This is a genomic window from Robinsoniella peoriensis, from assembly GCF_000797495.1.
Lineage (GTDB): Bacteria > Bacillota > Clostridia > Lachnospirales > Lachnospiraceae > Robinsoniella > Robinsoniella peoriensis.
Window position 1 is genome coordinate 57,672 of the sequence record NZ_JTGN01000018.1, and the last position, 57,671, is coordinate 115,342.

The 57,671-nt window shown below is 42.2% G+C and carries 48 protein-coding genes, 1 tRNA gene and 1 riboswitch (2 of these 50 cut by a window edge); of the genes, 45 read left to right on the forward strand and 4 right to left on the reverse strand.

Features of this window, described 5'->3' with window-relative positions:
* On the reverse strand, window positions 1–305 hold the 5' portion of the coding sequence (locus QR40_RS25940; RefSeq protein ID WP_044289507.1) for an RNA polymerase sigma factor. It extends 199 nt beyond the left edge of the window; only the first 305 of its 504 coding nucleotides appear in the window; it begins with the start codon at window positions 303–305; the stop codon falls past the left edge of the window.
* Window positions 306–1,315: 1,010 nt separating this feature from the next.
* Between QR40_RS25940 and QR40_RS31965 the strand changes: the two genes are divergently transcribed.
* From QR40_RS31965 to QR40_RS26085, 29 genes are all read left to right on the forward strand, one after another.
* Window positions 1,316–1,486 (forward strand): DUF6568 family protein, encoded by a 171-nt coding sequence (locus tag QR40_RS31965; RefSeq protein WP_156042966.1) that lies wholly within the window; start codon window positions 1,316–1,318, stop codon window positions 1,484–1,486.
* A gap of 374 nt (window positions 1,487–1,860) precedes the next feature.
* Window positions 1,861–2,601: a DUF445 domain-containing protein gene (locus QR40_RS25950; RefSeq protein ID WP_044297475.1), complete on the forward strand. Its 741-nt coding sequence runs from the start codon at window positions 1,861–1,863 to the stop codon at window positions 2,599–2,601.
* A gap of 223 nt (window positions 2,602–2,824) precedes the next feature.
* Window positions 2,825–3,913 (forward strand): DUF2974 domain-containing protein, encoded by a 1,089-nt coding sequence (locus tag QR40_RS25955; protein WP_052431064.1) that lies wholly within the window; start codon window positions 2,825–2,827, stop codon window positions 3,911–3,913.
* Window positions 3,914–4,082: 169 nt separating this feature from the next.
* A complete protein-coding gene (locus tag QR40_RS25960; protein WP_027295024.1) occupies window positions 4,083–4,907 on the forward strand; it encodes an undecaprenyl-diphosphate phosphatase in 825 nt (274 codons plus the stop codon).
* A gap of 53 nt (window positions 4,908–4,960) precedes the next feature.
* A complete protein-coding gene (locus QR40_RS25965) occupies window positions 4,961–6,286 on the forward strand; it encodes a CCA tRNA nucleotidyltransferase (RefSeq protein WP_044297476.1) in 1,326 nt (441 codons plus the stop codon).
* Between the two features lie 84 nt (window positions 6,287–6,370).
* Window positions 6,371–7,351 carry a CotS family spore coat protein gene (locus QR40_RS25970; RefSeq protein ID WP_027295022.1) on the forward strand — a complete coding sequence of 327 codons (981 nt, stop codon included), beginning with the start codon at window positions 6,371–6,373 and terminating at the stop codon, window positions 7,349–7,351.
* Between the two features lie 107 nt (window positions 7,352–7,458).
* Entirely contained in the window at window positions 7,459–9,192 is a 1,734-nt protein-coding gene (locus tag QR40_RS25975; protein WP_044297477.1) for a phospho-sugar mutase, read from the forward strand.
* A gap of 1 nt (window position 9,193) precedes the next feature.
* A complete protein-coding gene (locus tag QR40_RS25980) occupies window positions 9,194–9,664 on the forward strand; it encodes a MazG family protein (RefSeq protein WP_044297478.1) in 471 nt (156 codons plus the stop codon).
* A 176-nt stretch (window positions 9,665–9,840) separates the two neighbouring features.
* Window positions 9,841–10,116 carry an HU family DNA-binding protein gene (locus QR40_RS25985; protein ID WP_027295019.1) on the forward strand — a complete coding sequence of 92 codons (276 nt, stop codon included), beginning with the start codon at window positions 9,841–9,843 and terminating at the stop codon, window positions 10,114–10,116.
* Between the two features lie 107 nt (window positions 10,117–10,223).
* Entirely contained in the window at window positions 10,224–10,463 is a 240-nt protein-coding gene (locus QR40_RS25990) for an RNA-binding S4 domain-containing protein (RefSeq protein WP_027295018.1), read from the forward strand.
* A gap of 150 nt (window positions 10,464–10,613) precedes the next feature.
* Window positions 10,614–10,898 (forward strand): sporulation protein YabP, encoded by a 285-nt coding sequence (gene yabP, locus QR40_RS25995; protein WP_027295017.1) that lies wholly within the window; start codon window positions 10,614–10,616, stop codon window positions 10,896–10,898.
* A gap of 6 nt (window positions 10,899–10,904) precedes the next feature.
* Window positions 10,905–11,402: a spore cortex biosynthesis protein YabQ gene (yabQ, locus tag QR40_RS30345; protein WP_052431065.1), complete on the forward strand. Its 498-nt coding sequence runs from the start codon at window positions 10,905–10,907 to the stop codon at window positions 11,400–11,402.
* Window positions 11,380–11,679, forward strand: a complete 300-nt coding sequence (locus tag QR40_RS26005; protein WP_027295016.1) for a septum formation initiator family protein — start codon at window positions 11,380–11,382, stop codon at window positions 11,677–11,679. Before yabQ ends, QR40_RS26005 begins: the two co-directional genes overlap by 23 nt.
* 120 nt (window positions 11,680–11,799) lie before the next feature.
* Window positions 11,800–11,873: transfer RNA gene (locus QR40_RS26010), tRNA-Met, on the forward strand.
* 222 nt (window positions 11,874–12,095) lie between these two features.
* The gene (locus QR40_RS26015; protein WP_027295015.1) at window positions 12,096–13,583 is read left to right on the forward strand and encodes a SpoIIE family protein phosphatase; all 1,488 of its coding nucleotides are present in this window, start codon (window positions 12,096–12,098) and stop codon (window positions 13,581–13,583) included.
* A 167-nt stretch (window positions 13,584–13,750) separates the two neighbouring features.
* A complete protein-coding gene (gene tilS, locus QR40_RS26020; protein WP_044297479.1) occupies window positions 13,751–15,145 on the forward strand; it encodes a tRNA lysidine(34) synthetase TilS in 1,395 nt (464 codons plus the stop codon).
* A complete protein-coding gene (hpt, locus tag QR40_RS26025) occupies window positions 15,145–15,666 on the forward strand; it encodes a hypoxanthine phosphoribosyltransferase (RefSeq protein ID WP_027295013.1) in 522 nt (173 codons plus the stop codon). The genes tilS and hpt overlap by 1 nt, the downstream gene beginning before the upstream one ends.
* Window positions 15,667–15,754: 88 nt before the next feature.
* Window positions 15,755–17,557 carry an ATP-dependent zinc metalloprotease FtsH gene (gene ftsH / locus QR40_RS26030; protein WP_027295012.1) on the forward strand — a complete coding sequence of 601 codons (1,803 nt, stop codon included), beginning with the start codon at window positions 15,755–15,757 and terminating at the stop codon, window positions 17,555–17,557.
* Window positions 17,558–17,901: 344 nt separating this feature from the next.
* Window positions 17,902–19,983: a glycoside hydrolase family 13 protein gene (locus tag QR40_RS26035; protein ID WP_044297508.1), complete on the forward strand. Its 2,082-nt coding sequence runs from the start codon at window positions 17,902–17,904 to the stop codon at window positions 19,981–19,983.
* 237 nt (window positions 19,984–20,220) lie between these two features.
* The gene (locus tag QR40_RS26040) at window positions 20,221–21,645 is read left to right on the forward strand and encodes an extracellular solute-binding protein (RefSeq protein ID WP_044297480.1); all 1,425 of its coding nucleotides are present in this window, start codon (window positions 20,221–20,223) and stop codon (window positions 21,643–21,645) included.
* Window positions 21,646–21,717: 72 nt separating this feature from the next.
* Entirely contained in the window at window positions 21,718–22,620 is a 903-nt protein-coding gene (locus QR40_RS26045; RefSeq protein ID WP_027295009.1) for a carbohydrate ABC transporter permease, read from the forward strand.
* Between the two features lie 3 nt (window positions 22,621–22,623).
* A complete protein-coding gene (locus QR40_RS26050; RefSeq protein WP_027295008.1) occupies window positions 22,624–23,472 on the forward strand; it encodes a carbohydrate ABC transporter permease in 849 nt (282 codons plus the stop codon).
* A 120-nt stretch (window positions 23,473–23,592) separates the two neighbouring features.
* The gene (locus tag QR40_RS26055; protein WP_152614291.1) at window positions 23,593–25,455 is read left to right on the forward strand and encodes a sensor histidine kinase; all 1,863 of its coding nucleotides are present in this window, start codon (window positions 23,593–23,595) and stop codon (window positions 25,453–25,455) included.
* The gene (locus tag QR40_RS26060; RefSeq protein ID WP_027295006.1) at window positions 25,455–27,014 is read left to right on the forward strand and encodes a response regulator; all 1,560 of its coding nucleotides are present in this window, start codon (window positions 25,455–25,457) and stop codon (window positions 27,012–27,014) included. The genes QR40_RS26055 and QR40_RS26060 overlap by 1 nt, the downstream gene beginning before the upstream one ends.
* Window positions 27,015–27,382: 368 nt before the next feature.
* Window positions 27,383–28,504 (forward strand): RNA-guided endonuclease InsQ/TnpB family protein, encoded by a 1,122-nt coding sequence (locus QR40_RS26065; protein WP_044297481.1) that lies wholly within the window; start codon window positions 27,383–27,385, stop codon window positions 28,502–28,504.
* A gap of 165 nt (window positions 28,505–28,669) precedes the next feature.
* Complete coding sequence (locus QR40_RS26070) at window positions 28,670–28,990, forward strand: hypothetical protein (protein WP_160295876.1); 321 nt, start codon at window positions 28,670–28,672, stop codon at window positions 28,988–28,990.
* Between the two features lie 255 nt (window positions 28,991–29,245).
* Window positions 29,246–31,354 carry a glycoside hydrolase family 3 C-terminal domain-containing protein gene (locus QR40_RS26075; protein WP_044297509.1) on the forward strand — a complete coding sequence of 703 codons (2,109 nt, stop codon included), beginning with the start codon at window positions 29,246–29,248 and terminating at the stop codon, window positions 31,352–31,354.
* Window positions 31,355–31,481: 127 nt separating this feature from the next.
* Window positions 31,482–32,558: a DUF4340 domain-containing protein gene (locus QR40_RS26080; RefSeq protein ID WP_044297483.1), complete on the forward strand. Its 1,077-nt coding sequence runs from the start codon at window positions 31,482–31,484 to the stop codon at window positions 32,556–32,558.
* Window positions 32,559–32,598: 40 nt separating this feature from the next.
* Window positions 32,599–33,642, forward strand: a complete 1,044-nt coding sequence (locus QR40_RS26085; RefSeq protein ID WP_044297510.1) for an NAD(P)-dependent alcohol dehydrogenase — start codon at window positions 32,599–32,601, stop codon at window positions 33,640–33,642.
* 177 nt (window positions 33,643–33,819) lie between these two features.
* On the opposite strand, the gene QR40_RS26090 is transcribed toward QR40_RS26085, so the two are convergent.
* Window positions 33,820–35,370 carry a nitrite/sulfite reductase gene (locus tag QR40_RS26090; protein ID WP_044297484.1) on the reverse strand — a complete coding sequence of 517 codons (1,551 nt, stop codon included), beginning with the start codon at window positions 35,368–35,370 and terminating at the stop codon, window positions 33,820–33,822.
* A 197-nt stretch (window positions 35,371–35,567) separates the two neighbouring features.
* Between QR40_RS26090 and tdh the strand changes: the two genes are divergently transcribed.
* Together tdh and QR40_RS26100 are read left to right on the forward strand one after the other, a co-directional pair.
* Window positions 35,568–36,632: an L-threonine 3-dehydrogenase gene (tdh, locus tag QR40_RS26095; protein ID WP_044289502.1), complete on the forward strand. Its 1,065-nt coding sequence runs from the start codon at window positions 35,568–35,570 to the stop codon at window positions 36,630–36,632.
* A gap of 1 nt (window position 36,633) precedes the next feature.
* On the forward strand, window positions 36,634–37,815 hold the full coding sequence (locus QR40_RS26100; protein ID WP_044297485.1) for a glycine C-acetyltransferase: 1,182 nt from the start codon (window positions 36,634–36,636) through the stop codon (window positions 37,813–37,815).
* A gap of 110 nt (window positions 37,816–37,925) precedes the next feature.
* Here the strand turns inward: QR40_RS26100 and QR40_RS26105 are convergent, their stop codons facing one another.
* Complete coding sequence (locus QR40_RS26105) at window positions 37,926–40,019, reverse strand: alpha-amylase family protein (protein ID WP_044297486.1); 2,094 nt, start codon at window positions 40,017–40,019, stop codon at window positions 37,926–37,928.
* A 506-nt stretch (window positions 40,020–40,525) separates the two neighbouring features.
* On the opposite strand from QR40_RS26105, the gene QR40_RS26110 reads away from it, so the two are divergent.
* Window positions 40,526–41,953 (forward strand): ABC transporter substrate-binding protein, encoded by a 1,428-nt coding sequence (locus QR40_RS26110; protein WP_044289501.1) that lies wholly within the window; start codon window positions 40,526–40,528, stop codon window positions 41,951–41,953.
* 29 nt (window positions 41,954–41,982) lie between these two features.
* Here QR40_RS26110 and QR40_RS33885 read toward each other — a convergent pair whose 3' ends face one another.
* Entirely contained in the window at window positions 41,983–42,102 is a 120-nt protein-coding gene (locus QR40_RS33885; RefSeq protein WP_394910275.1) for a DUF6783 domain-containing protein, read from the reverse strand.
* A gap of 80 nt (window positions 42,103–42,182) precedes the next feature.
* Here QR40_RS33885 and QR40_RS26115 point away from each other — a divergent pair, with 80 nt between their 5' ends.
* The 13 genes from QR40_RS26115 to thiH all read left to right on the forward strand — a co-directional run.
* Window positions 42,183–43,166, forward strand: a complete 984-nt coding sequence (locus tag QR40_RS26115) for a carbohydrate ABC transporter permease (RefSeq protein WP_242858584.1) — start codon at window positions 42,183–42,185, stop codon at window positions 43,164–43,166.
* Window positions 43,166–44,008, forward strand: coding sequence for a carbohydrate ABC transporter permease (locus QR40_RS26120; RefSeq protein WP_044297487.1), 843 nt, complete (start codon window positions 43,166–43,168; stop codon window positions 44,006–44,008). The genes QR40_RS26115 and QR40_RS26120 overlap by 1 nt, the downstream gene beginning before the upstream one ends.
* Before the next feature lie 19 nt (window positions 44,009–44,027).
* Window positions 44,028–46,730, forward strand: coding sequence for a glycosyl hydrolase (locus QR40_RS26125; protein WP_242858585.1), 2,703 nt, complete (start codon window positions 44,028–44,030; stop codon window positions 46,728–46,730).
* A gap of 115 nt (window positions 46,731–46,845) precedes the next feature.
* The gene (locus QR40_RS26130; protein WP_052377877.1) at window positions 46,846–47,589 is read left to right on the forward strand and encodes a FadR/GntR family transcriptional regulator; all 744 of its coding nucleotides are present in this window, start codon (window positions 46,846–46,848) and stop codon (window positions 47,587–47,589) included.
* On the forward strand, window positions 47,586–48,767 hold the full coding sequence (locus tag QR40_RS26135) for a trans-sulfuration enzyme family protein (protein ID WP_027294992.1): 1,182 nt from the start codon (window positions 47,586–47,588) through the stop codon (window positions 48,765–48,767). The genes QR40_RS26130 and QR40_RS26135 overlap by 4 nt, the downstream gene beginning before the upstream one ends.
* Window positions 48,768–48,807: 40 nt before the next feature.
* Entirely contained in the window at window positions 48,808–49,929 is a 1,122-nt protein-coding gene (locus tag QR40_RS26140) for a uroporphyrinogen decarboxylase family protein (protein ID WP_044297488.1), read from the forward strand.
* Window positions 49,930–50,261: 332 nt separating this feature from the next.
* Window positions 50,262–51,362, forward strand: a complete 1,101-nt coding sequence (locus tag QR40_RS26145; protein ID WP_330373900.1) for an endonuclease/exonuclease/phosphatase family protein — start codon at window positions 50,262–50,264, stop codon at window positions 51,360–51,362.
* 100 nt (window positions 51,363–51,462) lie between these two features.
* A complete protein-coding gene (locus QR40_RS26150) occupies window positions 51,463–52,680 on the forward strand; it encodes a GNAT family N-acetyltransferase (protein ID WP_027294989.1) in 1,218 nt (405 codons plus the stop codon).
* 148 nt (window positions 52,681–52,828) lie between these two features.
* Window positions 52,829–52,932: riboswitch (TPP riboswitch) on the forward strand.
* Between the two features lie 139 nt (window positions 52,933–53,071).
* Window positions 53,072–54,385 (forward strand): phosphomethylpyrimidine synthase ThiC, encoded by a 1,314-nt coding sequence (gene thiC / locus QR40_RS26155; protein ID WP_027294988.1) that lies wholly within the window; start codon window positions 53,072–53,074, stop codon window positions 54,383–54,385.
* A gap of 101 nt (window positions 54,386–54,486) precedes the next feature.
* A complete protein-coding gene (thiS, locus tag QR40_RS26160) occupies window positions 54,487–54,681 on the forward strand; it encodes a sulfur carrier protein ThiS (RefSeq protein WP_197041680.1) in 195 nt (64 codons plus the stop codon).
* Between the two features lie 3 nt (window positions 54,682–54,684).
* Window positions 54,685–55,506 (forward strand): sulfur carrier protein ThiS adenylyltransferase ThiF, encoded by an 822-nt coding sequence (gene thiF / locus QR40_RS26165; protein ID WP_044297489.1) that lies wholly within the window; start codon window positions 54,685–54,687, stop codon window positions 55,504–55,506.
* 59 nt (window positions 55,507–55,565) lie between these two features.
* Window positions 55,566–56,360, forward strand: coding sequence for a thiazole synthase (locus tag QR40_RS26170; RefSeq protein WP_330373902.1), 795 nt, complete (start codon window positions 55,566–55,568; stop codon window positions 56,358–56,360).
* A gap of 210 nt (window positions 56,361–56,570) precedes the next feature.
* Window positions 56,571–57,671, forward strand: the 5' portion of a protein-coding gene (gene thiH, locus QR40_RS26175; RefSeq protein ID WP_044297515.1) for a 2-iminoacetate synthase ThiH. 30 nt of this gene lie beyond the right edge of the window; 1,101 of the gene's 1,131 nt are visible here — the first part of the coding sequence; it begins with the start codon at window positions 56,571–56,573; the stop codon falls past the right edge of the window.

Here is a 57,671-nt window from a genome sequence, read left to right on the forward strand (position 1 = left end):
TCACTGCCGGCGAAATCCTCGGGCAATTCCGCTGTTTTCTGTATGTACTGTTTCAAACGTTTCCTGCACTTATTTGCAAGAATGCGGAATATCCACGCTTTGAATGCTCCTGCATCCCTCAGGGAGCCTATTTCCAAATATGCATCCATTATCGTATCACTGACTACATCCTCTGCGTCATGACCATTCTTTAATGTATACAGAGCAAATCGGTATAAATCCTGATATACTAATTCATATAACTGTGCAAAGGCATCTGCTTGGCCAAGCTTCGCTTTTGATGCCAGTTCGGCAAAATCTGCCATAACCTCACCCCTTTTCCACAGAGCCGCGGCTGCGGGTTCTGTTGTTCTACATGTAGTTCATAGATATAGTGTAATATAAATAGTGGATTGTTGCATTAAAAATAAATTTTGATCTCAAATTTTCATAAACTATTAGTTGGGTATGAATTATAAATTAAAAATCATAATTTTGGATCATAAAATATAAATAGTTAGGTTGGTTGTGAATAGTTACAAATTTTTAACTAAGTATAGTCCTATATTTTGTTGCATATTAAGTGAATATAATACTCATTAGACGAAATGCAATACCAATTAGACATTCTTTATTGTAAGTTTTGATAGTAAATGTTAACATTATATTGTTTCTCTATATACAGGTGAAACAATATCAGTTAGCAAAACTTATAGATCTCTTTTTGAAGGATTCATACAAAAATAGTTCATTATAAATAAACTTATGATGTACAACCGGTTTAATGTGATGTAGGTATTGATTATTATCTTTATAGATATATAATGAAAACAAGTTAATATTTCTTTTTATATAAGGAGGAGTTTTATGGATAGTCATTCTAATGACAATATTAATAAAAATATAAAATTTTATATTTTACATCTTCCTCTAAATGGGATTATTATATCTGTTGTATTAGCATTTTTTTTGATATTTAATAATGTGAAGTTTACTTTAATCGTATTTTTCTATATTTTGGTACCATTTTTGATTCACTTAATACTTTTTTTTGTTTTTAAACCTTTTACAAAAATTAATTTTAAGGAGATATCTAAAACATTATATATAATATCTGGTATATCGTTTTTAGTATTAGTTTGTATCATATGCTTTTATTACTTTAAGCCAAATCAATCCAAATTCATAAGTATAGAACCATCAGAATTAGAGTCAATAGAAAAACAATCATTAGGATCAGATCAAACATATTATTTTATCTTTGAGTCGCATTCATGTATTCTCTGCAATAACATGGAACCTGTATACAAGAAAGCTTTTAGTAAGATGAAAGGTAGTGACTGAAATTGAATGGGAATCATTTAAAAATATGTATGGTTTTTCACAAACTCCTGCTATTATACATTTTAAAGAAAAAAAGAATATATCCTATATCGAATGGGATGAAAGGAATGGAATGCCAGAAGATTTATTAAAAACTTGGCTTGAAGAAAATGGGATTATGTAAAATCTATATTGATTAAAAAGAAGTAAGAGATTGTCGAACTTTAGTGGTACGGCAGTCTCTTTACTTTTTTAAGAAAAACTTATCGTTATTGAGTATGTAATCTTTTAAGTGAATATAAACGACAAACTGCAAACTACGTCAGTATCTCAGTAAATGTCTGTGTGTACCAAAAGAAAGTGTTAGTACTAAGATTTATGTGTTTACCGCTTGATCATTGTCATCTATTGTTTTGCCTGTACCCGATATCTAATTGCAAAGGCTCTTAATTGTAATAAGATCACCCTTGACTTTATTTCAGATATAATTTAGGATGAAAGAAAAGTGTTGAAATAATTTTTTTGGTACATAATTTATATAGAAGAGAGGGTTATAAAATGTTTGAAATACGAATGATAGCAGGGCCCGTGATTGGGGCGGTGATTGGGTATTGTACTAATTATATTGCAGTTAAGATGATGTTTCGTCCGCTGCATCCGGTTAAAATAGGAAAGTTTACCCTTCCCTTTACGCCAGGCATTATTCCAAAAGGAAAGGAACGTCTGGCGAAAGCCATAGGGGCGGCAGTGGGAAAACAGCTGCTGACCAAGGAGACAATGGAAGGGGTACTGCTCTCTGACAGCATCAAAGATAAAGTGGGAGATGCCCTGGAGGGGATCATTGAGGTACAAAGCGAAAATGAGATGCAGCTGGGGCAGATTTCCGATGAGATTGGCAGCAGTGTGGCAGGAGAGGTAATCAAAGGAATACTGGAATCGGTACAGGGCAGTTTTCTGGCTATGATGGTTAATGAAAAAATGCTGGAGAATTTCAGGGAGCCGATTGCCAAAAAGGTAAATGAGGTCACGATTGGCAGAATGGTAACCATGGTAAAGGAATCAGATGTCCCGGTCAGAGCCTATGCGGTAGAAGCATATGAAAACCTGGTGGAAGAAAAACTGGGAGATATGATGGAAAATATTAATATTTCCGGCATTGTCCAGGAGAAAATCAATGAGATGGACGTACTGGAAGTAGAAGAACTGCTGATGTCCATTATGAAAAAAGAACTGAATGCAATTGTAAATCTTGGAGCGCTGATTGGATTTATTTTAGGGCTGATCAACTTGTTGTTTTAAAAACAACAATAGAATCATTACAACGGGATAATTACCAGAAGCTCAACTTGTTTAAAATTCTCACCTGCTGCTGCGAGAGCATTTTGAAGTATGTTCTATGCTCCGGTGATGGGATCGCGCAGGAACGAAAGCTTCACAGATATGTATATAGGAACGAAAGCTTCTAAGATATGCGTACAGGACTGAAAGTTTCACAGATATTTTGGAGAAGGGAGCAGGCAAAATGAATATTAAGGATAATACAATTAGTTATTTGAAAGAGTATGGTCATCTGACTTTTCAGGAAAAAGAATTCAACCTGGTTGACAGTTTAATATTATGCCAGCTATCCTATTTTAAACTGGATACAATTGTGGGAGACTTAGAAGAGGGGAAGCGGCCTGTCTTCATCAAAAGCCTGCGCAGACATCCCCAATATGAACACCTGTATGGGGACACCAGATTTGAAGAGCAGTACCGGGCTTTTTATGTAGCGCTTTATAACAGTCCCAGGTTCCGGGATATTTCTATGAATTATTTTATGGATATTCTGGATGAAGATATGGAAATGCAGTTCTCAGCGGTTACCTTTTTTATGGGAGACTGGATCTATATTGCCTACCGGGGGACGGATGAGTCCATCGTTGGATGGAAGGAAGATTTTAATATGGCATTTATGAGTCCCATCCCCACACAGGTGGCGGCGCTTCGTTATCTGGAAAAGGCGGGGGATCTGTGGAAAGGAAAAATTGTACTGGGAGGCCATTCCAAGGGCGGAAACGTGGCAATGTATGCCGGGATGGAGTGCCGGGAGGAAATACAGAACCGGATTTTTAAAATAGACTGCTTTGACGGTCCTGGTTTTCGGGATGATGTGTATAAAGAAGAGGGATATCTGGCTGTTGCGGACCGGATACAGAAAATTGTCCCGGAGAAATCCTTTGTAGGAATGATGTTCCAGAATCAAATTGACTACAAAGTAGTTAAGAGCACCGGAACCGGAGTTCTGCAGCATGACCCCTTTACCTGGGTGATCAAAAATGGTGATTTTGAATATGTGGAAGAGATTTATAAGACCTCTCTTTACAAAGACGAAGCTTTTAATAAATGGATCTGTGATATTCCATCCGATCAGAGAGAGGTATTTGTGAATTCATTGTTTGAGATCATAAAAGGTGCGGAGGCGGCTACTTTAATTGAGCTTACAGAAGAATGGTATAAAAGTACCCTGGCGATGCTGAGTACCTTTAAGCATCTGGACAAAGATACGAAACGTTCCATACGTAAGATTATCTTACTTTTATTTAAAAATGGAAGAATCAGTAAAAAATAAGAATTTTATAAGGACGCAGGCTCATAAATTATGTTATACTATCAACGTTCGTCGTCCGGTTGGCATATTTATAACATTGAAGCTTTGAAACAGGCTCTTTCACCTGTTTGAACTTTTCCTGGCGGACAGATAGAACTCAATATAAGCTCTGAAAGCAAAGGAGAGGATTATGGATATAGTAGAAATTTTAAAAGCGGTGTTGTTTGGAATTGTGGAAGGAATCACGGAGTGGCTTCCAATCAGCAGTACCGGACATATGATTATTCTGGATGAACTTGTGAAACTGAATGTTTCCAAAGAGTTTTTGTCAATGTTCCTTGTGGTAATTCAGTTAGGCGCCATTCTGGCAGTAGTCGTACTATTCTGGAATAAAATCTGGCCCTTTTCAACAAAAGAACAATATTTTATTAAAAAAGATACCTTTGTAATGTGGTTTAAAATTTTAGTGGCATGTGTGCCCGCAGCGGTTGTGGGACTTCTGTTTGAAGAGCAGTTCGATGAATGGTTTTATAACTATCAGACAGTAGCCATTGCATTGATTGTATTTGGTATCTTGTTTATTGTAATTGAAAACAGGAACAAACACATAAGCCCTAAGATTAATTCTCTCGCAGAGATTACTTATACAACTGCCATCTGGATAGGTATATTCCAGCTGATCGCAGCAATTTTTCCCGGCACATCCCGTTCCGGAGCAACGATTCTGGGAGGTATTCTGGTTGGATTGTCCAGAACCGTAGCGGCAGAATTTACATTTTTCCTGGCTATACCGGTAATGGCTGGAGCCAGCCTTTTGAAAATCGTAAAATTCGGATTTAATTTTACAGGAGGGGAACTCGCTATTCTATTAGTAGGTATGGTGGTTGCGTTTGTTTCTTCCATTATCGTTATTAAGTTCCTGCTCAGCTATATCAAGAAAAATGACTTTAAAGTATTTGGCTGGTACCGGATCGTACTTGGTATCATCGTATTATTATTTTTTATGCTGAGATAATATGTGTTTCGGCACCCGGGGCGTAAAGCCCTGGAGCAGTTTGGAGGTACACTATGAAGATTACACTGCCTGAACAGGTGAAAACAATTATAGAAAAATTAGAAGAAAATGGATATGAAGGTTTCGCTGTAGGGGGGTGCGTCAGAGACGCTCTCCTTTTTCGTATTCCGGACGACTGGGATATCACTACTTCTGCGAAACCGGAGCAGGTAAAAGCGCTCTTTAAGAGAACGGTGGATACGGGAATCCAGCACGGAACGGTGACGGTCTTATTAGACCGAGAAGGGTTTGAAGTAACCACGTACCGGATTGACGGCGAGTATGAGGACAGCAGGCATCCCAGGGAAGTCTGCTTTACTTCCAATCTGACGGAAGACTTAAAGCGCCGTGATTTTACCATTAATGCCATGGCTTATAGTGAAAAACGGGGACTGGTAGACGAATTTGACGGTGTGGCAGATCTAAAGCAGGGCATAATCCGCTGTGTGGGAAATCCGGAGGAAAGGTTTAGCGAAGATGCACTTCGGATTCTGCGTGCAGTGCGTTTTGCGGCGCAGCTGGGATTTCGGATTGAAGAGGAGACGTTTTCTGCGATACGCAGGCTGGCACCTCATCTTAGCCATATCAGCGCAGAGCGGATTCAGACGGAGTTGTTAAAGCTCATCGTGTCCCCTCACCCGGAGACTCTGCGCCTTGCCTGTGAGGCTGGGATTACCGCAGTGATCCTTCCGGAATTTGACCGCATGATGGAAACCCCTCAGAATAATCCCCATCATATCTTAAACGTGGGGGAACATACCCTGAAGGCTTTGCAGGAGGTGCGGGCAGATAAGGTTCTGCGTCTTAGCGTATTGTGCCATGATTTTGGCAAAGCGGAAACGAGAACTACGGATGAGTCCGGAACCGATCATTTTTACGTACATGCAGAAGTGAGCAGCCAGATGGCGAAAGATCTGCTGAAACGGCTGAAATTGGATAATGAAACGCTATACCAGGTGGAAAAACTGGTAAAATATCACGACTATCACCCCGGGACCAATGCGAGGAGCGTCAGAAAAGCGATTTATAAAATCGGGGAGGATCTATTTCCAAAGCTGTTAGAGGTACAAAGAGCGGATGTCCTGGCACAGAGCACTTATCAGCAGGAAGAAAAACTGAATGACCTTAAGTGCATTGAGGAACTTTATCATAGGATACTGGAAGAAAAACAGTGCCTGTCCTTAAAGGATCTGGCGGTTACCGGAAGAGATCTGATCCAGGCGGGAATGAAACCGGGGAAAGAGCTTGGGACATGCCTTCAGCAACTTCTGGAGATTGTTCTGGAAGACCCTGAGAAAAATAATAAAGAAGAACTGCTAAAAATCGCCCTGAAATATTAGTGTGCGTTTTTTTAAGATTCACTCCTTCATATTTTAGAATACCCCCGCATAAGATAGAGGGAGTAAGGGATTGGGGGGATTGGAGTGAACGATAGAGGTTTAAAAGTATTAGAACAGTATGACTTAAAGGTGGCCGCTACCAGGAGAGGCCGTGGCTCCTATATCTGCGAGACAGATAAGGGAAAGAAACTCTTAACGGAGTTTTCCGGTTCGGCAAAGAGACTTGCCTTCCAGAATAAGGTCCTGGCTTTGCTGAAGGAGAATGGGGTTTCAAATGTAGACTACATATTGGAAAATATGGAGGGAAACCTGGTTTCATATGACAGAGATGAGAATGGATATGTCGTTAAGGACTGGTTTGAAGGGAAAGAGTGTGATACAAAAAATGAAGAAGATATCGCAATTGCCATTAAGAACCTGGCAATGATTCATAAGGTAATGCGTATGGAGGGAACAGAGGAGGACATGGTCTATCAGGGCGGTGACCTGGTAGAGGAGCTGGAACGCCACAATCAGGAGCTAAAAAAGGTACGTGCCTTTATGCGGAGCAGGAGAGGTAAAAATGCGTTCGAATCTAAGTTTCTGGAAAGCTTTCCTGTATTTTTTGAACAGGCTGAGGATTCTGTACGCCGTATTAAGGAATCTACTTATGAGAAACTACGTCAGGAATCGCTGAACAAGGGACAGTTAATACATGGATGCTACAATCAGCATCAGATATTGATCGGCCGCGACGGTGTTTCGACCACCAATTTTGACAAGTGCCGCTATGATATCCCGGTAACGGATCTGTATCAATTCCTTCGCAAAATCCTGGAAAAACAGGATTGGAATATTGCCCTTGGAATGAAAATGCTGGGGGAATATGGAAGCGTAAGGCGGATTTCCGACATGGAAATGGAGCATCTGATGCTCCGGCTGTATTATCCTGAAAAGTTCTGGAAACTGGCAAACCAGTACTATAATATGAACAAGGCATGGATCCCGCAGAAAAATGTCGAAAAGCTGGAAATCCTGATGAAACAACAGGATCAGAGAAATTGTTTCTTAAAAATACTGGAATAATGATTCCTTTTTTCCTGTTTCTATTATATAATGTACCCAGAGACAATTTTCAACCGTTAACGTGGAAAAGCGTCTGTATATTATAAACTTAGGCAGGAGGTAGTACAATGGATTACAAGAGTATTTACGAAGGATGGCTGAACAATCCATACTTTGATGAAGCCACGAAAGATGAATTAAAAGGGATTGCAAATGATGAAAATGAAATAAAAGAGCGTTTTTATGCGGATCTCGAGTTCGGAACAGCCGGACTTCGTGGTATTATAGGTGCCGGAACAAATAGAATGAATGTATATACTGTACGTAAGGCTACACAGGGTCTGGCTAACTACATAGCAAGCGTTGGCGGCAAAGAAAAAGGTGTTGCGATTGCATACGATTCCAGGAGAATGTCTCCTGAGTTTGCAGATGAAGCGGCACTTTGCCTTGCTGCAAACGGAATTAAGGCTTATGTTTTTGAATCCTTAAGGCCAACGCCGGAACTTTCCTATGCAGTTCGTAAGCTTTCCTGTATCGCAGGTATTAATATTACAGCCAGCCACAATCCGCCGGAGTATAACGGTTATAAGGTATACTGGGAAGACGGCGCTCAGATTACGCCGCCGCACGATACCGGAATAATGGATGAAGTTAAGAAGGTTACTGATTACAGCACAGTGAAAACCATGGATAAAGAAGCTGCAAAAGCTGCAGGACTTTATACGGTAATCGGACAAGATATTGACGATGCATATATTGAAGAACTGAAAAGCCAGGTAATTCATTGGGATGCTATTAAAGCGGAACAGAAGAATCTGAAAATTGTATACAGCCCCCTTCATGGAACCGGAAATATCCCGGCAAGAAGAGTATTAAAAGAGCTTGGGTTTGAAAATGTATATGTCGTAAAAGAACAGGAATTGCCGGACGGTGAATTCCCAACAGTAAGCTATCCGAATCCTGAAGCGAAAGAAGCATTTGAGCTGGGACTTAAGCTTGCCAAAGAAGTGGATGCAGATCTGGTACTGGCAACAGATCCGGATGCAGACCGTCTGGGTGTTTATGTAAAAGATGACAAAACAGGAGAATACATTACGTTGACCGGAAATATGTCCGGATGTCTCCTGGCAGATTATGAAATTGGTCAGAGAGCTGTATCAAAAGGTCTTCCGGAAGACGGTGCACTGATCAGTACTATCGTTACCACCAATATGGCAGCAGCAATTGCCAGGGCTTATGGTGTGAAATTTATCGAAGTCCTCACCGGATTTAAATTTATCGGCCAGCAGATCCTTGGATTTGAAACCAGTGGCAAAGGAACCTATCTGTTTGGGTTTGAAGAGAGCTATGGCTGTCTGATCGGAACCCATGCCAGAGATAAAGATGCGATTGTTGCAACGATGGCACTGTGTGAAGCAGCGGCATATTACAAGAGCCAGGGTAAGACTCTCTGGGATGCCATGATCGATATGTATGAGAAATACGGCTACTACAAAGATGATATTAAGTCCATTACCTTAAAAGGAATTGAAGGACTTGCCAAGATCCAGGAGATCTTAGAGACACTGCGTAATGATCCGCCTGTACAGATTGGCGATTACAAAGTACTTTCTGCAAGAGATTACAAAAAGGATACGATTAAGAACATGGAAACAGGAGCAGTTTCTCCAACTGGTCTGCCTAATTCCAATGTTCTCTATTACGATTTAAATGATGATGCATGGCTGTGCGTCAGACCTTCCGGAACAGAACCAAAAGTAAAATTCTACTATGGTGTGAAAGGTACTTCCCTGAAAGATGCAGATGACAAGTCCGCAGCTCTTGGAGAAAAAGTACTGGCTATGATCCAGGAGATGCTCTAAAATGGACAGGCAGTATAGCTTTAAGGACTATTGCCGGATTATTGCCCGTCTGAGGGCAAAGGACGGCTGCCCCTGGGACAGGGAACAAACCCATGACAGCCTGAAGTCCTGTCTGATTAATGAGTCTGCAGAAGTGCTGGCAGCAATTGATATCTATAACGAAACAGGTGACAGTGAGAACCTCTGTGAAGAATTGGGGGACTTGCTGCTGCAGGTGGTATTACATACCCAGATTGCATCTGAAGAGGGTTTATTTTCCATAGAAGATGTAATCCAGTGTGCAGGGGAGAAAATGATCCGCCGGCACCCTCATGTATTTGCAAGTGAAAATGCCGGAACATCGGCTGAAGTCCTTGTAAAATGGGAAGATATCAAGAAAATGGAAAAACAAGGAAAATCAAAAGAAACGGAAGAAATACAAAAAAGAGCCTTGACAAAAGCGAAAGCGGAAATGGCGCAATATTTGTTGTGAATAAATTCTTAATTCTTGATGAAAACACCAATAAATAGCGGAAATTCCTTGACAAAATCTGTACGAGAGTTTATAAATAGACATAAGGACTTATCTTGCAAGGCGAGTTATAGAGTTCGAAAATATAAATATATTCTGTATAGAACAATAAGAGAAATCAGAGGAGGAATTATTCCATGAACAAAACAGAATTAGTTGCAGCTATTGCTGAAAAGACAGAATTATCCAAAAAAGATGCGGAAAAGGCATTAAAAGCATTTACGGATGTTGTTGCTGAAGAATTAAAGAAAGGTGAAAAGATCCAGTTAGTTGGCTTTGGTACATTTGAAGTGTCTGAAAGAGCAGCTAGAGAAGGAAGAAATCCTCAAACAGGCGAGACAATGACAATTAATGCATCTAAAGCACCTAAGTTCAAAGCAGGAAAAGCATTAAAGGATTTGATCAACGAATAATTCAGTAAAGATAAGATTAGGGGGACTTCGGTTCCCCTTTTTGCTTGTCGGCATGAATGGCAATTTGTGAGTATCATAGGATATTTACGATATGCATGGAGGTAATAATGAGACTAGATAAATTTTTAAAAGTATCCAGGCTGATCAAGCGCAGAACCGTAGCAAATGAAGCCTGTGATGCAGGCAGGGTACTCATCAATGAAAAAGTCGCAAAAGCTTCCACAAATGTAAAGGAAGGCGATGTCATTGAAATCCAGTTTGGCACGAAGGCTGTCAAAGTGGAGGTACTGGATGTCCAGGAAACAGTAAAAAAGGATGAAGCGAAGGAACTGTACCGTTATTTGTAGACCGGTGTAAGCCTGATAAGGGGTTCCTGACCGAATTTGCCTAACGATTTCAGGCATAAAAAATTAAATAGAAAAGCATCTGAAAAAGATGTATAAAACCCCGTTTTGGCTAATATATTAAAAAGAGATATTGCCAGGCGGGGTGATTCTATGGATGAAAAACAGATCGTAAGAGCACATAAGGTAACCATGAGTGGAAGAAAGACAGGAACCATCAGTGGAGTATCGGATGTGCTTTCTTTTGATGAAAACGAAGTGGTTTTAGAAACGGATCTGGGGACTTTACAGATAAAAGGAAAAGAGCTGCATGTGAACCGGTTGACACTGGAAAAAGGGGAAGTAGACATCGAAGGGAAGATAGACAGTCTGATTTATTCCGAAAACGGACATTCCAAGAAACAGGGTGACTCTCTGCTTGGAAGGCTGTTCAAGTAGGCGCTTATGAGTGAAGTAATTCAAAACGAGACATGGTTCTTTCTGACTTCGGTTGCCACAGGGGTTTTACTGGTATTTGCATATGATTTGCTGAGGATCTTAAGAAGGGTCTTCAAACACGGTACGATACTTACCGGAGTGGAAGATTTTCTCTATTGGTGTGTGACTGCTTTCGTCATTTTTTGTATGATATATGAAAAAAATAATGGAGCGATTCGCGGATTTGCCATCGCGGGAATTTTGCTGGGTGTCATTTTATATCACGAAAGCGTGAGCGGTTACATTGTCAAGGGGGTTTCCACCGCATTAAATTTCATATTCCACTGGGTTTCGACATTATTCAGCTTCATATTCCGACCAATTTCGAAACTTAAAAAATTCTTAAGAAAGAATTTGGTAAAAACATTGAAATCTGGAAAAAAAGCGGGTAAAATAAGACTACGTAGAAAAAAATGGGGAAAAATTAGTAAGGAAGGGTCATATGCGCAAAAAAAGAAGAGATAGAGGCAGCAACCGCCGGGGTATGGTTTGCATCTCAGCGGTGGTGCTTGTTCTTTTGGTGACACTGTTTGTTCAAAGTAATACTATAAAGCAGAAAAATGCCATATATACAGCACAGGAAGCACAGCTCCAGACGCAGCTTGAGGCAGAGGAGCAGCGTGCGAAAGATATTGAAGACATGAAGGCTTATATGCAGACGAAAGAATATGCAGAAAAGGTAGCCAGGGACAAGCTGGGATTAGTGTACAAAGATGAGATACTTTTCAAGGAAGATGAATAGAAGGGGAAGCCTTGAATTGAGTCTTATGGAACGTATTTAACGAATTTACTCGAAAATTAAAAAAATTTCCAAAAATCAGTTGACAAATGGGAAAGAAATCGATATAATGGGTATCGTTGTGGCGGAATAGCTCAGTTGGCTAGAGCACACGGTTCATACCCGTGGTGTCGAGAGTTCAAATCTCCCTTCCGCTACTGAAATCAGGCATTATGGTTTATCCATAGTGCCTTTTTTGTATATACGTTTTAGTCGCGGGCAACGAGCCAGATGTACGAGCCTGCGGGTTCATTTGGCTCGTTGCCTGCGCGCATTTTGTCAAAAGATTCCTTGTTTTTGATCCTTGTTTTTGACAAATATTTTTCTTGCCCCGGTCTATAATACCACCTTAAGAGCAGAATTTCAGGGAGGTTAAGAACATGGGGGATTTCATCATAGCTGTTCTCGTAGTAAGTGTCTTATGGATACTATGGGATTTGTTAAAGCTGCTCGTGAGAGAAAAAGAAAAAGGCGAACCGGCGACAGAGTTTGTAAACGGACCGGGTAAGGAAATGATTGGAAAGATAGCAGATTCTTTTCAGGATCTTGCAAATACATTCCACAGTATGCCTTGTCAGAAGGAACGTCTGTCACAGGGTGATGTGAAAGAAATTTTTCATGAAGTACAGGACCGGATATGCAGCCAGTGCGCCATGTGCAGCAACTGCTGGGAGAAGGAACATTACAATACCTACCGCAGGGTCTATGACATCCTTTCAGCGATAGAAGAAGAAGGGGAAGAGATCAGTGCGGACAAGCAGGTGGAATTCATTGAGTACTGCATCCATGGAAGAACTTTTCTGGAAGAAATGGTACAAGTATTTTCAAGGGCTAAGCTAAACCTGCTGTGGAGCAACCGCCTATTGGAAAACAGATCCGCTGTTGCGGAGCAGCTCCATGAAACTGCTGATATTGTACGCAAGATTTCAGATAATGTCTATGATGTAAAAAATGTGGATGAGGATTTCAGAGAAAAGGTTAAGATGCGCCTGAGGCTGCGGTTTGTGGTGGTAAAGGACTTATGGGTGCTTCCGCAGGATCAGGACAGGCAGCAGATATTTATGACAATGAGGTCTATGAAAGGGAGATGCGTCTCTACCAAAGAAATTGGTATTGTTCTCAGTGAGATTTGTAAAAGCCCTATGGTACCGGCTAAAGATTCCCGGATGATGATAAACCGGGAGTACAGTACGGTACTTTTTGTATCGGATACCAAATTCAGTGTCTTAAATGGTGTGGCCAGGGTAACCAGAGATGGGGAAATGATTTCCGGTGACAATTTTGGTTTCTTAAGCAGGGATAATGGTCAGATGATCATGAGCCTCTCTGATGGGATGGGTTCCGGCATCGGTGCATGTAAAGAAAGTGAAAAAGTCATTGAACTGCTGGAACAATTTCTGGACGCAGGTTTCAATAAGGAAACAGCGGTCAGGATGATCAACTCAGCGCTGGTGCTGCAGGGGGGAATGCAGATGTTTTCTACCATCGACCTATGCGCCATTGATCTTTACAATGGAAGCTGCGAACTGATGAAGATCGGAGCCTCCACTACTTTCTTTAAGCGGAATAACTGGGTTGAGGCGGTCACAAGTACAAGCCTGCCCGTAGGGATGCTGCAGACGGTTGATTTTGACTGCACCAGTAAAAAGTTAACTTCAGGAGATTTTATTATTATGATATCCGACGGGGTGCTGGATGCGCTGCCGCCTAAAAATGCGGAAGAGGTGATGAAGGAGCTGATTATGGAGATTCAGACAACGAATGCCAGGGAATTTGCCAAAGCACTTCTGGAAAGAGTACTTATTTATCAGAACTGCAGGGCAATGGATGACATGACAGTACTGGTGGGGGGAGTCTGGAAAAAGTAATTGATGCTTGCATTTTCCATAAGTATTCTTTATATTAGTAGTTATATAGTCGGAAGTATCAGAAATCCGGCATAAAAATACGGGAGAGCCAGGTTTGAAAGAAAAGCGCTTTCAAACTACCAGTACAGCATTGCGTAAGCTGGCTTGTAATATTCAGGGGGAGATGCATGCAGAAAGTGTTCCAATATATACAGAAATATAAAATGATTGAAGAAAATGACAGTGTTATAGTGGGCGTATCCGGAGGAGCTGATTCGGTATGCCTGCTTTTTGTACTGCTGGAGGTAAGAAAGAAAATTCCTTTTTCTATACAAGTTGTCCACATTGAACATGGAATTCGTGGACAAGACAGTCTGGATGATGCAGACTTTGTGGATAACCTTTGTAAAGAGAAAGGGATTCCTTTTTATTTATATTCCGTGGATGTGGTAAAAGCAGCACGGAATAAGAAAATATCTGTGGAAGAGGCAGGCAGGGAGGCTAGATACGAGGCATTTGCGGATGCCATGGAACGCCTTAATGGCAATAAGATAGCGGTTGCCCATAATGCAAATGACCAGGCAGAGACAATATTGTGGAATCTGGTACGTGGATGCGGTCTCAGGGGGCTGTGCGGAACCAGACCGGTGCGGGATTGCATTATACGGCCGCTTCTAGATACATCCAGAGCCGAAATTGAGTCGTATCTCACAGAAAGAAAGATAGCGTACCGGACAGATATTACGAATCTGTCCGATGATTATACCAGAAATAAGCTGCGTCTCCATGTCCTTCCTTATCTGGAAAAGGAATTAAATGGGGCAGCAACTGCCCATATTGCAGAAACGGGGCAGCATTTGCAGAAGATAGAAGCGTATATGGAAGAGGCTTCCAGGCGGGAGGCAAAAGACTGTATCTGCATTTCAAACGGGAAAGCCTTAATTGATACGGCGATTTTTTCCCAAAAGCCGGAGGTGATAAGAGAATACCTCTGCCGGTTCTGTTTAAAAGAGATCGGATGCGGACTCCGGGATATAGGAAGTGTCCATATCGATAATCTGATGAAACTGCCGGATCTGCAGTCAGGGAGAATGATTCAGCTGCCGGGCGGGTATCGGGCGAAACGTCTTCCCGGCCAGATCTGCATTGCCAATGAAGAAGAAAAGCCTGTGGAAAAGGCGTACATGGGTTTACAGGAGCAGGAATTGCAGGTTCAGGTGCCCGGAACTTACGTTATCGGTGGAAAGCGGGTAATTTTTACCACGGAAATATATGAAAACCAAAATATTAAAGAAAAAGCATATACGAAATGGCTGGATTATGATAAAATATACAATGCAGTTTCTTTACGCAGCCGCCGAAGCGGGGATTATTTTATCACAAACCGGGAGGGCGGTAAAAAGAAATTAAAGTCTTATTTTATTGATGAGAAAATTCCTCAGGATGAGAGAGACCGGATCTTACTCCTGGCGGATGGCCCCCATATCATGTGGATTGTGGGATATCGCATCAGTGAGGCATATAAAGTTACAGAAGATACAAAAATTTTATTAAAGATACAAGTGGAGCAGGAGGCAGACTAATGGAAGATAAGATCCGTGTGTTAATACCGGAAGAAGAGGTAAACAAAAGAGTAAGAGAACTGGGTGAAAAGATCAGTGAAGAATATGCCGGTAAGAAAGTGCATTTGATCTGTGTATTAAAGGGCAGTGTATTTTTTACCTGTGAACTGGCTAAGAGAATTACTGTACCGGTGACAATGGATTTCCTGTCGGTGGGAAGTTATGGGGCAGGTACAGAGTCCAGCGGGGAAGTTAAGATTAAAAAAGATCTGGATGAATCCGTTGAGGATAAAGATATTATTATTATCGAAGACATTATTGATTCGGGAAGAACATTAAGCCGGTTGGCACAGATCCTGAAAGAAAGAAAACCGAGCAGTATGACAATCTGTACGCTGCTTGATAAGCCGGAACGACGTGTTACAGATGTAAAAGTGGATTATGTGGGATTCAATATTCCAGATGAATTTGTTGTAGGTTTTGGTCTTGACTATGCGCAGAAATACCGTAATCTTCCATATATCGGAGTAGTAGAGCTGTAATTGTCGCAGAAGCCTACGTGGTGTTATATTAGTACATTATTACGCAATGAAGTACTACCAGAGAATTACAGAGAGGAGATTTAAGGCATTGAATAAGAGTTCAAGAAATTGGGGCATCTACATTGTAATTGCCGTGCTCGTGGTTGCAGCATTTATGATGCTGCGGGGCGGATTATCCATGCAGGAGACGTACAGCCTTCAGGAATATTCCACAGCGCTGGACAGCGGTAATGTGGTGAAAGTAGAGATTCATCAGAACAGCCAGGTGCCAACAGGACAGTTATATGTATATTTAAAAGATGGAACGACCAAGAAGCTGAATGTGTCGGACGTAAAAGAGTCCCAGGCTCAGCTTGCAGAAAAAAATGTTCCAACCGTTTTATTTGATATTCCGAAAGAAAGTATGTTTATGACAACCATTTTCCCGGTACTGTTGATGGGGGTTATGATGATATTCTTATTTAGCATGATGAATCGTCAGGCATCCGGCGGGAATAATAAAATGATGAATTTTGGAAAGAGCCGAGCAACCCTTACCACTCCGGATAGCAAGCGTGTAACCTTTAAAGACGTTGCAGGCCTGCAGGAGGAAAAAGAAGACCTTCAGGAAATCGTTGATTTCTTAAAGGAGCCAAAGAAATATCTTCAGGTAGGCGCCAGAATACCAAAAGGTGTACTGCTGGTTGGACCTCCGGGAACAGGTAAAACCCTCCTGGCGAAAGCAGTGGCAGGAGAAGCAGGAGTACCGTTCTTTAGTATTTCCGGTTCTGATTTTGTGGAAATGTTTGTAGGTGTCGGTGCATCCCGTGTCCGTGATCTGTTTGGAGAGGCCAAGAAGAATGCGCCTTGTATTGTGTTCATCGATGAGATTGATGCGGTAGCCAGAAGAAGGGGAACCGGAATGGGCGGCGGCCACGATGAACGTGAGCAGACTTTGAACCAGCTGCTGGTTGAAATGGATGGTTTTGGTGTAAATGAAGGCATCATTGTCATGTCAGCTACGAACCGTGTTGATATTCTGGATCCGGCAATTTTAAGGCCGGGACGTTTTGACCGTAAAGTGGGTGTTGGTAAACCGGATATCAGAGGCCGGGAAGAGATCTTAAAGGTTCATGCAAATGGCAAACCCCTTGGGGATGATGTAAATCTGGAAACCATAGCACAGACCACGGCAGGATTTACCGGAGCAGATTTAGAGAACCTGTTGAATGAAGCAGCAATTTATGCAGCAAAGGATAACAGAGGATATATTAAACAGGAAGATATTAACCGTGCATTTATCAAGGTCGGTATCGGAGCGGAAAAGAAAAGCCGTATTATTTCAGAAAAAGAGAAGAAGATTACCGCTTACCATGAAGCAGGTCATGCAATTTTATTCCACTTACTTCCGGATGTGGGTCCGGTGCATACCATATCCATCATACCTACCGGAACCGGTGCTGCTGGCTATACGATGCCGCTGCCTGAAAAGGATGAGATGTTCAATACCAAAGGGCAGATGCTTCAGAACATCATTGTAGATCTGGGCGGACGTGTGGCAGAGGAACTGGTCCTGAACGATATTACAACGGGAGCTTCCCAGGATATCAAACAGGCTACCAAGCTTGCTAAGGCGATGGTAACCCAGTTTGGAATGTCTGACCGGGTAGGACTGATCCATTACGGCAGTGACGATGATGAAGTTTTTATCGGCAGAGATCTGGCGCATACCAGAGCATTCAGTGAACATATTGCAACTACCATCGATGAAGAGGTGAAGAGGATTATTGACGATGCCCATACAAAGGCACGTTCTATGATTGAGGAGCATATTGAAGTGCTTCACAAGTGTGCAAAACTGTTGATTGAAAAGGAAAAAATTGGCCGGGAAGAGTTCGAAGCACTGTTTTAGTGAAAAGTGCACAAAAATTGATAAGCAAATTTGTGAAGTTTGTGCACACTTATTCGGACAATGATGATATACTAATCATCGTAAAACCCCCCCCCAATACATTATATAGTTTTTGCTACACCCCATAAGAAGAAATACCTTCTCCAAAAAAGACAGCAGATTACTGGCTGTCTTTTTTACTGTTTTGGGATAAGAGCGCGTTTGAAAACAGGCTCTGACAGCAAATAAGGCTTGTAGTAACTGTAGGAATGATATAGAATGGAATCAGGATATGATTAAGGAGTGTGATCATGGATAGTAATCAATTGGAACGGATACAGAGATCATGGCAGTATGTAATGCGGATGCGGCCTGTTTTCGATATGGAAGCATTGTTTAGTGATGAAACTGAGAATTACGTGATGCCGATGGAACCGGAACCCCATGAGACGGTAACAATACGCTTCAGAACAGCGAAAAATAATGTAGATGCCGTGTATTTTATCAGTGGCGCAGACAGGCTTATAATGCAGTTTGAAGAGAGCCTGGGGGATTTTGACTATTATAAGATTGAAATTACTGTAGGAGAGAATCCTTTACACTATTATTTTGAAATACAGACCGGAAAGTTTCGGTGCTTTTATAATAAAAGAGGTGTATCCAGGAATTTGCAGGAGTACTATGCGTTTGCTCTGGTGCCTGGATTTAAGACCCCTGACTGGGCAAAAGGCGCAGTTATGTATCAGATCATGGTGGACCGTTTTTATAACGGGGATAAAAGCAATGATGTGGAAGACAGAGAATATTTTTACATTGGAGACCATGCTTCCGGTGTGAAAGACTGGAACAAACGTCCTGCATATATGGGAATCCGGGAGTTTTACGGCGGAGACCTTCAGGGTGTAATGGATAAGCTGGATTATTTACAGGACTTAGGCGTGGAAGTTATTTATTTTAACCCGATATTCGTTTCGCCATCTAACCATAAATATGATATACAGGATTACGATTATATTGATCCCCATTATGGGAAAATTGTAAGTGACGGGGGACAGGTGCTGGAACCCTGGGATAAAGATAATACACATGCGACAAAATACATTAAGAGAGTAACCGACAAAGAGAACCTGGAGGCAAGCAATGCATTTTTTGCGAAGCTGGTAGAGGAAGTACACAACCGTGGGATGAAGATTATCCTGGATGGCGTGTTTAACCATTGCGGATCTTTTAATAAATGGCTTGACCGGGAACGGATCTATGAGAACCAGCCGGGATATGAAAAAGGGGCTTATATTGATAAAGACAGTCCTTACCGCAGCTTTTTTAAGTTTAACAATGAACATGAGTGGCCTTATAATGCTTATTATGACGGTTGGTGGGGGCATGATACCCTTCCTAAGCTTGCTTACGAGGAATCTGAGAAACTGTATGAATATATCATGAGGATTGCCGGGAAATGGGTTTCCCCGCCCTTTAATGTGGATGGATGGCGCCTGGATGTGGCGGCTGACCTTGGATTCAGCAATGAATACAACCACAAGTTCTGGAAGGAGTTCCGAAAGGTTGTAAAGAAGGCAAATCCAGACGCTCTGATCCTGGCGGAACATTACGGAGATGCAGGAATGTGGCTGAAAGGCGATGAATGGGATACGGTCATGAATTATGATGCATTTATGGAGCCTATGACCTGGTTCTTTACCGGCATGGAAAAGCATAGTGATGAATACCGTGAAGATATGCTGGGAAATCATGAGAACTTTGTGGGGGCGATGACCCACCATATGTCTAATTTCCTGGCGCCTTCCCTTCAGGTAGCCATGAATGAGCTGTCTAACCATGACCATTCCCGTTTCCTGACCCGTACCAACCACTGTGTGGGCCGTGTGGCGAATCTGGGATATGAGGCTGCGGAGAATTTCATTAATAAGGCTGTGCTTCGTGAAGCAGTGGTCATGCAGATGACCTGGCCGGGAGCACCGACGATTTATTATGGAGATGAAGCGGGTGTCTGTGGATTTACGGATCCGGACAACAGAAGAACTTATCCATGGGGACAGGAAGATCTGGAGTTGATCCAATACCATAAGGACATGATTAAGATTCATAAAGAAAATCCGGTGTTAACCCATGGATCTTTGAAGTTTTTAGACAGCAGGCGACATTGCCTGAGCTATGGAAGGTTTTCGGCAGATGAGCAGATGATTGTTATTTTTAATAACAGCGATGGGCAGCAGGAGTTTTCCATACCTGTATGGCAGGCGAATATCGGAAATGCTGACCGTCTGCTTCGTTTAGTTCTCACGGATGAGAATGGATATACGATGGAACCGCTGGTATATGACATATGCAGGGGAAGTGTGAATGTCACCATGTCCAGGACTTCAGCAATGATCCTGAAATGTGTGAAAACAGAATGGCCGGATCAGGAACCCGGTGAGTGCTTTTAAAAGTTAATTGATTAAAAAAGAGAAAAGACAGTCTGATAGCTGTTTTTTCTCTTTTTTTATTTCTTTATCTGTTCTTTGATATTCTGTCTGATATGCTCCCATCTAATATTTTCCAAAAGGTAAGAAAATTATATATTTCAGACATTTTATTAAATTTCGCTTATCCTTATCATGTGATAATATGTATTTACCATATAACAAAGCAAGGAAATTGTAAAAGAAAAAGGAGGATACACAATGAAAAAGAGATGGAGAGCAGTTGTATCATTGTCACTGGCGGCAGCTATGACGGCAAGCTTATGTGCCGGATGCGGCGGTTCCGGAACTTCAGGCACAGGGGCAACGGATGCAGGAACACAGGCAGCTGCGGATGGGGCAGACACAGATGCAGCAACTGCTGATGGGGGCGGGGACGCAGGTGAAACCAAAGCGGCAGACGCAGGGGCGAATAATGACAGCAAAGAGATCATTTTCTGGAATATCGGTACGGAAGACCCGGATAAATCAATCATGCAGTATGCCGTAGATAAATTTAATTCCGAGACCCAGTCCGGCTATACCGTTACTTCTGTTCCCACACAGAATGATACTTACAAGGAAAAACTGGTTATTGCAATGAGCTCAGGTGAATGTCCGGATATGTATACCAGCTGGTCGGGAGGACCAATGTTTGAATATATCGATTCCGGATATGGCCAGCCTATCGATGACTTATTCAAAGGCAGTAAGGTAGAAGAAAAAGCAATGGATGCGGCAGTTGCACAGTCAACCTACAAAGACCATATTTATGCAGTACCTGTTTTGAATGTATCTATTTCCGGTATATTTTACAATAAAGAAATGTTTGAAAAATATAATCTGGAAGTTCCAAAGACAGTTTCGGAACTAGAAAAGGTTTGTGATACTTTTGTTGAAAATGGCATTACACCATTTGCCCTTGCAAATGCATCCAAATGGACCGGTTCAATGTACTTTATGAGTCTTGCAACCCGTTATGGCGGACTGGAACCATTTAGTAAAGCTGCGGACGGCACAGGATCATTCGAAGATGAATGCTTTAAATATGCAGGGGACAAGATTCAGGATTGGGTAAAGAAAGGTTATTTCCCGGAAGGTGTTAACAGTTTAAGCGAGGATGACGGACAGGCAAGACAGCTGATGTATCAGGAGTCGGCAGGAATGCTGTTATGCGGATCCTGGTATACCGGAAACTTCCAGAACGACAGTAAGGAATTCTATGAAAAAATTGGCTGGTTTTCTTTCCCGGCAGTCGATGGTTCAGATGCAGATGCGTCTATCCAGATCGGAACCATCGGAGATCAGTTTATTTCCTTTAACTGTACCGATGATAAGTTAAAAGCAGCTTTTGAATGTGCAGAACATTACTATGATGATGAAGCTACACAGCTGATGGTTGATAAAGGCAAAATCCCGCCTGTAAAGGGTGTAGAATCTTTGATTACAGATCCGGTAGCGAAAGATATCCTGACTGCAGCAAATGACGCATCATCCACACAGCTGTGGTATGACCAGTACCTTCCGCCTGCAGTAGCAGAAGTGCATAAAGATACCTGCCAGGAGATTTTTGGTCTTACCATGACTCCGGATGAAGCTAATAAGAAACTTCAGGAAGCAATGCAGAGCTATCTGGCTGATAAGTAAGTTAAACAGCAGAAATCAGGGGGACTCAGGACACGCTTTAGAGTCCTCCTTTCAATAAAAGGAGGTTATTCGATGGATGGTAAAGAGGTTTCCCTGCTGAAACAAAGACAAAGAGCCACCAGGAAGGCAGCAGCCATTTTCCTGGCACCTGTAATTATTTTATTGATCGTATTTATTTTTTATCCTATTCTCGATACGTTTAACACCAGCCTTTATAAATGGAATGGGATCTCTTCCAGTAAGTCTTTCATTGGGCTGGGCAACTGGTCTACACTGGTTAAGGATGGAAGTTTCTGGATAGCGTTTCGAAATAATATAGAGATTATGATCCTTTCGATTGTGATTCAGATTCCAATTGGTCTGGCATTGGCAACATTCCTGGATTTTGGCGGGAAGAAAATGAATTTATTTAAAGTACTCTGGTTTATACCATTGTTAATGTCTTCGGTAGCGATTGGTTTCCTGTTTTCTTATGCGTTAGCTACAAATGGCGGCATCATCAGTACCATCGCCAAAGTATTCGGGGGCGGCAACATTGACCTTTTGGGTAATCCCCGGACGGCGTTATTAACGGTTATCGGTGTTATCTGTTGGCAGTTTACGCCTTTCTACATGGTTTATTTTATGGCAGCATTCACCAATGTTCCATATGATGTATTTGAAGCTGCCCGCATAGACGGGGCAACAAGAGGACAATATTTCTGGAAAATAGCACTTCCATTATTAGTACCATCCATGAAGAGTGCAGCAATTCTGTCTATGGTAGGTTCCTTAAAATATTTTGATTTGATTTATGTTATGACCGGCGGTGGTCCCGGTACTTCTACGGAATTAATGGCAACATATATGTATAAACAATCCTTCAAGACGTTCAACATGGGGTATGGATCTGCGGTAGCAGGCGGTATGTTTATCCTGATTACCCTGGTATCCCTTATTACTATGAAAATATTAAATGGAAAAAAGGAGGCGTAATTCATGGATCAATATAAAAAATCAAAAATGAAAAGTGTGATTTGCTGGGTTATTGCCTTTGTTTTTGCTATCTTTTATCTGATAATATCATTTATGCCATTTGTGTTTATGGTGCTGAATTCCTTTAAAGAAAAATTTGAAATGCTGGTAAAAGGAATTTTCAGTCTGCCGGATGCTTTTAATCTGGATAATTACCAGGCGGTATTTGCGGGGAATTTCTGGAAGTTTTTTGGAAACAGTGTGATTGTACTGGCTGTTTCCCTGACAATACTATTATTTATCTCTGCCTGTGCATCTTATCCATTGGCCAGATTTAAGTTTAAGCTGGCAAATCCGCTTTATGCAATGATTGTGGCATGTATGTCTATACCGATACATATTACTTTAATCCCGGTATTTAAGATGTCCCAGAGTACCGGACTGTATGACAGCATCTGGGCATTGATCGGTCCTTATGTGGCGTTTGCAGTTCCTATCTCAGTATTCATTCTCACCAGCTTTATGCAGGGAATTCCAAGAGAGATTGAAGAGTCAGCGGAGATAGACGGATGTAATAAGTACAAGATGTTCTTTAAGATGATTTTACCGCTTGCAAAACCCGGACTCTCTACACTTGCAATTTACAACGGTGTTAATATGTGGAATGAGTTCAGTTTTGCCTATACCCTGACCCAGTCCACACAGAACAGAACCCTGCCCCTGGCAGTCTGGGAATTCCAGGGACAGTATTCTATGAATACACCGATGATTATGGCTGTACTGACCCTGACAGTTTTACCGATGATTATCATGTTTATCTTCTTCCAGGATAAGCTGGTAAAAGGTATGACGGCGGGAGCCGTAAAAGGCTGAAATGGACTTTTAGACAATTGTGAAATATAATAAGGGAATGCAATAGCAGGAAGTTCATACTGCAAACAGAATCATGGAAAACCATAAGACGATTTCACCTTCAATCAGGTGGAATCGTTTGTGTACTTTAGAAGGATGGCAGGTGGTGCGATGTTTAAAAACTTGAGAATTTACTTTGAACGCATGAATTTTGATAAAAAGATGAAATTTTTCCTGTCCATGGCGGTAGTTGTCAGTACCATGTGTATTTTGAGCATCTCCACGATTTCTTCTGTTAAGTCTGTTCGTGAGAAGACGATGGCACTAGCTATGGAACAGATTAATACTTTGGCAGAGAATTATCAAAGTGGCTTGAATAATTACAAGGCAATTGCCTGGTCAATTGTCATGGATAAAAATGTACAGGCATATCTAAAGTATAATAATGCAGCCGGAAAGGACACTGACAAAAACAGTGAGCAAAGCAGCGAGGAAAAGGCGCAGTCTGCCATAACCCAGGTAGAGAATACCAACAAGGCCACCAATACCCTGTCTAACGTAAAGAATCTGCAGTCAAATCTGAATTTCCTGGGGGTGGTATCCAATACCGGCAGTTATCTGTATAAAGGGGATAACGGCCTGGCGGTAACAGGATTTGAGGAAACTTATCAAAAGGATTATGACAGCAGCAGCTTTGCCGGTTATGGGGAAATGCGTTATACCTATAACAATGCTTATTTTAAGGGCAGCCGATATACCCTTAATATTTATCAGCCTATCTATGATACCAGCTACGTAGGAAAAAAGCTGGGTCTTCTGTGTATGAATATCAACGAGACAACTTTGATTCAGATAGGCAGTAAAGCAAACCGGAAAATTGATTCTATCACCTGCCTGGTGGGGCTGGAAGGAAATGTAGTGACATCCTCGGAACCGGATTCCGTCATGGATGAAGTGGATTATAAAAATCTCTTGACTGGTACAGAAGGAAATTTTAAAAAATCCGGTAAATTATACCTCTATAAAAGACTTGGAATCTGGGATTTTTATATGGTGATGGTCATTCCGGAGTTTGAATTATACAGGGACAGCATTATGACTATGGCGATGTTATCCGTCGTGATTCTGTTTTTGGTGGCAATTGTACTTGTGCAGAGCAGCCGGATCGTCCATAAGGCATATCAGCCGCTGGATAAAGTGATCAGCAAGATGGACAGCGTATCTGAAGGAAAATTTGATACCCGTATAAAGGAAGAAAAAATGGGCCAGGATTTTCAGAAATTATCCCATGGATTTAACGAGATGATGGACCGGATTGTTGAGTTAATGGAGCAGGTGAAGGTGGAACAGCATCAGATGGAACAGATCCGCTTTAATGCACTGCAGTCCCAGATACAGCCGCATTTTCTGTATAATACGCTGGACTGTATCCACTGGCAGACGCTTGCCAACGGAGATCTGGAGAGCTCCACCATGGTGAAAGCCCTGGCAAGTTATTACCGGATCTGCCTGAGTAAAGGAAAGGATATTATCCAATTATCCCAGGAACTGGAGCATATTAAAAGTTACCTCACCATTCAAAATATCCGTTATGATCACATCATACAAAGTGAAATTGATATTTCGGAAGAGTATTTCAATGTCAAGATCCCCAAAATGACTCTGCAGCCATTGATTGAAAATTCTATTTACCACGGGCTGAAGATTAAGGAAGGGAAGAAAGGAAAGGTGACAATCCGCGCTAATCAAGATGGGGAGGATCTGATCATTATTATGGCGGACAGCGGAACTGGTATGACCCGGGATCAGATTGATGAAATGAATGCGTCTATCTCCCAGTATGATGAGACCTTTGGATATGGAGTGAGAAATGTTAATAAACGGATCGAGATTCTGTATGGGGACGGGTACGGGCTGCGCTACAGCTGCAATGAGCAGGGCGGTGTGACGGTGCGGATACGCCTGCCTCTGGAGCAGGAAATACAATACAAGGGGGTACTTTAATGTATAAAGTGTTAATTGTGGATGATGAAAAAATGATACGTATGGGAATTAAAAATATAATTCCATGGAATGCCATCGGTTTTCAGGAAGTATTTGCCGCCGCTTCGGGAAATGAGGCATTGAAGATTATAGAAGAGCATATGCCGGATGTAATGATTACGGATATTCAGATGACAGAGATGACCGGTTTGCAGTTGATTGAACAGGTAAAAGCCATTAAAAGTGATATGCGCATTGTAGTTCTGACCGGTTATGACAGCTTTGACTATGCCAGGGAATGCCTGAGGATGCAGGTAGTGGATTTTTTGTTAAAGCCCATCGATGAGGACCTTCTGACTCAGCTGATGAAGGATCAGGCGGAATATCTGGATCAGAAAAATCTGGAGGAGAAGCTCGCCAGCCGAATGCAGAGAACCCAGGGTGCATCTGCCCAGATGCAGCTGGAGGAATATATGCGGGATCTGGTACATAATCGTCTGGCAGATCTGTCAGGGTTTCAAAATCTGCTGCTGGAAAACCGTTATGCTGTGGAGCAGAAATTACAGATCGTGATATTGGTACCGACACTGTATGCGGATAATAAGGATATATCTGAAAATTTCCGTGCCATGTCCATCAAGAATATCTGCATTGGCATGGTGGATGCCAGAGAAGAAGGAATTACCTTCATGGATGACGATGGAAAAATTATTCTGGCATATTTTTCAGGAGAGCAGGCAGATGAGACAGTGGAGCGGGTAGAACAGCTGAATCATATTTTGAAAGATGAGTTCAACAGTATGCCAAAAGCTGTAATTGGCAGCAGTGTAGAGGGATTTAAAAATCTCTATGTCTCTTACAACGATGCCAAATATCTGCTGGAACATGAAAAAGAAAATATCCACGAAATTATCCAGTCCTATAATGCCCAGAGCAGAGTTTCCATGTTCCAGCAGATCTATATGGAGCTGAAAAATGTCATGACTGCAAATGTCGGTAACTCTGATTATGTATTAAAAGCATTCCAGACATTCTGCAAGGCAACAGAGTCATACAATTTATCCAGTGCGTATGTCCGCAGATGCTGTTTTGAGATAGCCGCAGTGCTGTACTTTTCTTATATCAGTGATTCCGGGGAAGCCACAGACAGTAAAATTAATGCCCTCCTGCAGTCCCTTTTGCATGCCCAGCGGGAAGAAGCCTGTGAAATTACACGTAATTATATCGTGCAGCTATTTAGTAAAGAAGAGTTAAACATTCATGAGATCGTATCAAAGGCTAAGAAATACATAGATCAGTATCTGGGAGAAGAACTGTCGGTAGCAAATATAGCAGCGGATCTCTATATTACCCCAAATTATTTTTCGCGGCTTTTTAAAAAGGTCTGCGGGGAAGGGTGCAACGAATACATCGTGCGCAAGAGGATAGAAAAGGCAAAATTCTTATTAGAAACATCAAATATGAAGACGGGGAAAATTGCAATGCTAGTGGGGTACCGGGATACGAATTATTTTTCATTGGCATTTAAGAAGCATGCCGGGGTTTCGCCTACGAAGTATAGGGAGAATGTGCGGGTGTGAGAATATTTCAAATTGTCTTTGGCGAAGGGTCAGGCTTATTGCATATTTTTTCTTGTGGCTTTCGGGTCCATCAGCGTAGTGATGGACCCGGATTGTACTGTAAAGGGAAAATACCCTATCCGAAACATTTCTTGAAAAACTGCTTGCGTATAAACACTCTCTTTGCTATAATAAACTCACCAGCGGCAGGAAGCCGCACCATTTCTGAAATTCTGATATATAAATTCTAAGGATTCTTAACAGTACAGTTCCGTACAATATTCCATTATCCTAATTAACGCACTTAAGGTATAAGCAGTTAAATTTGTGAAAGACCAGTTGTAAGCGAGCAAACCAAGCAAAGAAAATGATTTAGGAGTTGTTAGAAAATGATACGAGTCAAGAGAATTAGATTATATCCTACCGGGGAGCAAGAAGAAAAAATGTGGAAGTCCGTAGGTACTGCACGATTTATTTATAACTGGACACTTGGAAAACAACAAGAGAACTACAAACAAGGTGGTAAGTTTATATGCGATAATGAGTTAAGAAAACAAATTACCAATCTCAAAAAGAGCGACCTTGTTTGGCTAAACGAAGTGTCAAATAACGTGGCAAAGCAGGCTGTAAAAGATGGTTGCGATGCTTATAAGAAGTTCTTCAAAGGAATGACTGAAAGACCTAGGTTTAAAAGTAGGAAGAAAACGAAACCTAGCTTTTACAATGATACGTCTAAGCTAAAGGTAAATGCAAAAGCTGTTTTATTAGAGAAGATTGGTTGGGTAACTATTAGACCGAATCAATTACCTCTATCTCCATGTAAATACATCAACCCCAGAATTTCGTTTGACGGGAAGTATTGGTATTTGTCCATAGGGTTGGACCAAGAACAGCCATATGTAGAACTTACCGGAGAAAGCATAGGTATTGATGTTGGCATCAAAGACCTGGCCATTTGTAGTAACGGCATGACATTCAAAAATATCAATAGGACAAGAGTTATCAGGCAAATGGAGAAAAGACTGCGTAGGTTACAACGCAAGGTATCTAACAAATACCAACAAAATAAAAATGGAAAGGAGTATGTCAAAACAAGTAACATTATAAAACTTGAAAGAAAAATAAAGTTATTGCATAGAAGATTAGCCAACATAAGAGTAAATCACTTGCACCAGGTAACGAACAGGATAGTGAAAACCAAACCATCTCAAATCGTTATGGAAACACTTAATATCAAAGATATGATGAAGAACCGACATTTATCAAAAGCGATTGCACAGCAATGCCTGTATGAGTTTAAAAGACAAATACAATACAAATGTGAGTGGAATGGTATCGCATGTATAGAAGCTGATAAATGGTTCGCATCATCTAAGATTTGTAGTGGTTGTGGCAACAAAAAACAAAAACTTTCACTATCAGAAAGAGTTTACAAATGTGATAGTTGTGGTCTTGTAATTGACAGAGATTATAATGCATCATTAAACCTTTCAAGATACGAATTAGCGTAATATCACTTAACGAAAATGCTAATATGTACCATTCGTTGTATGGGAATTTAAGGCTCTGGACTGTTATAGCAAACGAAAGTAGCTTTTAGCCAAATCGGACAGGGTGAACGAGCAATTAAACATAACTTTATAAAGTTCTATAAGGATTTGGCAACGGTGATGCAGGTGATTTTAACAGAATATGATGAGGATTGGCATATAGAGAATGAAAAAAGGGATAGTTTTGCAAAAGGCATGGAGCTTGGGCAGCGCAAGGGTATGGAGATTGGGCAGCGCAAGGGCATGGAACTTGGAGTGCAAAGGGCAAAAGTGGAAGCTGTAAAGATTTTAATCGCAATCTGTCAGGAATTTTATTTATCACCGGAAGAGATAAAAGAAAAAATAAAGGACAAGTATAACCTGACAGAAGAAGAAGCGAAAGCAGCATTAGAAGCATATGAATCCCACGATGTTCCATTTCAGACGGAAGAGGGAACCAATAAATAAACAGGATAATATTTTATAGATAATGGTCATTTTATTTAATGTTATTCAATTTTTCCCTGTGTTATAGTAGTGTTATTAACTTATAAAATTGTGCTCGTGAAGATAGTTGCACTGCAAGCAAGAAATGTGATAATGTTGGAGTATAAGGTTGGAAGAAAAATTATTTATAGAAAGGAAGCCACGCTGTAATTCTTTCAACCTGTTTTATTTGTGGCAGTATTACAGGCAGGCCTGTAATATGCAATGGGTATATTTATGAGAAACAGGGAAGAAGCAAGAAAAAAAGCAAAAGAGCTGGTAGCACAGATGACTTTGGAGGAAAAAGCCTCTCAGTTAAAATATGATGCACCGCCGATTAAAAGATTAGGTGTTCCGGCATATAACTGGTGGAATGAAGCACTTCACGGTGTTGCAAGGGCGGGAACGGCAACCAGTTTTCCGCAGGCAATTGGCATGGCGGCCATGTTTGACGAGGAAATGTTGAAAAAAATCGCCGATACCATTGCAACAGAAGGACGTGCGAAATACAATGCATATTCGGCAAAAGGAGATCGGGATATATACAAGGGGCTTACTTTCTGGTCACCTAATGTAAATATTTTCCGGGATCCAAGATGGGGACGGGGACATGAAACATATGGGGAAGATCCTTATCTGACCAGCCGTTTGGGTGTTGCATTTGTAGAAGGGCTGCAAGGGGAGAAAGAGGTGATGAAAACGGCTGCCTGTGCAAAACACTATGCCGTTCACAGCGGACCGGAAGCATTGCGCCACGAATTTAACGCTGTTGCCACCAGGAAGGATATGGGAGAAACCTACCTTCCGGCATTTGAAGCACTTGTAAAAGAAGCAGGGGTAGAGTCAGTAATGGGAGCTTATAACCGTACAAATGGAGAACCCTGCTGCGGAAGCAATACTTTAATTCGTGATATTTTAAGAGAACAGTGGGGATTTGAAGGGCATTTCGTATCGGACTGCTGGGCAATAAAAGATTTTCATGAACATCATAGAATCACCCAGGATGCAAAAGAATCTGCAGCACTGGCGCTGAAGGCCGGATGTGATTTGAATTGCGGAGTTACGTACCTGTATATTTTAAAGGCATATCAGGATGGGCTGGTGACGGAAGAGGATATTACCCAGGCAGCAGAGAGGCTGTTTACCACCAGATATCTGCTTGGATTATTTGATGGAAGTGAATATGATGAAATACCATACGAAGTAGTGGAATGTAAGGAACATATACAACTAGCCCAGGATGCAGCCAGAAAGAGTGCAGTTCTACTAAAAAATAATGGGGTATTGCCGTTAAAGAAAAATGAGATTAAGACAATTGGTGTAATTGGTCCGAATGCAGACAGCCGTGTGGCGCTGATTGGAAATTATCATGGTACGGCATCCAGATATATTACAGTACTGGAAGGCATTCAGGATGAAGCGGGAGACGATATCCGAGTTCTGTATTCGGAAGGCAGCGGACTCTGGAACCGTAAAACAGAGAGCCTTGCATGGGATCAGGATCGAATATCGGAAGCACAGATTGTTGCGGAACACAGCGATGTGGTGGTATTGGTGGTAGGTTTGGATGAAACGCTGGAAGGGGAAGAGATGGATCAGGGAAACCATGTGGGTTCCGGAGACAAGGAAGACCTGAAGCTCCCCGCAGTACAGGAAGAATTGATAGAAAAAGTCCTGGAAACCGGCAAACCAACCATTGTGGTACTGATGGCAGGGAGTGCAATTGATTTAAGTTATGCAGACAAACATGCAGATGCAATCCTGCAGGCATGGTATCCGGGCGCAGGCGGAGGAAAAGCAATTGCCGACCTGTTATTCGGTAAGGCATCACCTTCCGGAAAACTTCCTGTAACGTTCTACCGGAATCTGGAGCATATGCCGGCCTTTGAAGACTACAGCATGGAGAACAGGACCTATCGGTATATGGAAGAAGAAGCATTGTATCCATTTGGGTATGGTCTCACATACGGAAATGTGGAAGTGGAAGAAGCCGGATTTACCATAATGCCGAAGAAAAATCAGGATTTTGAAGTAGAGGTAACCCTTGCCAACCGGGGCGGTACAGCGGTTGAAGAGGTGGTCCAGGTATATGTGAAAGATATGAAATCTGCTTTGGCGGTAAAAAATTATAGCCTGTGTGCATTTAAACGTGTGGCTCTGGCTTCAGAAGAAACGGTAAAAGTAACGTTAAGAGTGCAGGCATCGGCTTTGAAAGCAGTTGATGAAGATGGCAGAAGAGTTTTAGACAGTGATGAATTTACGTTATACGCCGGAATTTCCCAGCCGGATCACAGAAGCGTACAGCTGATGCACAGTTCACCAGTGGAATTGAAGATTAAATTGTAGGTCACAAAGCATGGCAATCTTACATAGCCATGTGCCCTTCATTTGAAACAAATCTCCCGGAAAGTGTGATGCTCAGTTGTCAGAAAGCAAATTTAAAACACGCTCTAAAGCAGAAAAGAGGCTTAAAATGAGAAAACGACATTTATTAGGTATCGCCTTATTAATGATATCGGCGGCAGTGTGTACATTTGGGTGCAGCAGTTCTGGCGAAATAAAGGAATCACAAACTTCGGCTGTCAGTAAGAAGGAAGGGCAGTCAGTGACATCTAAGGCTCCTGTGGCGGAGGAGTCAGAAGAGCATACGGCCAAACAGAAGACAGAACTTAAAAGCGCAGAAAAACCTGAGTTTGCCGCAAGTGAAGTCAGACGTGCTGCAATTTCTGTGGGAGGAAAGGATGTATTTGAAATAATCTATGCTCCAAGGGAATATAAAAGTAATTTTGCGTATTGGGATATTATTACGCCATATAAATCACTGGTAATGGTGGATACGGAAGAAATGTTCAATCTGTATAATACTCTTGCAGCGTGGAAATTCAGCAATACTGCTCAATTAAAAGAAGGGGAAGACACGGGACTGTCAGACCCAGCGGCAAGTATTGCCATAGATTACTGTGATTTGAAATCGGAGTCGGATACTGCCAATGCCAATCCGGACACTACCTGTCTGATTAAGTTCGGTAAGAAAGATGAACAGGGCAATTATTATACTCAGATCGAGGGATTTGACACCGTTTATAAAATTTCATCCAGTGCGGTAGATCCGGTGCTCATGGTAAATCCATACGATTATATTTTGAAGATCTGCTGTCTGGTGGACTATACAACAGTGGATAAAGTGGAAATAAATGCTGGTGAAAGCTCACATGTTATAGATGTGAATGCCGCACAGAAAAAATATGCATTTGATAAAAAAGAAGTTGATGAGAAAACATTTTCAACATTATATCAGGCATTGATGGGAGTCATTGTTAAGGGCGAGCCGGAAGATAAAAAGACAGATAAAGTAAAAGAAGAAAAGCCGGTTTTACAGATTGATTTTCAGAGGAATATGGAAAATGCGCCGGATATCACGGTTGCTTTTATACCCTATGACGATGAATACTGCCTGGCAAGTATAAATGAAAATGAATTTTTTCTCGTATCAAAAGAAGATGTGGAATTATTGGCACAACAAGTAAAGGAAGCATTCCATAATGCTTAAATTAACAACATTCTTACACAGGATCCAGGGAGGACAGAACATGGAAGGTATCATGAAGACAGCAGTTATGACAGGTATCCGAAAAGTAGAAGTAACGAATCGGCCGATTCCGGTGCCTGCAGAAAATGAGGTATTGGTAAAGATAGAGTATGTAGGAATCTGCGGTTCCGATCTGCATTATTATGAAGCTGGAAGAATAGGGGATTTTATCGTAGAACCACCATTTATACTTGGTCATGAAGCAGGAGGAATCGTAGTTGAGACAGGAAGTAACGTGAGGAATCTGAAAGTTGGGGACCGTGTTGCACTGGAACCGGGGAAGACCTGCGGAACATGTGAATTTTGTAAGAGCGGCAAATATAATCTTTGTCCGGATGTGGTGTTTTTTGCTACGCCTCCTGTAGACGGAGTATTTCAGGAATATGCCGTACATGATGCCGGACTTTGTTTTCCGATTCCTGATAATATGAGTACAATGGAAGCAGCGCTTATTGAGCCGCTGGCTGTGGGGCTTCATGCAGCGATACAGGGCGGTGCAGGTATCGGACAGACTGCAGTAGTTACCGGGGCAGGCTGCATTGGTCTGGTAAGCCTGATGGCGCTTAAAGCTATGGGTGTATCACGAGTGTATGTGGTGGATGTAATGGAAAAACGGCTTCAAAAGGCATTGGAATTAGGAGCAGACGGAGTCATAAATGGAAGAGAAGAAGACGCTGTAGCTAAAATTATGGAATGGACCAATGGTGCAGGGTGTGATTTATCCATTGAAACTGCTGGAACAGAAATCACAACTACACAATTAATCCAGATGGCAAAAAAAGGTTCCACCATTGTTTTGGTTGGCTACAGTGCATCCGGAAAATTAACCCTGCCGGTTAGTACTGCATTAGATAAAGAACTGACTTTTAAAACAGTTTTCCGGTACCGTAATATCTATCCGATGGCGATAGAAGCGGTGGCTCAGGGAAAGATTAAAATTAAAGATATTGTTACAAATATTTTTGAACTGGATGAGATTGCAGATGCGCTGGAGCAGAGTGTGGAAAATAAGGCAGATATAGTGAAAGGTGTTATTAAAATATAAATTATAGAGAAAATCTTGGATGTAATATTGATTTAAATGATAAAATATTAAATATTAAAGTAAAAAATATGGGTTTTTGGATAGTAAAAAGCATCCGAAAGTCCCATATTTTTTAACTGCAAAGTTTACCGGAAAGGCAGATTTTCAATGTCCCTTTTCGTTTTGGGAATATTTTTGTTAAATCAGATATTTCCCGGCTAATTCCATAAATGCTTCTCTTTTCGATTCATAAAAATCAGTAAAATCTTTTTGCTCAGTAATCAGATTCTTGGCAAGGGCAGCCATGAATTCCGGGATAGACGATGCAGCCATGACGCCCAGAATCTCACCCATTTCTGTAACATCTGCACCGATCTTTCCATTTACCTGAATTTCAAATGCATCAATTACTTCGTTATTGACCCGTTTTTTCTTACCGGCAAATCCAATCTGCGCCATCTGGTGTCTGGAACAGCTGTTGGGGCAGCCACTGATATGAACGGACGGCAGTACGTCTTCCTGAATGCCGGCTTCTTTCAGTTCCGTTATGATACCCTGGCACAGAGACTGGCTTTGCATAATGCCAATCTGACAGGTAGGCGTTCCCACGCAGCTTACGCTCATTTGTATTTTGGTAGTCATTAGTTTACTTTCTGCAAAATGTAAAAATTCTTCTGCCTGGGATTTGTTTAGATTGCGTACATACAATTCTTCATTCATGCTCAGCCGAAGTTCGGCATCGGGGCATTTTTCCAGAAGTCCTGCCAAGTTTAAAAGTGCATTTTTTTCCAGCTGACCGCAGAGGGGATGAAGAACTACGGTGTAATAACCGGCCTGTTTTTGGGGTATGCAGATATTGGACGGAGAGAGTTCTGGTTCCCATGGGTTTTCTTCGGAGCGCTCTGCTTTTATTTCATCAAATTTTACTTTTTCTTTTATTTGGAAGAGATATTCCCTGTAAGTTTTTAAGAAATTTTCCTCACCCATTCGTCTGGGGATAAATCGAATGCGGGCTTTCGATTTGTTCTGATAATCGCCCTCTGCTTTAAACAATTGTGTTATCGCTTCGATATGATACATTACATCTTCCGGTGGAATTGGTTCATCATATGGAATTCCAGCTGCCGGACCGCTTCCAAGACCGCCAGCAAGCCAGACGCGGAACATGGGTTTTTTATTTTCTTCAATAGCCATAAATCCAATATCCGTTAAAGTTGCACATGCGGTATCTTCCGGACCGGATGAAAAAGCTGCTTTTAATTTACGGGGAAGCTTGTAGTGGGGAGCATTGACCGTAAAGTAACTCCCGACCTGCAGCGCATAAGGTGTCACGTCAAAAGGTTCTCCCTTCTGCACACCTGCCAGAGGAGAAAGCGCTACATTACGCGGGAAATTTCCACCGCCGCCTCTGGTGAAGAGACCATGGTCGATGGCATTGTCCATAATATCGCATACCTCGTCCAGAGAAAGGTCATGCAGCTGTACAGCCTGTCTGGTTGTGAGATGTATTTTATCAAGATTATATTGATCTGCATAATGCAGTATAAGATTAAAATGTTCCCGGCTGATTACTCCGGACGGTGTTCTGAGCCTTATCATAAATTTGCCGTTTTCTTTCTGGGCATAACAGCCCATCCCACCTGATTTTCCTTTGAATTCCATGCGTGAAATTTCACCGTTTAAAAAAGCATGGCCTGCAGAGCGAAATGCGGGGATTTCATCTTTGAGCAGTTGTTTACAGGATTCCATTTATACTACCTCCAATTTCATATGTCTGTTAAAAATATATTATATCCCATTCGATGTATAATAAAAAGTTTTAATTTAATTTTTTAAAATGCCTATTGATTTTTTTTACAGAATATGCTATTTTGTATTTGAGAGAAAGACAAAAACTTGGAATATGTGCGCTATACAAAGACAAATATCTTCTTAGGAGGGAACGTATGCAGAAAAAAATGTATGCACTTGTAAAAGAAACCAGGGGTCCGGGGCTGGTTTTAAAGAAAGTTGAGGTACCGCCAGTAGGAAGGGCGGATGTGAAGATTAAGATTCATTATACGTCGATCTGCGGAACGGATCTGCACATTTATAATTGGGATAAGTGGTCCCAGGAGACGATAGTACCGCCGCTGACTATCGGACATGAGTTTGTAGGTGAGGTAGCAGAGCTGGGAGATGAAGTGACCGGCTTTAAGCTGGGGGATATTGTGTCGGGAGAAGGGCACATTGTCTGTGGATCCTGCCGTCACTGCAAAGCCGGAAGGTGGCATTTATGCAAACAGACACAGGGAGTCGGCGTGAACCGTTCCGGTGCATTTGCGGAATATCTGGTCATACCGGCAACAAATGTGGTGAAATGCGAAAAAGGAATCCGGGAAGAACTTTGCTCCTCGTTTGACCCATTGGGAAATGCAGTCCATACGGCACTTACCTTCAATCTGGTAGGTGAGGATGTTCTGATTACGGGAGCAGGTCCGATTGGGATTATGGCGGCTGCAGTGTGTAGACATGTAGGTGCAAAACATGTTGTTATTACTGACATTAATGATTACCGGCTTCATCTGGTAAGAGAAATATGTGATGAATATGTTTATCCGGTAAATGTGGCAAAAGAGGATATCAGGGAAGTGATGAAACATCTGGGTATCTGTGAAGGCTTTGATATTGGTCTGGAGATGTCCGGAAATGGATCTGCATTCAATATGATGCTGGATAACCTGTACAATGGCGGCAGGGTAGCAATGCTGGGAATCCAAAGTGACAAAACATTAATCGACTGGAATAAGGTCGTATTTAAATGCCTGGACATCAAAGGCGTTTATGGAAGAGAAATGTTTGAGACCTGGTATAAGATGATGTCCATGCTGCAAAGCGGATTGAAACTGGATAAGATACTAACCCACAAATTTTCATTTCGGGAATTTGAAAAAGGGTTTGAAATAATGAACAGCGGTAATTGTGGAAAAGTTGTATTAGACTGGACGAATGCAGGAATGGAGGAAGTGTGAGATGAAAGCAGCGTATCAGATTTTTCAGGATACATTACAGGAAATTAAAAATGATGGTACATATAAAAATGAAAGAGTGATCGTGACACCACAAAAAGGACATATTGATACCGACAAGGTAAAAAACGTCATAAATATGTGTTCCAACAATTATCTGGGTCTGGCGGATAATAAAGAGATTATCGAAGCGGCAAAGAGCAGCTACGACCAGTGGGGATACGGATTATCCTCCGTACGTTTTATTTGTGGTACCCAGAAGATTCATAAGGATCTGGAGAAGTCCATTGCAGAATTTCTCCATATGGATGATACCATATTGTACTCATCCTGTTTTGACGCAAATGGGGGTTTATTTGAAACTTTATTGACGGATCAGGATGCGATTATCAGTGACAGCCTAAATCATGCCAGCATTATTGACGGTGTTCGTTTGTGTAAAGCTAAGAAATTCCGCTATAACAATAATGACATGGCTGATTTGGAACGCTGCCTGCAGGAAGCACAGGGAATGCGGATCAGGTTAATTGCAACCGATGGCGTATTTTCAATGGATGGCATTATTGCAGATTTGAAATCCATCTGTGATCTTGCCGATAAATACGATGCTTTGGTTATGGTAGATGACAGCCATGCAGTTGGATTTATGGGAGACGCAGGAGCCGGAACACCGGAATATTGCGGGGTTTCCGACAGAGTGGATATTATAACAGGAACACTTGGCAAGGCATTGGGCGGTGCCAGCGGCGGATACACCAGTGCAAAGCAGGAAATTATCGATTTACTGCGCCAGAAAAGCAGGCCATATCTGTTCTCCAATACTCTTGCTCCGGCAATTACCTGCGGTGCAATCAAGACACTTGAGCTGTTAAAGGAAAAAGGGGAGCACAGAGAAAAGCTCCATAAAAATACGGCTTATTTCCGTGAAGAGATGAAGAAAATGGGATTTGACATCGTAGAGAGTACCCACCCTATTGTAGCCGTCATGTTCTACGATGCGGTGACTGCGGCACGGGCAGCAGAGCGTATGCTGGAACTGGGCGTATACGTAGTAGGATTCTCCTATCCGGTCGTACCGAAAGGAAAAGCGAGAATCCGTACCCAGGTGTCAGCTGCACACAGCAAGGAAGATCTGGACTTTGTATTAGAGTGCTTTAAACGGGTAAAAGAAGAAATGGGAATTTAACATAGATGTAATTTTAAAGCAAGTGATATTTAAAGCAAATGATATTTAAAGCAAGTGATATTTAAGACAGATGTTGCTGCCGCAATAAAAGCGGCAGCAGCATCTGTCTTTTATTTCTTTTTACACAATATAATCTGCTGCAGGGTAAACGGGGGCAGTGCTGCACAGGTTCCGTTGCCTGACAGTGTGAGATCCTCCTGCTGTGGATAGACCAGTTTTGCACTTTCCACAGGATTCTTAAACATGATTTCGCCTGCGGGAATCGGCGGAGTATCTCCATGAAAGCGTTTTGGCAGCATGGAAATCTGGTGTATGATATATTCTGTTTCTGTTTCAAAAAATGCAGTCCGAATGATATCAGGCGTATCCGTTCTGTGGCGGACGGGCGGCTGTATTTGGGCTTTTAATAAAAGATCGGAAAATAAATCGTTTGTGTAAGGGTATTTTTCCGTTCCCGCCATTGTAAAAAAGTCAAATGCCAGATAAAATACATGCCCCTTTTGAAAGAGGTGGTGAAGAAGTGCAGGATAATTTGTTTTTTTACCGGGCGGAGGGCTCCACCAATTTACCCAGTGATCAAAATCGCATGATACACAGGGAAGGTCAAAATGCAGCATTTCCATAATAGCAGATTCCGCACTCTGGCTGCTTTTTTCAGAAAGTGCTTCGACTTCCAGAAAGTGCTCGCTGACCGGAGGGGTGGTGCAGGCGATGAGACCGGTAAAGGGCTGGGATGAATCTGGGCGCAGGTAAGCGGACCAGCGGTTGGATGTATATTCCCGGTGAACTTTTGCGGGGCCGCATCCGAACAGCCTGTGCAGGGCAGAACACTCCCGCAGGGTGGAATCGGCATTCCAAAGTCCGGTCTGTCCGGAGGAGATAAGGCAGCCGCCGGAGGCCACATAATCTTCCACCAATGATACTGTTGCTGCCTGTATGACATAGACCTCCGGCAGCAGTAGCATGTCATATTCTTTCAGAAGAGATTTCGTCAGACAGCTCTCCGGCAGAATGTTATAGGGGATCTTGGCATATTCACACAACTGCATGGCGCCAAGAATGGCGTTCAGATGCGGGTTATGCCGCTTCATCCGCAGAATTGCATCCGCACTGAGCGTTGGCATGTTGACAGCCTTGGAACAGTCACTTTGCAGAATACCAATGGATTTTACCGGGGTACGGTTTGTTAAATACGGTTCCATTTCTTCCAGAGCAGTGTACACAACACCAAGCCGCTTTGCCTCTTCCATGTCCAGAGTACCATCTGCGTGCTGGGAACCGCTGTACATGCCAACCCGGCATCCCTGCGCTGCAATGGAGCTTAAGTCACAGAGATATTGGGAAACTGTATCGTAGTTATATACCTGGGAGGCTTCTCCCGGAACCAGGATAGGGTATTGTCCGATTGCGGTATCTCTGGCATAAGCAGAAGAAAACCAGTTATCCTTTAGAAGAGGTTCGGAAAACTGATAGTCCAGCAGATCTCTGACCGGTTTCGGATAATGGCAGGAAAAATTAACGGTTATGGCTAAACCGGGATCCACTGCTTTTAAGCGCTGCTTCACATCCAGCAGAAATTCTTGGGCATTATCATCTAAGAAATCTACCATGTCCGACATATGCAATCGGATGTCAGCCTCATCAGAAGGCAGGTCATAGCCATAGGCCGAATGAAACTTTTCCCTGCATTTCTCGCAATAACAGAGAGAAGACCCAAAAATATCCATAAATAAAGCATCCGGGTTATAATTTTGTACAATTTCTTCCATCTGGGACAGACAGTACTCCCGGTAACCTGTCTGATAACAGCACAAACTCCACCGGGCAAATTCATCTTCCCGGATCAGGGGAGCGCCATCCGGCTTTCTTGCCCGCCACTGAGGGAACTGCCTTGCAGCACCTTCATCGTATTCAATGCAGTAATAGGCAATAAATTCAATCTTTTTTTTCTTTAGAACGGTGCTGATTTCCTGTATCCAGTCCGTCTTTAAGCCCTGATGTTTCCGGGCGCCTTCCACTTTACTGTCGTAATAAGTAACACCCCAGTGGTCTTTGCAGTAAACCATAAGGGAATCAATATGCGAGGTATCAAAGAATTGCTCATATTCTGAAATATTCAGTTGGTCTAAAGTTACAACAGGAGGTTGGGGGGAATGATGATCGATCAGATAACAGCGCTTGCTGTTCTTGTATTTGCTGCTCATATTAGGTATCTCCTTTCAGGATAAAATGCCCTTGGGCAAAATGGAACCGGCATCCCAGTATCAATATCCAGATAAGAGTACATGCAAAAAAGAGTGTGTGTTATTGCCAGTATATAGAAGATGAGAGGGAAAGTCAATAACATAAATTTAATCTACCATATTGTCACCTTATCCCTGATAAAAGCCTGAATTGTACACAAATAAATACACAAAACCTTAAATTGAATTTATAAAAAATTAAAATGTATCTACAAAGTTGTCAGATTTAAAAATAATAGTGGGTAATTGAAAGATAAAAAATAGAAAATATGAAAATTACGTTGACAAAAGAGCTGCTAAATACTATAATATGCATACCAACTGGTCAGACCAGTCAAACCAATTAAAGAGAACGGCAAAGAGTGAATAAAGGAGGGCAGATTGTTTCACAGAAGATGTGTGCAGGCAGTGAAAATTGTGTTTTGGGGACATGATTTTTATAAAAAGTAAAAGGAGAAGGCAGTATTATGAAAAAGAGAATTTTAGCGGTTTTATTGGCGGCAACAATGGTTACGGGAATGATCCCCGGATGCGGCGGATCAAATCAGAAATCAGATGGCAAAACCACGGAAAAGTCTGCAGATTCTGAAAAGGCAGGAGAGACCGGAGGTGGCAAGGAAGCAGCGGGTACGCAGAAGTCGGATATTACGCTGCGGTTTATTGATGTAAATCCAAGCCCACAGAGACAGGCATATTATGAAGGCGTTTTTGAGAAATTCAAAGGAGAAACCGGAATTACCGTGGCTTATGAAAGTGTACCCTGGGATGATGCAGCTAATAAACTGACGGTACTTGGCACATCAGGCCAGCTTCCGGATGTAATGACAACCCATCCGTTATGGCTGGGACAGTTTACGGAATCCAACTGGGTACTTCCCATTGATGAATATGCAGAAGAGCATAAAGATGAATTTGTAGATATTATCAGTAAAAGCAACTGGGTTAATGAAAAAGCAAACTATGGACACATATATACCATTCCGGATGGATTTATGGTAAAGGGTATTTTCTATCGCAAAGACTGGGTAGAGGAAATCGGATATGAGATTCCTACCGGAGACGACTGGACTTATGAGGCATACTTTGACTTAATAAAGGCATTGACCGATAAAGAGAAAAAGAGATATGGCAACTCTTTCAGAGGGGCAAGAGGAGCATTCGATCCGCTGTTAGTTTATTTACAGACATTTACCGGTGGTTATGTGTACGATGAAGAAGGAAACTGCCTGTTAAATAAGCCGGAATGTGTAGATGCATTTGAAAAATGGTGTGCAGTATACAAAGATGGCTATGTACCGGAAGATTCCATTAACTGGGGATTTGTAGAGATGGTGGATAACTTTACAGGAGGATTAACCGGCACAATTTCCAATGACTCAGAAGTAGCCGTAGCATGTGAGACCAATATGAAACCGGAACAGTGGGGAGTACTGCCCATGCCGGTATCTACAGTTGACCACAAGCTATTGAATACTTCCAGCAGTCCTTATTCCTACACAATTTCAGCCCAGTCAGAACATCCGGATGAAGCGCTGATGCTGATGGACTACCTTGTAAAACCGGAAAACAATATTGAATATTGTAAGCTGGGCGGCTTGATTCCAATAAAAAAAGAAGCATCCAAGGATCCCACATATGGAGAAGACGGACCGTATGCAGCATTCTTAAACCAGTTAAATGATCCTGATTTTACCGTTCCGCCAATGTATGGACCATTTAACTACACCGATTTACATCAGGATACATTCCATGCAGAAATGCAGAAGTATTTGCTGGGCAAACAGTCTGCAGAAGATGTGCTGAATAACATATCCAATGAGTTAACAAAGAGAATGAAGGAATATCTGGCTGCAAATGAAGGGTCCGCCATAGAGAGCCCAAGAACATTACAGTAAAGCAAGTTCCATAAAGCAGAAAGCAGTTTTCAGACACGCCGGTCTACGTAACCTGAATTCGGGACAAATATGCCGCAAAGTGGGGCATGCAGATGGCGGGAATGAATTTTCAGACATGCTTTGGGGCGTATTAGATAATTGTAGCAGATAAACTGTCATATAGCACAGGAAGGGGACGGTTTAACCGTCCCCTTTGTGAATCCGGCTGATAGAATGGAAGGGAGATAAGATGGGAGTATTAATAGCATTCCTCGTTATTGTTGTAGTTGTTTGCGGTGCCATTTTCTGGCGGATGCATGTGAGATCCGGTCAAAGAGTTGTGATAGGAAATCGGACAAAATCCAAAATGGAGCCATACGTATTTATTTTGCCAGTATTTGTACTGCTGTTAGTTATGTTTGGGTATCCTCTGATTAATAGTTTCATTATGGCATTTCAGGATTATAAGCTGACCGGTTCAGGAAAAGCTGCTTTTAATGGGATTGAAAATTTTAAGAAGCTCTTTGATGATACCGATACTTTTATGATTGTAAAAAATACATTGATTTATGTTTTGATTTCTGTGGCAGGTCAGTTCCTGTTAGGGATGGTTCTGGCAATGGCACTGAAAAAGCAGTTCAGGGGAAGAGGATTGTATCAGTCAATCGTATTTCTTCCATGGGCATTTTCCGGATTTGTCATAGGATTAATGTTCCGCTGGTCTTTTAATGGAGAATATGGAGTGGTAAATGACATACTGCTGAATCTTGGGATTATTAAGGAATCCATTGCCTGGCTTGGGACACCCGGAGTATCCCTGGCGGTTATCATTATGGCAATGATCTGGATGGGAATACCATTTTTTGCAATTATGATTTTAGCTGCTCTGCAGTCCATACCGGCAGACGTTTATGAGGCGGCAGATGTGGACGGATGCGGAGCAATCCGAAAATACTTTCAGATTACACTGCCTTACATAAAACCAACTATTATTACTACCATTCTGCTTCGTACCATCTGGATCTTTAATTCCTTTGATCTGGTAGTCATTATTACAAATGGGGGGCCTGCAAATACTTCCCAGACACTTCCGGCTTACATGTATTCCAAAGCATTTGGAACCTATGACTTTGGGTTTGCAGCGGCGATTGGAGTGCTGCTTATGGTTGTTCTGGGCATCTTTGCAGTCATCTTTCTGCGTGCTACAAATTACAATAAGGCAGGTGATTTCTAATGAAGAAAACGGGAAAAAAAAGAGCATTAGGATTTGGAAGATTTTTTATTTTAGCATTTTTTCTTGCACTTGTGGTACTTCCGATTTATTGGATGACCATTACATCCTTTAAAACAAACGGGGAAATTATCGATATGCAAAATATCACTTATTTTCCGCATACCTTTACAACGGAAAATTATACCGGACTGTTTGAGATGTTCGACTATGGTTCTTTATTGCAGAATAGTGTAATTGTCTCGGTTTCTTCTGCCTTAGTAGTTACCATGCTGTCTATATTGGGCGGTTATTCCCTGGCAAGATATAAATTTAAAGGAAAAGGTGCGATGGTGCTGTTCTTTCTGGTTACACAGATGATCCCCGGCATATTAGTTATCATCCCCTTATACCTCATATTTTCCAAGATCGGTCTGATTAACACCCATGTTGGGCTGTTCATTTATTATGTCATTGTAAATGTGCCGTTCTGCGTAGTAACTATGCGAAGCTTTTTCGAAAGGATTCCGGTAACGCTGGAAGAAGCTGCCAGGGTTGACGGATGTACGAAAATAAAATCTTTGATAAAAATTGTTCTTCCTATTATGTTCCCGGGGATTGTTTCCGTATTTGTATTTGCATTTATCGGAGCATGGAACGAATTGATCGCAGGAACTATTTTCATCAGTACGCCGGATATGTGGACGATTCCGGTTGGATTAAAGTCACTGATTGGAAAATACAGCGTCCAGTGGGGAGCTCTAATGGCAGGAGGTGTAATGGCACTTCTTCCAACAGCCATTATGTTTGCCGGAATGCAGAAATTCATCGTAGAAGGAATGACTGCCGGAGCAGTCAAAGAATAAGAACTTAAGGGAGAAAATTATGGGGTTAAAAAAAAGAGCGCAAGTGGAACATCAGATACTGCATCCCAGAGAAGATACAAGAGGTTATACCAGATGGTGGTGGTACGGTTGTGCAGTAAAAAAGGACGAATTGATACGGGAATTGGATTTTATGAAAGATGCCCGGATGGGCGGAGTGGAACTTCAGATACTCTATCCGGTTACAGCAGATGATAAAGATAACGGGTTAAAAAATTGTACCTATTTATCCCCTGAATTTCTTGAATTGATTAAATTTGCCTGTGAAGAGGCGAATAAACGAAATATGAAATTTGACCTCACCTTAGGCTCATCCTGGCCGTTCGGAGGACCTTTTGTTCCCGTTGAGTTAAGCGGGCCTACGGTGATACCCTATACCATAGATGTGAAAGGACCCTGTGAATTAACATACGACTTCACTACGAGACTGTATGGCGAGGCTGCAGCCTGTATTATGGGGCGTATGGAAGACAGTCAGATGGTACCGGAATCAATTGTCGATATTACCGATAAAATCATGGATAAGCCTCTGTTTGAATGGTCCTGGGGAAAGCAGCTGGAAAAAGTAACCGTCCCGGAAGGAAATTATAAGATTGTGGTAATGGTATCCAGCGATAAACGTCAGACCGTATTAAAGCCCCTTCCGGGAGGCGATGGACTGATTATAGACCACAACCGGAAGGATTCCGCCAGATTATTCTTTGAACATGGGGGCGACCCGATTGTGAATGCTGTAGGAAAGGGGAAGATTCAGTCCTTTTTCTGTGATTCCATAGAAGTATTCGGACACAACTGGACAGATATTATCTATGATGAATTCCGAAAAAGAAGAGGTTACGAATTGCGTCCGCTGGTTTATGCTCTCTGGGGAGAGGTGCAGGGAATGACGGACCTGGTTCGCTATGATTTCCAGAAGACCATGGCAGAATTAACGGTAGAGAATTTTTTCCGGGAGATGACGAAATGGTGCCATGAAAAAGGAGCCCTTTCCAGAATACAGGCTCATGGATCCTGGGGGGATATTCTTCAGGCATATGGTGCCGCCGATATACCCGAAGGGGAAACCTTTTCCGCCTTTGACCGGTATGAAGTCAATACGGTTCACAGAAAACTGGCATCTTCTGCAGGACATGTCTATGGTAAAAAAATTATCTCTAACGAGTCCTTTACCTGGCTTCGGTTTCCCAGATTTGTGGTTACCCTTGAAAATATCAAAGCTGCTGCAGACAGCATTTTTTTAGACGGCATGAATCAGATTGTGAATCATGGATACTCCTACAGTCCTGAAAATGAAAATGAACTGGGATGGCCATTTTACGCTTCATCCCAGATCAACCATACGAATACCTGGTGGAAATATTACAAACCCTTAAGTGTCTATTTCAACCGGGTATGTGATTTCCTGCGCCGTGGAAAGACGAAAGTAAAGCTGGCAGTTTATCTTCCACAGTCTGATATCTGGGCGGAGAATCCACTGTCGGATATTCATATGTGTATGAAATTAGAAGAGCGGATAACCACCAGGACTGCAGACCGCATTCATAAGGAAGGATTTTGGTTCGACTATGTAAACGATGATGCCGTGGAGCGCTGGATGGATTATAATTACGAAATCCTCGTGCTCCTGGAATGTGAGCGGATGCCCCTGCAGACAGTTTATAAGCTGCAGGAATTTGCAGACAGCGGAAAAAAAATCATCTGTAAAGGGCCTGCTCCCGCCCGCTCCTGCGGATTACTATCTTATCAGGAAAACACCGGAAAAATCCAACATATAATGGAAGAGATGCAAGAGGCTGGACAGTTAATTATTACGGAGAAAAATGATGATGATTTGATAACGGAACTGACCCGTAATTTAGTCCCCGATGTAAAGGTATATTATAATAAGGAAGAAATCGGTTATGTACATCAGGAAGACGGAGTCACAGATATTTATTTTCTGTCCAATATCAGCGCCGGGAACAAACAGGAAAAGATAAGATTTTCCGACCAGAAAAATAACTTTTATGTTTTTGATCCTTTGACTGGACAGGAAAAAGGTATTCGCAGCAAACAGAAAGATGGGGCGGATACCATAGTGGAACTTGAATTTGAAGCTTTCCAGTCCCTAATCTTTGTATTTTCGGTTGAAATGGAAGATGAAACTCCGGTTCAGAAAGAACATAAAAAGGAATTCTCCCTGGATCTGTCCGAAGATTGGAAGTTTTCCGCAGATAGCGGCTGTTTTACAAAGCACTACGATGAATTGGAGAGCTGGGAAAATGAAGAAAGCCTCCGTTACTATTCCGGAGAAGGAATATACTGCAAAGAGGTTTCTATAGAAAAAGAAAAATGGAACCGGATGCAGGAAACGGGCATGGCAGAGCTGCAGTTTGAGCATATCGGTGAAACGGCAGGCATTTTTGTAAACGGACAGGAAGCAGGAACATTTATTAAACGTCCCTATAAAATGAATATTTTAAAATACCTGAAAGAGGGTAGCAATACTCTGGAGGTCAGAGTTTCGAACCTTTTGATAAACAGGGCGATAGATCCCAAATACCCGGAAATGGATTATCCTGAACCTGTTATAAGTGAATGGCCCTATTCTACCGCGGCATTAAACCGCTGCCGCAGGGAGCGGGTCTATAACTGGAGAGAACGTGAAATGATAGCAGAGCCACTTCCTTCCGGAATATGGGGGAAGGTAGGGATATATTGGTAAATACCTGCAACTGGCAGGTGGTTTTGGTTGAATAGCGTTGGCAGTTCTTATATAATGAATCTAAGTAAAATACAGTTATAATTGTCATAATAAGATTAGTAAAGGAGTATGTAGTGTGGCTAAATTAAAGACGAATATTGCACAATTAGGTTCGACAAGATTGTTATATTCAAGAATTGCGGACAGCATATGTGAATACATTACGGAAAATAAAATAGGCATAGGGGAAAAACTTCCAAGTGAGCGGGAATTAGCCGTGATGTGGGGGGTAAGCCGGTCATCGGTGCGTGAAGCAATACGTGAGTTAGAAAATCAGGGACTGTTAAGTGTGGAAGCAGGCAGAGGCTCCTTTGTGATTGGTGAAGTCTCTGACAAATCCATGATGTTTAAAATCCAGAAAAGGAATTTTTTCGAACAGTTTGAGATTAAGACCGTTCTGGAAGAGTATATGCTGAAAAAGATCACCCCGGTGATATCAGAAGAGGTATTATCGCAATTGGAACACATTGCAAAACAGATGATAACTATGTGTGATAACGGAATCTTCCCGCAGGAACTGGACAACCTGTTCCACAAAATTTTATTAGAGTCTTACGGTAATAAGGAAATGATCAATCTGGTGGAAAATATGATCCATGTATTTGGTGAATATAACGATGTTTATTTCCATCTGTGTGAGGGTGTGGTCAATGAAACAAATCAGACTATTTTAGATACCATCCCTTACCATCTGGATATGGTCCGGATGATGAGAGCAAGAAATGTAAAAGAAGTAATTAAAATCTATCGGAAAATTATTGAGCTGGATATACAGCTGTACAGCATGGTGAATCCGGCGGACCAGAAGGAGACATTATGATGGATGACCTGTTAAGCATGACCCATTTAGGCGATGAATACGATAAATATTTAAATGCAGTAATCCCGCCTGTTTTTATGAATTCCCTGCATGTATTTCCCACGTTTGAGGAATATGCCGGATGTGATGCTTCTAAGAAAGGAGAATTTAAATACGGAAGAGTTTCGAACCCTACCGTGCATATTCTGGAAGAAAAGGTGGCTGCATTAGAGCATGGATGCCGGGCGGCAGCTTTTGGAAGCGGGATGGCGGCAACATCAGCAGCGATTCTGGCAACCTGTAAAGCAGGAAGCCATATAATCTGTATGCGGGATGTATACGGGCCTGTAAAGAATATTTTAAACCGGTATATGATTCCTAAGCTGAATATGTCTGTTACTTATTGGTCAGGAGAGAGCCTGGATGAACTGGAAAAGGCAATCCTGCCGGAAACAGATCTGATTATGATAGAAAGCCCGGCTACCTTTGTCTTTACTGTGGTTGATATCGCAGGCGTAGCAGCAATTGCAAAAAAGCATGGGGTGAAAACGTATATTGACAATACATACTGCACGCCGCTTTATCAGAAACCGCTGGATCTGGGGATTGATCTGGTTATGCATACCCTTACCAAATATATCGGTGGGCACAGTGACATTATGGGCGGTATTCTCACATCTGCAGATGAAGAACTTATGATCGAAATCCAGTTCACCGTCCGTGAGCTTTTTGGAGCTAATATGGGACCCATGGAAGCCTGGCTTGCAATCCGGGGACTTCGGACTATGGCACTCAGAGTGGCAGAACATGGCAGGACGGCACAGATAATTGCAGAATATCTGGAGAAGCATGAAAGAGTGGAACGCGTCTATTATACCGGTCTGCCGTCCCATCCCCAGCGGGAGTTAATCGAAAAACAGCAGAAAGGACACACAGGATTACTAAGTTTTGTGCTGAAGGATTCCCCCGAGGAAGCGGTAAAAGTAATTAACAAATTAAAATTATTTGGAAAAGGCTGTTCCTGGGGAGGATTTGAAAGTCTTGCCCTCTGTCCGCTGTATACGGCAACGGAAGAGGAAATAAAATTTTTAAATCTGTCAGATCATGACCGGGGGCTGATACGTATCCATTGCGGTTTAGAAGGTGTGGATAATCTGATGGAAGACTTAGAAAATGCATTAGAACGTGTCTTAAATTGAATTTTTATCAGGATGAAAAAGAAGAAATGGGGTGGCGGCAATGAATTACAGAGAAAATATTATGGCGATTCTAAATTACAAGCCTTATGAAAATATGCCGGTGGTGTCCTTTGGGTACTGGGTGGAAACGCTGGACAAATGGGCAGCGGAGGGACATATTACCAGAGAAGAAGCAGAAGGTTACCGGAAGTTTGGGGACAATTCTGAGGCTGATAAAAGTGTGATGAAAAAACTTGGGTTTGATTTTAACTGGAACTCCTGCGTAGGATGCCAGGTGGACATCTATCCAAGATTTGAAGTGGAGGTAATGGAAGAAAGGCCGGATGGCTCCAGGATCATCCGGGATGAGCTGGGGCTGATTGTACTGGAAAAACCGGGGACAGTTTCCATACCAGCAGAGATTGGAACCTCAATGACCGACCGTCAGGCATGGGAAGAACATTATCTTCCCCGTCTGCAATGGTCTAAGGAACGTATGGATGAAAGCCTGTTGAAATCACTGCAGGATACCTCCGGGCGTGAGGTTCCCGTTGCAATACACTGCGGTTCGCTGCTTGGCAGGATGAGGGATCTGCTGGGGGTAGAGCAGTTAAGCTACTTATATATGGATGACGAAGAGCTGTATGCAGAAATAATCGATACCATGGCAGGGCTGTCTTACAACTGGGTCAAAGCGGCGCTGGAATCCGGAGCAAAGTTTGATTATGCCCATTACTGGGAAGATATCTGTTTTAAAAATGGTCCGCTGGTGATACCCGGTGTGTTTGATGAGTACGTAGGTCCTCATTATAAAAAGACAACAGAGCTGTTAAAACAATATGGCGTAACCATAGTTTCAGTGGATTGTGACGGTTTGATTGATTCCCTGATACCTACCTGGCTGGAAAATGGCGTCAATACTATGTTTCCCATTGAAGTAGGCACGTGGAATGCGTCCATAGAGCCATGGAGAGCAAAATATGGAAAACAGATTCGCGGTGTTGGAGGTATGAATAAAACCATATTTGCCAGAGATTATAAAGCCATAGATGCAGAGATAGAGAGACTGAAGCCGCTGATAGAACTGGGGGGATACATTCCCTGCCCGGATCATCGAATTGCCCCGGATGCCATATTTGAAAATGTACAGTATTACTGCGAACAGATTCGCAGGATCATTTAAAGGAATTTGTGCAGCAGCAATTCTGGAACTGCTTACCGCTGGACAAGTAAAGGAAAAGTGGCAGTACCCGTACTGCATTGCGTAATTAACTGTTAATTGCGCGAGCTGTACGGGTACTGTTATTTTTGTGGGAAATGGATGCCCGTTTAAACGTGCTGTCTGATATTTAAGGAAATCTCGCTTTCTCTTTCTGCATATGATAGAATAGAAGAAAAAGCAAGTATCGGATACTGTATGGATTGAAGTGAAATGCAGGCAGTAGGATGTCAGGGTTGCAGAAAAATATGAATGGAAAGGAAGCCACGCTGTGATTTCTTCAACCTGTATGATTTGTGGCCGTATCCCAGGTAAGAACGGGATGCGTTATCGGTGTGAAAATGGCAAAAATGATTTTAAAAGTGATTATTGGTGTAATGGCGGTGGTATTTCTGATAGGAGCAGCCGGTGTAATTTACCTTACTGTAAGGGAATACAGACCAAAGAAGAATGAAAAAGTAGAAGTTCCCAAGGGAAGCAGGAAGCTTTCGGTATCCGATAAACTAACATTCCTGACATGGAATACCGGATATGCCGGTTTAGATAAAACCCAGGATTTCTTTATGGACGGTGGTACGAAGGTGATGCCGGATAAAAAAGAAGAGGTACTGGCAAATATGGAGGCAATTTCCCAGACATTAAAAGAGAATGCGGCGGATGTCTATTTTCTTCAGGAAGTGGACATTTATTCAAAACGTTCCTACTACCAGGATCAGACAGCATTTTACAGAGAAGAACTTGGGATGGGAAATATGTTTGCCTATAATTTTAAATGTGACTTTGTTCCTTATCCGCTGCCGTTCATCGGACATGTGGAATCGGGCGTCGCAACATATACGCAGCTGGGGGCAGCAGAAGCCAGCCGTATAGCACTGCCGGAGTCTTTTTCCTGGCCGGTGAAAACATGTAATTTAAAGAGGTGTCTGTTGACGACCAGGATACCTTTCGAGGACTCAGACAAAGAGCTTGTACTTGTAAATCTCCATCTGGAGGCTTATGACGATGGGGCAGGGAAGAAGGCGCAGAGTGCGCTGCTGGCACAGGTTTTGGAAGAAGAGTATCAAAAGGGAAATTATGTGATTGCCGGAGGTGATTTTAATCAGACCTTTTCTTCGGTAGCCAAGTATCCAATCTGGAATAAAGATGGATGGGTACCGCCCAAAATGGATGAAGACAGCCTTCCGGAAGGTTTCCGCTTTGTTATTGATGATTCAGCACCTACCTGCCGTCTGCTGGATGCACCGTATACCGGTTCGTATGATACTTCCCAGGTATATGCTCTGGATGGATTCATTGTTTCTGAAAATATAATGGTAGAAACGGCGGATGTAGTTGACGTAGGTTTTGAGAATACAGATCATCAGCCGGTGAGAATGACGGTGAATCTGAAGTTCTAACGTAGATTGGACAATTACATTTCCCTGTGTTAGAATAAAAAAGATATAAAGACACGCTATATATATATAAGATAAGTTTTGACAATTTCTTGGAGGAAAGATGAAAAACGAAGATATGTTTCAAATGCGGCAGTTAAAGGACAGCGATCTGGAGGAGTTTAATGCGCTGCTTCGCTATGTATTTCAGGTTACAGGAGATGAGTTACTAAAGTCAGGTTGGGAAGAAGATGAAATCCAGCGTGCAAAAGCACCAATATTAAAGCAGTCCTATATACTGGGCTATTTTCATAAAGATAAACTGGCATCCCAGATAGTAGTATACCCCATGGAAGTGAATGTCTATGGAGAGATCTATAAGATGGGAGGGATTACAGGGGTTGCTACCTATCCTGAATATGCCGGCAGAGGATTGATTCATACCCTGATGCTGAAAATTCTGGAGCACATGAGGGAAGAAAAGCAGTCTGTTTCATTTTTGTATCCATACTCTATTCCTTTCTACAGGAAAAAGGGGTGGGAAATTGTATCAGATCAGATTAAGTTCAGCATTAAGGATACACAGCTGCCCAAGAAGCAACCCGTTCCCGGTATGGTAGAAAGAGTAGAATGGGATCATGAAGACTTAAAGAACGTTTACCGGTACTTTGCAGTCCAAAGACACGGAGCTTTAATCAGGGACGATCTGGCATGGGAAGAATACTGGCGCTGGGAATCCGATGATGTCATTGCGGCAATCTATTACAGTGAAGAGCATAAACCGCTGGGGTATATCGTATATTCTATTGAAAATGAAGTATTTAATGTCAAAGAAATTCTCTATCTGAATATAGAAGCAAGACATGGAATCTGGAATTATATCAGTTCTCATTTTTCTATGATTACTGAAGTAAAAGGATATAATTATACTGGGGAACCCCTTGCTTTTCTTCTGGAAGACAGTGAAATCACCGAGACCATTGCACCTTATATTATGGCAAGGATTGTAGATGTCCGGGAATTCATTCTGCAGTATCCATTTCAGGTAATGCCGGAAGACTTTCATATTCATTTAATTGTTCATGATAATATGGCGCCCTGGAATGAAGGAGATTTTCAGATTTACTGGAAGGATCAGAAGACATATTGTGATCAGGAAAATGATCTGCCGCTTACGAATATCGTAGAGTTAGATATACAAACTCTGACCACAATGTTAATGGGATACAAAAGGCCTTCGTATCTGTATGAAAATGACAGGCTTGATATGGAATATTATATGGTACAGATATTAGAACGGCTAATACCGGTGGGAAAACCATATTTTTCCGATTATTTCTAAATTAGTGATATCCCGTTCTGTGCTTATAAAATAAGGGCTGAAATTACACTAGGTGGATTTCGGCCTTTATTTTAATTTCACAGGACGAAAAGATTCATCCCCCCCTATTGACATTTAAATCCCACACGCCTATAATAACACTAACTGAATAGCTATGCAGGGGAACTAATAATAGTTGAGATTGATATGTATATATCTAACCCTTTGAACCTGACAGTTAACACTGTGGTAGGGAGCATTCGATGAGTAATAGTTGGATGTTCACTTTTTAGTGAACATTTTTTTATGAAAAACAGAGTGAACTGGCAGGTAAGCAATTACCTGTCTTTTTTCATGCAATAAACCAGGCATTTGCTATTCGTTAATACAAACACATAAGGAGGAACAGCAAATGCGCGCATATTACACGCAGATGGAAGCAGCAAAGAAAGGAATTGTAACACCGCAGTTGGAGATTGTAGCGGCAAAAGAAGAAATGGAGGTTCCCAAATTAATGGAACTGGTGGCATCCGGACAGGCAGTAATTCCGGCTAATGTACATCACACCTCTCTCTCTCCGGAGGGAATCGGAAGCGGACTTCGCACTAAGATAAATGTAAATCTGGGAATTTCAGGGGACAGTAAGGATTATGACCGGGAATTGAAAAAGGTGCAGATGGCAATTGATTTTGGAGCAGAAGCAATCATGGACCTGAGTAATTATGGAAAAACACATGACTTCCGGGAAAAATTAATTGAGATGTCTCCGGCAATGATTGGGTCGGTACCGATGTATGATGCCATTGGTTATTTAGAGAAAGATTTGTTAGAGATCACGGCAAAGGATTTTTTAAGAGTGGTAGAAGCACATGCAAGAGAAGGCGTTGATTTTGTTACTATCCATGCCGGATTAAACCGCAGAGCGGTGGAGAGCTTCCGCAGGGCAGGACGGAAAATGAATATTGTTTCCAGAGGAGGTTCCCTGTTGTTCGCCTGGATGGAAATGACGGGAAACGAAAATCCATTCTTTGAATACTATGATGAAGTGCTGGATATACTGCGGGAACATGATGTGACAATCAGTATCGGAGATGCTCTGCGTCCGGGATGCATTGCAGACAGTTCCGATGCGGGACAGATTGCGGAGTTAATAGAAATCGGCAACCTGACTAAATGGGCATGGGAAAAGGATGTGCAGGTATTAGTAGAGGGGCCGGGACATATGGCAATGGATGAGATTGCTGCAAATATGAAAATGGAAAAGAGAATCTGCCATAATGCCCCATTCTATGTTCTGGGACCTCTGGTAACGGATATTGCACCGGGGTATGATCATATTACATCCGCAATCGGAGGCGCAATAGCGGCTGCAAACGGAGCGGATTTCTTATGTTATGTTACTCCGGCGGAACACCTGCGCCTGCCGGATGTGAGTGATGTAAGAGAAGGCATTGTAGCCAGCAAGATCGCAGCCCATGCAGCAGATATTGCCAAAGGAATCAAAGGAGCCAGAGATATTGATAACCGTATGGCAGAAGCAAGGCATAAGATGGACTGGGATGAAATGTTTGACATCGCAATTGATGGAAAGAAGGCAAAAGAGTATTTTGAAAGCACGCCTCCGGCGGACCGCCATACCTGTTCCATGTGCGGAAAAATGTGTGCAGTCCGAACTACAAATATGATCCTGGAAGGCAAAAAGGTAGAATTCTGTACGGAAAAGTAAAAATTTATATTAGATCCTCACGGCAGTCTCCCAATTTACATATAGGCAGGTTCGCTTGCCGCGCTGCTGTGGGAATAAAGAAACAGGACGGGATATAAATCATGAAAATAAATGGCCAGACAGCAGAACTAATAAAAACGATAACGCTGGAAGAATTTCTGATAGAAAAAAATTATAATCTTTCCAGAATCGCTGTAGAATTAAATGGAGTAATCGTACCAAAAGGGAAATTTGCAGGCATTGTTTTAAATGATGCGGACTGCCTGGAAATCGTCAGTTTCGTAGGCGGAGGTTGAGCAATGCAGATAAAATTAAATGGAAAGATCACCAAAATTCAGTGCAATACCCTGGCGGAATTAAAAGGACAGTACGGCAAAGAAGAGGATATCGTAATCTTAAATGGTTTTTCTGTTCCCATAGAAGAATTCATCAGTGGGACAAGAACATTAAAAGAGATGGATGAGGTGTTTTTTATACATAGAGGGGTGCTGCCGGGGCAAGAGGAGCTGGAGGCCATGATGGCATCCAGGCATACCCCCGGGGTCTGGGAAAAAGTGAACAATGCCTGTGTCGCAGTAGCGGGACTGGGCGGCCTGGGATCTCACATTGCGGTGATGCTTGCAAGGACAGGCGTAGGGAAGCTTTTGCTGGTAGATTTTGATGTAGTAGAACCGAGTAACTTAAACCGCCAGAACTATCTGGTTTCCCATCTGGGTAAGAAGAAAACAGAGGCATTAAAAGAACAGATTGCCCAGATCAATCCTTTTATCCAGGTAGAGACAATAGACAGAAGGGTAACCTCACAAAATGCGGCGGGTATATTTGAGGAATATCCCATTATATGTGAAGCATTTGACAGGCCGGAAGCCAAGGCGGCTCTGGTAAATGCGGTACTGATGGAACTCCCGGAATCCACAATCGTTTCCGCATCCGGGATGGCCGGATATGACAGTGCCAATGAAATAAAGACCGTGCGTAAGATGTCAAGGCTCTATGTGTGCGGGGATATGGAAAATGAAGCAAAGGAAGGAAGAGGGCTGATGGCACCCAGAGTCCAGGTGTGTGCCGGACATCAGGCCAATATGGTTCTGCGTCTGATACTTGGAATCACGGAAGTATAGTGCGAGATCTGCATCAATAGAAAATCTGCGGCAAACGCAGGAATACAGGTTCATCATAAATGTTTCGAAAGGAAAAGGATACAGAAATGGAAGATAAATTAATCATAGGCGGTCATGCCTTTGAATCCAGGTTTATTCTGGGATCAGGCAAATTTTCATTAGAGATGACCAATGCAGTTATTAAAAATGGAGGAGTGGAAATGGCTACACTGGCACTTCGCCGTGCCAATGTAGGCGGGGAAGAAAACATCCTGGACTATATGCCGGAAGGCATTACCTTACTGCCAAATACATCCGGTGCCAGATCGGCGGAAGAGGCGGTCCGCATTGCACGTCTGGCAAGGGAAATCGGCTGCGGTGACTTTGTAAAAATTGAGGTTGTGCACGACTCCAAATATCTGCTTCCGGATAATTATGAGACAATCAAAGCAACAGAAGTACTGGCAAAGGAAGGATTTATTGTAATGCCCTATATGTACCCGGACTTAAATGCAGCCAGAGATATGGTAAATGCAGGAGCAGCAGCTATTATGCCTCTGGGAGCTCCAATTGGAAGCAACAAGGGTCTGTGTACCAGGGAATTTATCAAAATGCTGGTGGAAGAAATTGACCTGCCGATCATCGTTGACGCCGGAATCGGAAGGCCTTCCCAGGCATGTGAGGCAATGGAAATGGGGGTAGACGCCATTATGGCAAATACCGCAATTGCAACGGCAGGAGATGTGGCACAGATGGCAGCAGCATTCAAGCTGGCGGTAATATCAGGAAGAATGGCATATCTGGCAGGACCAGGCCGGGTATTGGAACAGATGGCGGAAGCATCCAGTCCATTGACCGGATTTTTACAGGATTAGAGCACGTATGAATATGATAGAATCAGAGAGCATTTGAAAATTGCTTTAATTAAATATGAATGCTCTGGCAGCTTGCAACTTAAGATTTCGAATGAAAGAAAGGAAACTAGAGTGTGTTTGAGTACAGAAAATGAGAAGAAACCGGACTATCCCAAAGCAGGGTTCTCCGGTATTAGATCCGGCAGGTTTATCACGGAAGAGACAAACCATATGGAATATCAGCCGGGAATGGAAGATTTACAATCCGATATTATGGATAAGGTTCTGGAAAAGGTCAATTTATATGATTATGAAGCTTACACCGCCAAAGATGTAAAACTGGCGCTGGCAAAGGAAAGCCTGCTTCCCGAAGATTTTGCGGCGCTTCTTTCACCGGCGGCAGAACCCTTTTTAGAAGAGATGGCGAGAAAAGGAAAGGCAGAGACGGGAAAGCATTTTGGAAATGCAGTTTCACTTTTTACTCCATTGTATATTGCAAATTATTGTGAAAATAACTGCATTTACTGTGGTTATAATTGTAAAAACCGAATTCTACGGGGAAAACTTTCCATGGAAGAAATAGAAGAGGAATTAAAGAATATCGCATCCACCGGATTACAGGATATTTTACTATTAACAGGAGAATCCAGAAAGGCATCTGATGTAAACTATATTGGAGAGGCAGTCAGGATAGCAGCCAGGTATTTTGCCTTAGTGGGGGTTGAAATTTATCCTTTGAATACGGACGAGTACGAATATCTGCATACCTGCGGTGCAGATTACGTCTGTGTCTATCAGGAGACCTACAATCCCATAAGGTATGAACGGCTCCATTTAAGCGGTCCCAAGCGTATTTATCCATATCGCTTTCATGCCCAGGAAAGAGCCCTGAAAGGAGGAATGCGTTCCGTAGCCTTTGGCGCCCTTTTAGGATTGGATGATTTTCGTAAGGATGCGTTTGCAACCGGAATGCATGCCTATCTGGTTCAGCAGAAATATCCCCATGCGGAGATTGCTTTTTCTCCGCCAAGGCTTCGTCCAATTATTAATAATGACAAGATCAATCCCAAAGATGTTCACGAAACCCAGCTGCTTCAGGTCATGCTGGCATATCGCCTGTTCATGCCATTTGCAGGGATAACCATTTCTACCCGGGAAAGGGAAGGCTTCCGGGATCATGTCATTGGTATGTGCGCCACTAAGATATCAGCGGGGGTAAAGGTAAGCGTTGGAGGGCATGGAGAAGAGGCAAAAGGCGATGAACAGTTCGAAATATCAGACCCCAGAAATGTAGAAGACGTGAAGCGGGCAATTATTGCCCAGGGACTGCAG

Coding starts and splice junctions, on each gene's coding strand:
- QR40_RS25950 (WP_044297475.1), top strand. CDS start 1,861: ATGTTTGAAATACGAATGATAGCAGGGCCCGTGATTGGGGCGGTGATT.
- QR40_RS25955 (WP_052431064.1), top strand. CDS start 2,825: ATGAATATTAAGGATAATACAATTAGTTATTTGAAAGAGTATGGTCAT.
- QR40_RS25960 (WP_027295024.1), top strand. CDS start 4,083: ATGGATATAGTAGAAATTTTAAAAGCGGTGTTGTTTGGAATTGTGGAA.
- QR40_RS25965 (WP_044297476.1), top strand. CDS start 4,961: ATGAAGATTACACTGCCTGAACAGGTGAAAACAATTATAGAAAAATTA.
- QR40_RS25975 (WP_044297477.1), top strand. CDS start 7,459: ATGGATTACAAGAGTATTTACGAAGGATGGCTGAACAATCCATACTTT.
- QR40_RS25980 (WP_044297478.1), top strand. CDS start 9,194: ATGGACAGGCAGTATAGCTTTAAGGACTATTGCCGGATTATTGCCCGT.
- QR40_RS25985 (WP_027295019.1), top strand. CDS start 9,841: ATGAACAAAACAGAATTAGTTGCAGCTATTGCTGAAAAGACAGAATTA.
- QR40_RS25990 (WP_027295018.1), top strand. CDS start 10,224: ATGAGACTAGATAAATTTTTAAAAGTATCCAGGCTGATCAAGCGCAGA.
- yabP (WP_027295017.1), top strand. CDS start 10,614: ATGGATGAAAAACAGATCGTAAGAGCACATAAGGTAACCATGAGTGGA.
- yabQ (WP_052431065.1), top strand. CDS start 10,905: ATGAGTGAAGTAATTCAAAACGAGACATGGTTCTTTCTGACTTCGGTT.
- QR40_RS26005 (WP_027295016.1), top strand. CDS start 11,380: ATGCGCAAAAAAAGAAGAGATAGAGGCAGCAACCGCCGGGGTATGGTT.
- QR40_RS26015 (WP_027295015.1), top strand. CDS start 12,096: ATGGGGGATTTCATCATAGCTGTTCTCGTAGTAAGTGTCTTATGGATA.
- tilS (WP_044297479.1), top strand. CDS start 13,751: ATGCAGAAAGTGTTCCAATATATACAGAAATATAAAATGATTGAAGAA.
- hpt (WP_027295013.1), top strand. CDS start 15,145: ATGGAAGATAAGATCCGTGTGTTAATACCGGAAGAAGAGGTAAACAAA.
- QR40_RS26035 (WP_044297508.1), top strand. CDS start 17,902: ATGCGGCCTGTTTTCGATATGGAAGCATTGTTTAGTGATGAAACTGAG.
- QR40_RS26040 (WP_044297480.1), top strand. CDS start 20,221: ATGAAAAAGAGATGGAGAGCAGTTGTATCATTGTCACTGGCGGCAGCT.
- QR40_RS26045 (WP_027295009.1), top strand. CDS start 21,718: ATGGATGGTAAAGAGGTTTCCCTGCTGAAACAAAGACAAAGAGCCACC.
- QR40_RS26050 (WP_027295008.1), top strand. CDS start 22,624: ATGGATCAATATAAAAAATCAAAAATGAAAAGTGTGATTTGCTGGGTT.
- QR40_RS26060 (WP_027295006.1), top strand. CDS start 25,455: ATGTATAAAGTGTTAATTGTGGATGATGAAAAAATGATACGTATGGGA.
- QR40_RS26065 (WP_044297481.1), top strand. CDS start 27,383: ATGATACGAGTCAAGAGAATTAGATTATATCCTACCGGGGAGCAAGAA.
- QR40_RS26075 (WP_044297509.1), top strand. CDS start 29,246: ATGAGAAACAGGGAAGAAGCAAGAAAAAAAGCAAAAGAGCTGGTAGCA.
- QR40_RS26080 (WP_044297483.1), top strand. CDS start 31,482: ATGAGAAAACGACATTTATTAGGTATCGCCTTATTAATGATATCGGCG.
- QR40_RS26085 (WP_044297510.1), top strand. CDS start 32,599: ATGGAAGGTATCATGAAGACAGCAGTTATGACAGGTATCCGAAAAGTA.
- QR40_RS26090 (WP_044297484.1), bottom strand. CDS start 35,370: ATGGAATCCTGTAAACAACTGCTCAAAGATGAAATCCCCGCATTTCGC.
- tdh (WP_044289502.1), top strand. CDS start 35,568: ATGCAGAAAAAAATGTATGCACTTGTAAAAGAAACCAGGGGTCCGGGG.
- QR40_RS26100 (WP_044297485.1), top strand. CDS start 36,634: ATGAAAGCAGCGTATCAGATTTTTCAGGATACATTACAGGAAATTAAA.
- QR40_RS26105 (WP_044297486.1), bottom strand. CDS start 40,019: ATGAGCAGCAAATACAAGAACAGCAAGCGCTGTTATCTGATCGATCAT.
- QR40_RS26110 (WP_044289501.1), top strand. CDS start 40,526: ATGAAAAAGAGAATTTTAGCGGTTTTATTGGCGGCAACAATGGTTACG.
- QR40_RS26115 (WP_242858584.1), top strand. CDS start 42,183: ATGGGAGTATTAATAGCATTCCTCGTTATTGTTGTAGTTGTTTGCGGT.
- QR40_RS26120 (WP_044297487.1), top strand. CDS start 43,166: ATGAAGAAAACGGGAAAAAAAAGAGCATTAGGATTTGGAAGATTTTTT.
- QR40_RS26125 (WP_242858585.1), top strand. CDS start 44,028: ATGGGGTTAAAAAAAAGAGCGCAAGTGGAACATCAGATACTGCATCCC.
- QR40_RS26135 (WP_027294992.1), top strand. CDS start 47,586: ATGATGGATGACCTGTTAAGCATGACCCATTTAGGCGATGAATACGAT.
- QR40_RS26140 (WP_044297488.1), top strand. CDS start 48,808: ATGAATTACAGAGAAAATATTATGGCGATTCTAAATTACAAGCCTTAT.
- QR40_RS26150 (WP_027294989.1), top strand. CDS start 51,463: ATGAAAAACGAAGATATGTTTCAAATGCGGCAGTTAAAGGACAGCGAT.
- thiC (WP_027294988.1), top strand. CDS start 53,072: ATGCGCGCATATTACACGCAGATGGAAGCAGCAAAGAAAGGAATTGTA.
- thiS (WP_197041680.1), top strand. CDS start 54,487: ATGAAAATAAATGGCCAGACAGCAGAACTAATAAAAACGATAACGCTG.
- thiF (WP_044297489.1), top strand. CDS start 54,685: ATGCAGATAAAATTAAATGGAAAGATCACCAAAATTCAGTGCAATACC.
- QR40_RS26170 (WP_330373902.1), top strand. CDS start 55,566: ATGTTTCGAAAGGAAAAGGATACAGAAATGGAAGATAAATTAATCATA.